At 66.2% G+C, this 57,671-nt stretch carries 49 protein-coding genes and 2 tRNA genes (1 of these 51 running past the window's edge); 27 read left to right on the top strand and 24 right to left on the bottom strand.

Translation table 11 applies throughout. The features are described from left to right. The 3 genes in view from AB0N05_RS35795 to AB0N05_RS35785 are tightly spaced (at most 26 nt apart) and all read right to left on the bottom strand, a layout consistent with a single transcriptional unit that may run on beyond the window. On the bottom strand, positions 1-362 hold the start of the coding sequence (locus AB0N05_RS35795) for an alpha/beta hydrolase (RefSeq protein WP_364702636.1). Its footprint begins 487 nt before the window's first position; the window shows 362 of its 849 coding nt (coding positions 1-362); the start codon lies at positions 360-362; its stop codon lies beyond the left edge, outside the window. Between the two features lie 26 nt (positions 363-388). After that, on the bottom strand, positions 389-1,624 hold the full coding sequence (locus tag AB0N05_RS35790) for an FAD-dependent monooxygenase (RefSeq protein WP_364702633.1): 1,236 nt from the start codon (positions 1,622-1,624) through the stop codon (positions 389-391). A 15-nt stretch (positions 1,625-1,639) separates the two neighbouring features. Further along, positions 1,640-2,071: an alpha/beta hydrolase fold domain-containing protein gene (locus tag AB0N05_RS35785; protein ID WP_364702630.1), complete on the bottom strand. Its 432-nt coding sequence runs from the start codon at positions 2,069-2,071 to the stop codon at positions 1,640-1,642. Between the two features lie 109 nt (positions 2,072-2,180). Between AB0N05_RS35785 and AB0N05_RS35780 the strand changes: the two genes are divergently transcribed. Further along, positions 2,181-3,419: an alpha/beta hydrolase fold domain-containing protein gene (locus AB0N05_RS35780; protein ID WP_364702627.1), complete on the top strand. Its 1,239-nt coding sequence runs from the start codon at positions 2,181-2,183 to the stop codon at positions 3,417-3,419. A 201-nt stretch (positions 3,420-3,620) separates the two neighbouring features. On the opposite strand, the gene AB0N05_RS35775 is transcribed toward AB0N05_RS35780, so the two are convergent. Then, positions 3,621-3,702: transfer RNA gene (locus tag AB0N05_RS35775), tRNA-Leu, on the bottom strand. A gap of 389 nt (positions 3,703-4,091) precedes the next feature. On the opposite strand from AB0N05_RS35775, the gene AB0N05_RS35770 reads away from it, so the two are divergent. Together AB0N05_RS35770 and AB0N05_RS35765 are read left to right on the top strand one after the other, a co-directional pair. Beyond that, the gene (locus tag AB0N05_RS35770; RefSeq protein WP_364702624.1) at positions 4,092-13,445 is read left to right on the top strand and encodes a fatty acid synthase subunit beta domain-containing protein; all 9,354 of its coding nucleotides are present in this window, start codon (positions 4,092-4,094) and stop codon (positions 13,443-13,445) included. 126 nt (positions 13,446-13,571) lie between these two features. Beyond that, a complete protein-coding gene (locus tag AB0N05_RS35765; protein ID WP_364702622.1) occupies positions 13,572-13,994 on the top strand; it encodes a holo-ACP synthase in 423 nt (140 codons plus the stop codon). On the opposite strand, the gene AB0N05_RS35760 is transcribed toward AB0N05_RS35765, so the two are convergent. Beyond that, positions 13,991-14,635 carry a TetR/AcrR family transcriptional regulator gene (locus AB0N05_RS35760; protein WP_364703226.1) on the bottom strand — a complete coding sequence of 215 codons (645 nt, stop codon included), beginning with the start codon at positions 14,633-14,635 and terminating at the stop codon, positions 13,991-13,993. The two genes, AB0N05_RS35765 and AB0N05_RS35760, sit on opposite strands and share 4 nt — an antisense overlap. Positions 14,636-14,928: 293 nt before the next feature. On the opposite strand from AB0N05_RS35760, the gene AB0N05_RS35755 reads away from it, so the two are divergent. Then, the gene (locus tag AB0N05_RS35755) at positions 14,929-16,212 is read left to right on the top strand and encodes a hypothetical protein (protein ID WP_364702620.1); all 1,284 of its coding nucleotides are present in this window, start codon (positions 14,929-14,931) and stop codon (positions 16,210-16,212) included. Positions 16,213-16,449: 237 nt separating this feature from the next. On the opposite strand, the gene bcp is transcribed toward AB0N05_RS35755, so the two are convergent. Continuing rightward, positions 16,450-16,923, bottom strand: a complete 474-nt coding sequence (gene bcp, locus AB0N05_RS35750; protein WP_364702618.1) for a thioredoxin-dependent thiol peroxidase — start codon at positions 16,921-16,923, stop codon at positions 16,450-16,452. A 98-nt stretch (positions 16,924-17,021) separates the two neighbouring features. On the opposite strand from bcp, the gene AB0N05_RS35745 reads away from it, so the two are divergent. Beyond that, positions 17,022-17,243 (top strand): DUF3618 domain-containing protein, encoded by a 222-nt coding sequence (locus AB0N05_RS35745; RefSeq protein ID WP_364702615.1) that lies wholly within the window; start codon positions 17,022-17,024, stop codon positions 17,241-17,243. 267 nt (positions 17,244-17,510) lie between these two features. Here AB0N05_RS35745 and AB0N05_RS35740 read toward each other — a convergent pair whose 3' ends face one another. Further along, entirely contained in the window at positions 17,511-17,813 is a 303-nt protein-coding gene (locus tag AB0N05_RS35740; protein ID WP_364702612.1) for an excalibur calcium-binding domain-containing protein, read from the bottom strand. A gap of 367 nt (positions 17,814-18,180) precedes the next feature. Here AB0N05_RS35740 and AB0N05_RS35735 point away from each other — a divergent pair, with 367 nt between their 5' ends. Further along, positions 18,181-18,645 carry a MarR family winged helix-turn-helix transcriptional regulator gene (locus AB0N05_RS35735; protein ID WP_364702610.1) on the top strand — a complete coding sequence of 155 codons (465 nt, stop codon included), beginning with the start codon at positions 18,181-18,183 and terminating at the stop codon, positions 18,643-18,645. Here AB0N05_RS35735 and AB0N05_RS35730 read toward each other — a convergent pair. Further along, positions 18,642-19,688, bottom strand: a complete 1,047-nt coding sequence (locus AB0N05_RS35730; protein WP_364702607.1) for a crotonase/enoyl-CoA hydratase family protein — start codon at positions 19,686-19,688, stop codon at positions 18,642-18,644. The genes AB0N05_RS35735 and AB0N05_RS35730 overlap by 4 nt on opposite strands. Positions 19,689-19,743: 55 nt before the next feature. Then, positions 19,744-20,061, bottom strand: a complete 318-nt coding sequence (locus tag AB0N05_RS35725; protein WP_364702604.1) for a hypothetical protein — start codon at positions 20,059-20,061, stop codon at positions 19,744-19,746. 114 nt (positions 20,062-20,175) lie between these two features. Here AB0N05_RS35725 and AB0N05_RS35720 point away from each other — a divergent pair, with 114 nt between their 5' ends. Then, positions 20,176-21,027: a GNAT family N-acetyltransferase gene (locus AB0N05_RS35720; protein WP_364702601.1), complete on the top strand. Its 852-nt coding sequence runs from the start codon at positions 20,176-20,178 to the stop codon at positions 21,025-21,027. Positions 21,028-21,051: 24 nt separating this feature from the next. On the opposite strand, the gene AB0N05_RS35715 is transcribed toward AB0N05_RS35720, so the two are convergent. Continuing rightward, positions 21,052-21,498 (bottom strand): MarR family transcriptional regulator, encoded by a 447-nt coding sequence (locus tag AB0N05_RS35715; protein ID WP_364702599.1) that lies wholly within the window; start codon positions 21,496-21,498, stop codon positions 21,052-21,054. A gap of 80 nt (positions 21,499-21,578) precedes the next feature. On the opposite strand from AB0N05_RS35715, the gene AB0N05_RS35710 reads away from it, so the two are divergent. Then, complete coding sequence (locus AB0N05_RS35710) at positions 21,579-21,953, top strand: cupin domain-containing protein (RefSeq protein ID WP_364702597.1); 375 nt, start codon at positions 21,579-21,581, stop codon at positions 21,951-21,953. Positions 21,954-22,021: 68 nt separating this feature from the next. On the opposite strand, the gene AB0N05_RS35705 is transcribed toward AB0N05_RS35710, so the two are convergent. After that, the gene (locus tag AB0N05_RS35705; RefSeq protein ID WP_364703223.1) at positions 22,022-23,545 is read right to left on the bottom strand and encodes an alpha/beta hydrolase; all 1,524 of its coding nucleotides are present in this window, start codon (positions 23,543-23,545) and stop codon (positions 22,022-22,024) included. Between the two features lie 365 nt (positions 23,546-23,910). Between AB0N05_RS35705 and AB0N05_RS35700 the strand changes: the two genes are divergently transcribed. From AB0N05_RS35700 to AB0N05_RS35655, 10 genes are all read left to right on the top strand, one after another. After that, a complete protein-coding gene (locus tag AB0N05_RS35700) occupies positions 23,911-26,571 on the top strand; it encodes a nitrate- and nitrite sensing domain-containing protein (protein ID WP_364702595.1) in 2,661 nt (886 codons plus the stop codon). Positions 26,572-26,612: 41 nt separating this feature from the next. Further along, positions 26,613-26,996 (top strand): roadblock/LC7 domain-containing protein, encoded by a 384-nt coding sequence (locus AB0N05_RS35695; protein WP_364703220.1) that lies wholly within the window; start codon positions 26,613-26,615, stop codon positions 26,994-26,996. After that, positions 26,993-27,412, top strand: a complete 420-nt coding sequence (locus AB0N05_RS35690) for a DUF742 domain-containing protein (protein ID WP_364702592.1) — start codon at positions 26,993-26,995, stop codon at positions 27,410-27,412. The genes AB0N05_RS35695 and AB0N05_RS35690 overlap by 4 nt, the downstream gene beginning before the upstream one ends. Then, positions 27,393-27,980, top strand: a complete 588-nt coding sequence (locus AB0N05_RS35685) for an ATP/GTP-binding protein (protein ID WP_364703217.1) — start codon at positions 27,393-27,395, stop codon at positions 27,978-27,980. Before AB0N05_RS35690 ends, AB0N05_RS35685 begins: the two co-directional genes overlap by 20 nt. Before the next feature lie 18 nt (positions 27,981-27,998). Next, positions 27,999-29,780, top strand: a complete 1,782-nt coding sequence (locus tag AB0N05_RS35680; protein ID WP_364702589.1) for a gamma-glutamyltransferase — start codon at positions 27,999-28,001, stop codon at positions 29,778-29,780. 63 nt (positions 29,781-29,843) lie between these two features. Next, positions 29,844-31,469, top strand: a complete 1,626-nt coding sequence (locus tag AB0N05_RS35675) for an ABC transporter substrate-binding protein (protein WP_364702587.1) — start codon at positions 29,844-29,846, stop codon at positions 31,467-31,469. A gap of 5 nt (positions 31,470-31,474) precedes the next feature. Next, positions 31,475-33,106 carry an ABC transporter substrate-binding protein gene (locus tag AB0N05_RS35670; protein WP_364702584.1) on the top strand — a complete coding sequence of 544 codons (1,632 nt, stop codon included), beginning with the start codon at positions 31,475-31,477 and terminating at the stop codon, positions 33,104-33,106. Next, positions 33,107-34,069 carry an ABC transporter permease gene (locus AB0N05_RS35665; RefSeq protein ID WP_364702581.1) on the top strand — a complete coding sequence of 321 codons (963 nt, stop codon included), beginning with the start codon at positions 33,107-33,109 and terminating at the stop codon, positions 34,067-34,069. It begins immediately after the preceding gene. After that, the gene (locus AB0N05_RS35660; protein WP_364702578.1) at positions 34,066-34,980 is read left to right on the top strand and encodes an ABC transporter permease; all 915 of its coding nucleotides are present in this window, start codon (positions 34,066-34,068) and stop codon (positions 34,978-34,980) included. The genes AB0N05_RS35665 and AB0N05_RS35660 overlap by 4 nt, the downstream gene beginning before the upstream one ends. An 8-nt stretch (positions 34,981-34,988) precedes the next feature. Next, a complete protein-coding gene (locus tag AB0N05_RS35655) occupies positions 34,989-36,728 on the top strand; it encodes an ABC transporter ATP-binding protein (RefSeq protein WP_364702575.1) in 1,740 nt (579 codons plus the stop codon). Positions 36,729-36,825: 97 nt separating this feature from the next. On the opposite strand, the gene AB0N05_RS35650 is transcribed toward AB0N05_RS35655, so the two are convergent. From AB0N05_RS35650 to AB0N05_RS35625, 6 genes are all read right to left on the bottom strand, one after another. Next, positions 36,826-37,182: a hypothetical protein gene (locus AB0N05_RS35650; protein WP_364702573.1), complete on the bottom strand. Its 357-nt coding sequence runs from the start codon at positions 37,180-37,182 to the stop codon at positions 36,826-36,828. Between the two features lie 126 nt (positions 37,183-37,308). Further along, positions 37,309-38,496, bottom strand: a complete 1,188-nt coding sequence (locus AB0N05_RS35645) for an acyl-CoA dehydrogenase family protein (protein ID WP_364702570.1) — start codon at positions 38,494-38,496, stop codon at positions 37,309-37,311. A gap of 50 nt (positions 38,497-38,546) precedes the next feature. Continuing rightward, entirely contained in the window at positions 38,547-40,679 is a 2,133-nt protein-coding gene (locus AB0N05_RS35640) for a malate synthase G (RefSeq protein WP_364702567.1), read from the bottom strand. An 8-nt stretch (positions 40,680-40,687) separates the two neighbouring features. After that, a complete protein-coding gene (locus tag AB0N05_RS35635) occupies positions 40,688-41,905 on the bottom strand; it encodes an MFS transporter (RefSeq protein ID WP_364702565.1) in 1,218 nt (405 codons plus the stop codon). 42 nt (positions 41,906-41,947) lie between these two features. After that, positions 41,948-42,421: a PaaI family thioesterase gene (locus tag AB0N05_RS35630; protein WP_364702562.1), complete on the bottom strand. Its 474-nt coding sequence runs from the start codon at positions 42,419-42,421 to the stop codon at positions 41,948-41,950. 31 nt (positions 42,422-42,452) lie between these two features. Then, on the bottom strand, positions 42,453-43,643 hold the full coding sequence (locus tag AB0N05_RS35625) for an FAD-dependent oxidoreductase (protein ID WP_364702559.1): 1,191 nt from the start codon (positions 43,641-43,643) through the stop codon (positions 42,453-42,455). Between the two features lie 415 nt (positions 43,644-44,058). Here AB0N05_RS35625 and AB0N05_RS35620 point away from each other — a divergent pair, with 415 nt between their 5' ends. After that, positions 44,059-44,694: a TetR/AcrR family transcriptional regulator gene (locus AB0N05_RS35620; RefSeq protein WP_364702557.1), complete on the top strand. Its 636-nt coding sequence runs from the start codon at positions 44,059-44,061 to the stop codon at positions 44,692-44,694. Here the strand turns inward: AB0N05_RS35620 and AB0N05_RS35615 are convergent. After that, on the bottom strand, positions 44,663-45,574 hold the full coding sequence (locus tag AB0N05_RS35615; RefSeq protein ID WP_364702554.1) for a hypothetical protein: 912 nt from the start codon (positions 45,572-45,574) through the stop codon (positions 44,663-44,665). The two genes, AB0N05_RS35620 and AB0N05_RS35615, sit on opposite strands and share 32 nt — an antisense overlap. Positions 45,575-45,667: 93 nt before the next feature. Here AB0N05_RS35615 and AB0N05_RS35610 point away from each other — a divergent pair, with 93 nt between their 5' ends. Continuing rightward, positions 45,668-46,261, top strand: coding sequence for a TetR/AcrR family transcriptional regulator (locus AB0N05_RS35610; protein WP_364702551.1), 594 nt, complete (start codon positions 45,668-45,670; stop codon positions 46,259-46,261). Positions 46,262-46,385: 124 nt separating this feature from the next. Here the strand turns inward: AB0N05_RS35610 and AB0N05_RS35605 are convergent, their stop codons facing one another. Further along, positions 46,386-46,829: a hypothetical protein gene (locus AB0N05_RS35605; RefSeq protein WP_364702548.1), complete on the bottom strand. Its 444-nt coding sequence runs from the start codon at positions 46,827-46,829 to the stop codon at positions 46,386-46,388. Between the two features lie 365 nt (positions 46,830-47,194). Between AB0N05_RS35605 and AB0N05_RS35600 the strand changes: the two genes are divergently transcribed. Further along, entirely contained in the window at positions 47,195-48,085 is an 891-nt protein-coding gene (locus AB0N05_RS35600; protein ID WP_364702545.1) for a LysR family transcriptional regulator, read from the top strand. A 39-nt stretch (positions 48,086-48,124) separates the two neighbouring features. Here the strand turns inward: AB0N05_RS35600 and AB0N05_RS35595 are convergent, their stop codons facing one another. Beyond that, the gene (locus AB0N05_RS35595) at positions 48,125-48,829 is read right to left on the bottom strand and encodes a hypothetical protein (protein ID WP_364702543.1); all 705 of its coding nucleotides are present in this window, start codon (positions 48,827-48,829) and stop codon (positions 48,125-48,127) included. A gap of 117 nt (positions 48,830-48,946) precedes the next feature. Here AB0N05_RS35595 and AB0N05_RS35590 point away from each other — a divergent pair, with 117 nt between their 5' ends. After that, complete coding sequence (locus tag AB0N05_RS35590) at positions 48,947-49,594, top strand: cyclase family protein (protein ID WP_364702540.1); 648 nt, start codon at positions 48,947-48,949, stop codon at positions 49,592-49,594. 118 nt (positions 49,595-49,712) lie between these two features. Further along, positions 49,713-50,063 (top strand): hypothetical protein, encoded by a 351-nt coding sequence (locus AB0N05_RS35585; protein ID WP_364702537.1) that lies wholly within the window; start codon positions 49,713-49,715, stop codon positions 50,061-50,063. 90 nt (positions 50,064-50,153) lie between these two features. Here AB0N05_RS35585 and AB0N05_RS35580 read toward each other — a convergent pair whose 3' ends face one another. Continuing rightward, entirely contained in the window at positions 50,154-51,365 is a 1,212-nt protein-coding gene (locus tag AB0N05_RS35580; protein WP_364702535.1) for an Ig-like domain-containing protein, read from the bottom strand. A 347-nt stretch (positions 51,366-51,712) separates the two neighbouring features. Here AB0N05_RS35580 and AB0N05_RS35575 point away from each other — a divergent pair. Then, positions 51,713-51,788 (top strand) — tRNA-Lys (locus AB0N05_RS35575). Positions 51,789-52,298: 510 nt separating this feature from the next. On the opposite strand, the gene AB0N05_RS35570 is transcribed toward AB0N05_RS35575, so the two are convergent. Further along, positions 52,299-53,909: an oxygenase MpaB family protein gene (locus AB0N05_RS35570; RefSeq protein WP_364702532.1), complete on the bottom strand. Its 1,611-nt coding sequence runs from the start codon at positions 53,907-53,909 to the stop codon at positions 52,299-52,301. A gap of 155 nt (positions 53,910-54,064) precedes the next feature. Further along, positions 54,065-54,955, bottom strand: a complete 891-nt coding sequence (locus AB0N05_RS35565) for an oxygenase MpaB family protein (RefSeq protein WP_364703214.1) — start codon at positions 54,953-54,955, stop codon at positions 54,065-54,067. Positions 54,956-55,137: 182 nt separating this feature from the next. On the opposite strand from AB0N05_RS35565, the gene AB0N05_RS35560 reads away from it, so the two are divergent. Continuing rightward, on the top strand, positions 55,138-55,749 hold the full coding sequence (locus AB0N05_RS35560; RefSeq protein WP_364702530.1) for a TetR/AcrR family transcriptional regulator: 612 nt from the start codon (positions 55,138-55,140) through the stop codon (positions 55,747-55,749). Positions 55,750-55,811: 62 nt separating this feature from the next. On the opposite strand, the gene AB0N05_RS35555 is transcribed toward AB0N05_RS35560, so the two are convergent. After that, on the bottom strand, positions 55,812-56,423 hold the full coding sequence (locus AB0N05_RS35555) for a TetR/AcrR family transcriptional regulator (RefSeq protein ID WP_364702527.1): 612 nt from the start codon (positions 56,421-56,423) through the stop codon (positions 55,812-55,814). A 155-nt stretch (positions 56,424-56,578) separates the two neighbouring features. Here AB0N05_RS35555 and AB0N05_RS35550 point away from each other — a divergent pair, with 155 nt between their 5' ends. Beyond that, the gene (locus tag AB0N05_RS35550) at positions 56,579-57,304 is read left to right on the top strand and encodes a hypothetical protein (RefSeq protein WP_364702524.1); all 726 of its coding nucleotides are present in this window, start codon (positions 56,579-56,581) and stop codon (positions 57,302-57,304) included. Positions 57,305-57,342: 38 nt separating this feature from the next. Further along, a partial coding sequence (locus AB0N05_RS35545; RefSeq protein WP_364702521.1) for a cytochrome P450 occupies positions 57,343-57,671 on the top strand: 329 nt, incomplete at its 3' end.

The following is a 57,671-nucleotide window of genomic DNA, read 5'->3' as shown; positions in this document are numbered from 1 at the left end:
GTGGCGATCAGCACCAGTCCGGCGACCCGATCACCCCCGTGCCCGGCCAGGTAGCGGACGGCTTCGCCGCCGCCTGCCGAGTGCGCGATCAGGGTGATGTCGCGCAGGTCCAGGTGGTTGATCACGGCGGCTACGTCGGCGGCGCGAGTGTCGGCGTCGTAGCCGCTCGCAGGTCGACCGGAACGGCCGTGACCGCGCCGGTCGAGCAGCACACACCGGTACCCATGCTCGACGAAGAAGGGGACCTGGTATTCCCACATGTCGGCGTTGAGCGCCCAGCTCGCCAGGAATACCAGTGGCGTGCCGGTGCCGTAGTCCTCGTAGGCGAGTTCGGTTCCGTCGGCGGCGGTGCAGTAGGGCATGGTTTTCCTCCGTGGTGGCTCAGCGTTCAACGGTGTTCGGCGGCAACAGATTCGAATTCGCGGTAATCCGTCAAGCTGATGGTGTCGGCCTTCTGCAGCGTCTTGGCCATCAGTGCGCGCAATGGTGCGGAGGTCATCGCCCGCACCGACAGGTTGCGGATGGCGATGGCGGCGCGACCGGCGGGCAGGAAGCCGTTGACACCGCCGGGCGGCAGCTTCTGGCATTCGGTTACGTAGGGGCGCAGTACTTCCTGATAACGGGCGTACGCGGTCGAATAGTCGTCGCGGCTTCGAGCCAACTCCCCGGCCAGGACATACGCTCCGACCATCGCCATGGCGGTTCCGTTGCCCGACAGCGGTGAGCCGCAATACCCCGCGTCCCCGATCAGCACGACACGTCCGCGTGACCATTGATCGATGCGGGCCTGACTGATGCTGTCGAAGAAGAAGTCCGGCGCCTGATCCATCGAACTCAGCAATCGCGGTGTGTGCCAACCCATCTCAGCGAACCGCTCGCGCAGAATCCGCTGCTGGCCCGCCTGGTCGTGGCGGTCGTAGACCAGATCGGTCGCCGTGAAGCCGAACATGGCCTTGGCGCTGTTCGGCCCCTCGGGACGGATCGCGGCGAGCAGGCCGCCGGGTGCGTTGTGCATGAGGAACCAGTCTTCGAGCTGCAGCCCCTCGACCGGCACGGTGAAGTACGCCAGGTACGCACCCAGGTGGTGGACGAATTCGGATTCGGGTCCGAACGCCAGCTTGCGCACGTTCGAGTGCAGGCCGTCGGCACCCACGACCAGGTCGAAGACGCGGGATGCGGTGCGCTGGAAGTCGACCACGACGCCATCGGATGTTTCCCGAAGTTCGGTGATCGAATCATCGAACAGGTACTCGACGCCATTGCGAGCGGACGCGTGCAGAATATCGGTGAGATCGCCGCGCAGGATCTCGATCTCGGCGACCGCGCCCTCGCCATCCCACAGTTCCGCGGCCATGCTCGCCTTCCACTTACCGGCGGCATCGACATAGGCGAGTCCGCGCTCGTGCACCCGCGCTCGTTCGATGGCGGGCAACACACCCATCCGCTCGGCCACCTCCTTGGCCACGCCGCGCAGATCCACGGCCTGGCCGCCGGGACGAGGTGCGGGCGCTCGTTCCACGACGGTCACCTCGAATCCGTACCGGCCGAGCCAGTGGGCGAGCGTCAGCCCGGCGATGCTCGCGCCGGAGATCAGAATGCTGTGATGAATCGTGTTGTGGTGCATGGGAATCTCCTGAAGTCAGCGAAAGGACAGTGGCGGTAGGACGGGCGGCCAGCCGTATTCACGAGCGAGGCGGCGGACCGATTCGGCGAGAGCGCGGCCCGCGCCGCGGCCCTCGACGTGCAGTCGGGCCGGGTCGGCGTCGAGTGTGGCCCCGTGGTCGGCGGCCCACTCCAGGGCGTGCATCGCATCGGAGACGATCGCCGGATGCGGTCCGGAACGCGGGCCGTAGCGCACCGCCAACACGACGAAATCGTGTCTGCGGCACAGTCTTCGGCAGAATGCGTCGAAATCGTCCGCCGCTTCCAAGCCGCCGATCTCGAATTGCAGCAGCAGCGGCCGCGTCGGCGGGCCGGTGGGACCGGGCCAATAGACCCTGGCGCTCCGGCCTTCGACGGCGCTGCGCAGGTGCAGCTCGGCGACCCGGCACGGCGTTGGTGAGGAAGGCATGGGCCCAACGTTGGCAGCCCGGGCGTACGGCGGGGAAGGTCCGAATGCGCATGGCAGTCTTGCGAGTACGGCATGACCACGGGCGCGGTGGGTCGGCAATACTGCTCAGATGAGTTCCCAGCCGGACGAGCACGTGTCCGTCGCACCGACCCAGCTGCCCACAGCACCGGACGCTATCGAACTGCGTCACCTGCGGGCGTTCGTCACGGTGGCCGAGGAACTCAACTTCGGCCGGGCCGCCACCCGACTCTACGTTTCGCAGCCCGCCCTGAGCAGGCAGATTCGCGCGCTGGAACGACTCATCGGCTGTGATCTGCTGCGCCGCACCACCCATCAGGTGGAACTCACCCTGGCGGGCGAGGCGCTGCTGGACCGAGCCCGCCGCATCCTCGAGGCGATGGACGAGGCGGTGGTGGCGACGCGAGCGGTCGGTGGAGAACTGCTGGCTCGCATCACCCGCTACTGGGAGCTCGTCGGTGCGGCCGACCCCGAACTACACGCAATGCGTACGGCATACGAGGATCTGCACGCGCAATTCCCGGCACCGCCGGAGATCTCGATCCGGCCGGTCACCGCGGGCGGGGTGTCGAGTCTGCTGTTGACACCCGCGAGCCCCGATGCCGGGACCGTGCTCTATCTGCACGGTGGCGGCTATATAGCCGGATCCGCCTTCGGCTATCGCGCGCTCGCGGGTGCGCTGACTGTCGCGGCCAATACCACCACTCTCGTCCTCGACTACCGTCTCGCACCCGAGCACCCCTATCCGGCCGCGGTCGAGGATGCCTTGCGCGGCTACCGCTGGCTGCTGGAGTCCGGCACCGATCCCAGCCGAATCACCTTGACCGGCGATTCGGTCGGGGCCCACCTGACCCTGTGCACCTTGCTGCGGATCAGGGAGGAACAGCTGCCGATGCCCGCTGCGGCGGTATTGCTTTGTCCCAGCATCGATCTGCAATTTTCCCCGCACCCGGAGCCCGCACCCGAACCTCCGCAGACCGTCATGGTGGCCCGATTCCGTCGGCGCGTTATCGGCGACTATCTGGCCGGATATCCCGCGGACAGCCCCCTCGTGGCCCCGCTGCTGGCCGCCTTGACCGGTCTACCACCCCTACTCATCCAGGCCAGTACCGGCGATGACCGCCTGATCGACGCGCACAGGCTCGCAGATCACGCCCGCGCCCACGATGTGCCCGTCAATGTGGAGCTCTACCCCGTGGATACCCACAACTTCCACATCTTCTGGTCCTTCCTCCCCGAAGCCGCCGACGCCCTCCGCGCCGCAGGCCGCTTCATCCAAGACCACACCGACGACAATCACGCCCACCCGCGTATTCGGCCCAGCGCTTAGGTCCGTCCTACGGGCCGTCGTGTGAGTGGCTGTGCACTCACTGTCGGAGTCGGTGCAAGACTGTGCGCGAAAGCGCCTGAGCGGGTGATCGATTCATGGGTTGCCCGCGAGTTGCGGGTGTGTCGTGATCGCGCCTGGCGAACCATTGGTTCGCAGATGGGCGGGGTCCCGCGAGGTTCGCGAACCTCGTCGGATTACTTGTGCGCGAGGCGGGACTTGAACCCGCACGTCCGAGGACACCAGAACCTAAATCTGGCGCGTATGCCAATTTCGCCACTCGCGCTAACGGTACGACCGTCCAAACTTTACCGGGCCGAACGAGGATCACGAAGCACCGGGGGATCGTGGCGTACTGGTCGGTAACCCTACCAGGGACTATAACGATTTGATAAACGGCAATGTGAGGGGGCCTCATATTTCCTTCACCGGTGTAACCGGCCTCACCAGGTGGTTCAAACATGAGGGAGGGTCATGTTTCTGAACGTTCTGGTACGGGCGTGCGGAAATACTCCGGAGTAGGCATCAGGACGAAACACAAACATGAGGAGAACCTCATGATTTTGTGGAATCCTCGGCGTCTACCAGGGCCAGATGGCCGGAGGAACACCTGCGCACCGTGAGCGCGGCCCCGTCCTGTGGGGGCGGGCCGCCAGGAGAAGGAAGTCGAACGTCTTGACGATCAATGAGAGCACCGGGACCGGATCCAAGGCCAGGATGGCGCGGAAGAACCGGGAAAGTGGAGTCAGGTCGTCGCTGCTGGACCGGTTGCTGGGGGGCGTGCCGTACGCCCTCGCATTCGGCGGGCAGGGGGCGCAGTGGCTGAGCGAGCTGGAGGAGATCGGCCGCGACAGCGCGCTCGAACCCGAGCTCACGGCGCTGGTCAATGAGGCCGCGCAAATGCTGGAACCCGTTGCGGCACAGCTGCTCGTGGTGCGCCCGGTCGGCTTCGACCCGGTCGGCTGGATGCTCGAGGACGACATCACCGACGAGGACCAGGGGGAGGTGTCGGCGGCGCCGTCCGCGCAGGTACTGCGTTCCGCCGCCGTCTCCATGCCCGGCGTGTTCCTGACCCAGGTGGCCGCGCTGCGTGCGCTGCGGTTGCAGGGCCTGGACATCGTGGCGCAGCCCCCGGCCGCCGTCGTCGGACATTCGCAGGGCCGCATTGCCGCCGTCGCCGCCGAGGCGCACGGGCAGCGCGATGCCGAACTGCTCGCCCTGGCCCAGTTGATCGGTGCCGCGGCCGGTTTGGTCGCGCGTCGTCGCGGCTTGATGCCGATCGGCGAGAAGTCGCCCATGGTCGCCGTCTCCAATGTCGCCCCGGAGAAGTTGCAGGCCGTCATCGACCAGGTCTCGGCGGGCGTCGCCCCCGAGAAGGCCGCCGTGCTCTCCATTCGCAATGGCCGTCGCCGCGCCGTGTTGTCCGGCCCGATCGCGCAGCTGGATCGAGTTCGCCAGCGCTGCAGCGAGATTCATGACGAACAATCCCGCGAACGGGATACCAAGAAGCGCGGCGGTTCGGTCTTCGCGCCGGTGTTCGAGGACATCCCGGTCGAGGTCGCCTTCCACCACCCGGCGCTCGCCGACACCGTCGACATGGTCCGCGCCTGGGCCGGACAGTGCGGCCTCGATGCCGAGCTGGGGGCCGTCCTCGCGCAGGAAGTGCTGGTCGATCCCATCGACTGGGTCGCCATCGTGGACGAGACCGTCGCCGGTGGCGCGCAGTGGATCCTGGACCTCGGTCCCGGCGACCTGCTGACCCGCCTCACCTCGGGCTCGCTCAAGGGCACCGGCGTCGGCGCGCTCGCCGCCTCCACCCGCACGGGCCAGCGCAGCCTGTTCACCCCCGGTGCCGCCCCCGAGGTCGCCCCCGCGTGGGCCTCGTTCGCGCCGAAGCCGGTGCGCCTGCCCAATGGCCGCGTCGTCGTCGAGACCGCGTTCACCCGCATCACCGGCCGTTCGCCCATCCTGCTGGCGGGCATGACCCCCACCACGGTCGACGCGAAAATCGTTGCGGCCGCGGCCAATGCGGGCCACTGGGCCGAGCTGGCAGGTGGCGGTCAGGTCACCGAGCAGATCTTCGCCGACCGTGTGGAGGAGCTCAAGCAGCTGCTGCAGCCGGGTCGCGCGGTGCAGTTCAACTCGCTGTTCCTGGACCCCTACCTGTGGAAGCTCCAGCTGGGCGGCAAGCGCCTGGTGCAGAAGTCCCGTTCCGCCGGTGCGCCTTTCGACGGCGTCATCGTCACCGCCGGTATTCCGGAGCTCGAGGAAGCCGTCGCGCTGATCGAGGAGCTCACCGAGGCGGGCATCACCCACGTCGCGTTCAAGCCCGGCACCGTCGCCCAGATCCGGGCCGTGCTGCGCATTGCCGACTCGGTCCCCGGCTACCCGGTCATCATGCATATCGAGGGCGGCCGCGCCGGTGGCCACCACTCCTGGGAAGACCTCGACGACCTGCTGCTCGAGACCTATGCCGAGCTGCGCAACCGCAATAATGTGATCGTCTGCGTCGGCGGCGGCATCGGCACCCCCGAGCGCGCCACCGAATACCTCACCGGCACTTGGTCACAGACCTACGACTACCCGGTCATGCCGCTCGACGGCGTGCTGGTCGGCACCGCCGCCATGGCGACCCTCGAGGCCACCACCGCACCCGAGGTCAAGCAGCTGCTGGTCGACACCCCCGGCACCCCGGACTGGGTCGGCGCGGGCACCGCCACCGGCGGCATGGCCTCGGGCCGCAGCCAGCTCGGCGCGGACATCCACGAGATCGACAATGCCGCTTCGCGTACCGGCCGCCTGCTCGATGAGGTCGCCGGTGACGCCGAGGCCGTGGCCAAGCGCCGCGACGAGATCATCACCGCCCTGGACCGCACCGCCAAGCCGTACTTCGGCGATGTCGCCACCATGACCTACCTGGAATGGCTCGAGCGCTACGTCGAGCTCGCCGTCGGCCTCGACCGGCGCAAGGACTTCGACTGCGGCGGCGACTTCACCGACGCCATCGCCGATGCCACCAGCTCGGTGTGGCTGGACATCACCTGGCGCGACCGGTTCGCGGACATGGTGCGCCGCACCGAATCCCGCCTCAACCCGGCCGACCGCGGCGCGATCGAGACCCTGTTCGCCGACGACTCCGCCTTCGAGGCTCCGGTGCAGGCCATCTGCACGCTGAAGGAGACCTACCCGGCCGCCGCCGAGGCCATCCTGCACCCGGCCGACGTCCCGTTCTTCGTCTCGCTGTGCAAGACCCCCGGCAAGCCGGTCAACTTCGTGCCCGTCGTGGACGGCGATGTGCGCCGCTGGTGGCGCTCGGATTCGCTGTGGCAGGCGCATGATCCGCGTTACTCGGCCGATCAGGTGTGCGTCATTCCGGGCACCGTGGCCGTCGCCGGTATCACCCGCGTGGACGAGCCGGTCGGGGAACTCCTGGACCGCTTCGAACAGGACACCGCGTACTCCCTGGTGCGCTCGGGCGTCGTCCCGGCCGCCGTGGATGGTCGTCGCCGCGTCGATGTCACCTCCGGTGCGATCGATATCGTGCTCGCCGCCCCCGATGTGCAGTGGGCCGGGCGCACCGCTGTCAACCCGATCCACCGCCTCGGCGACCTGGACGAGTGGACCTTGAACGGTAAGGGTGCGATTCACCCGCCCACGGGAGCCACCCTGGCCGCCACCGAGGGGCCCGAAAACGACCACGCCTATGTGGAATTGACGGTTCCGCTGCTCGGCCGCACAGGGTCTGATTCAAAGGACGCGGTGCGGATTCGCATCACCGTTCCGGTGTCCGTCTACAACGGCGGTGCGCCGGTCGTCACCGAGGCCGATGCCGACGCCGCCATGTCGGCGCTGCTGGCCGTCGCCGCCGGTCAGTCGCTGCCCGAGGTCAAGACCGTGGACGGCGTGCAGGTCGCACACGTCAATCTGGCCTGGACCCCGGATCTGATCGCCGATCACGCCGGTGTCACCGGCTCCGGCCTGCCGGACGCGCTCAGCACCATCGGCCGCACCGTCCCCGATGTGCTCGTGGGCGCTTGCTGGCCCGCCGTTTTCGCGGTCCTGGGTTCGACCCGCACCGCCGATGCGCACAGCGTCATCGAGGGCATGCTGGACCTGGTTCACCTCGACCACCAGATCGAGCTCGTCGGCGCACTGCCGGATGGTGCGAGCGTCCTCGCGGTCCGCGCCGAAGCGGGCGAGACCCTCGACACCGACCTCGGTCGCGTGGTCGAGGTGCGGGTCCGGATCAGCGGCATGCTGGACAAGCCGGAAACCGGCATGACCATGCCCACCATCGCGCGCCTCACCGAGCGGTTCGCCATTCGCGGCCGCACCGGCGCGGCCGAGCTCACCGATCCTGCCCGCGCCGCAGGCACTTTGAGCGAGCAGGCCACCGACACCCCGCGTCGCCGCCGTCGCGATGTCACCCTGACCGCGCCGCGCGCCATGGCCGCCTTCGCGCAGGTCTCCGGCGATCACAACCCCATCCACACCAGCGAGAACGCCGCCAAGCTGGCCGGTCTGGGCAATCCGATCGTGCACGGCATGTGGCTCTCGGCCGCCACGCAGCACGCGGTATCGGCCATCGACCTGAACGACAAGGTGCCGCCGCGCACCCTGACCGCGTGGACCACCCGCTTCCTCGGCATGGTCCGCCCGGGCGCGCAGATCGATGTGCGCGTCGAGCGGGTCGCGGTGGACCAGGGCAGCGAGATCATCGAGGTCTCCTGCCGCATCGAGGGCGACCTCGTCATGACCGCAACGGGTCGCGTCGCCGCCCCGAAGACCGTGTACGCCTTCCCGGGACAGGGCATTCAGACCAAGGGGATGGGTCTGGACGCGCGCACCCGGTCCAAGGCCGCCAAGGCGATCTGGGACGACGCGGACAAGCACACCCGCGACGCGCTCGGCTTCTCCATCCTGGCCGTGGTCCGCGACAACCCGACCTACCTCAAGGCCCGGGGCGTCGAATACCGGCACCCGCAGGGCGTGCTGCACCTGACCCAGTTCACCCAGGTCGCCATGGCGACCCTCGGTGTCGCACAGGTCGCCGAACTGCGTGAGGCGGGCGCGTTCATCGAGGGCGCGATCATGGCCGGACACTCGGTCGGCGAGTACAACGCGCTGTCCGCGGTCGCCGGTGTGCTGCCGCTGCACGCGGTGCTCGAGGTGGTGTTCCAGCGCGGATCGGCCATGCACGAGCTGGTTCCGCGTGATGCGCTGGGCCGCAGCAACTTCCGGATGGCTGCCATCCGGCCCTCACAGATCAATGTGCCGGACGCCGCCGTGGTCGACTTCGTCGCCACCATCGGCGCCAAGGCCGGTGAGTTCCTCGAGGTCGTGAACCTGAACCTGCGCGGCTCGCAGTACGCCATCGCGGGCACGGTCAAGGGTCTCGAGGCCCTCGAAACCGAAATCGAGCGTCGCCGTGCCGAATTCGGTGGCAAGCGGGCGTTCGTGCTCATCCCGGGCATCGACGTGCCGTTCCACTCCACCGTGCTGCGCGCCGGTGTGCCGGAGTTCCGCACCAAGCTGGAGGGCCTGCTGCCCGCCGACCTGCACCCGGAACTCCTTGTCGGACGCTATGTTCCGAACCTGGTGCCCAAGCCGTTCACCCTGGATCGCGAATTCATCCAGGAGATCGCGGATCTGGTGCCCTCCGAGCCCCTCGCCGAGGTCCTGGCCGACTTCGAGGATTGGGCGGCCCGGCCGACCGATCTGTGCCGCGTGGTCCTGGTCGAACTCCTCGCCTGGCAGTTCGCCAGCCCGGTGCGCTGGATCGAGACCCAGGACCTGCTCTTCACCGATGCCGAGCACGGTGGCCTCGGAGTCGAGCGATTCGTCGAAATCGGTTTGGCCGCAACGCCGACCGTCGCCAACCTGGCCAGCAATACGCTGAAGCTGCCGCAGTTCTCGAACGCGGTGGTCGAGGTGCTCAATATCGAGCGTGAGTCCGGCATCGTGTACTCCACCGATACCGATCCCGCGGCGGTGGACGAGCCGGAGGAGGCTCCGGCCGAGACCGCTTCCGGCGCAACGGCTCCGGCTGCTGCCGCGCCTGCTGCGGCTCCGGCCGCCGCACCTTCCGGCGGCCCGCGTCCGGACGACATCGCGTTCGCCGCGGCCGATGCCACCCGCGTGCTCATCGCGCTGTGGACCAAGCTGCGTATGGACCAGATCGGCCCGGTGGACACCATCGAGGGCCTGTGCGACGGCGTCTCCTCGCGTCGTAACCAGCTCCTGGTCGACCTCGGCGCGGAACTCTCGCTGGGTGCCATCGACGGTGCGGCCGACGCCGATATGGGCGCGCTGTCCAATACCGTCGACCGTCTGGCCCGCACCTACAAGCCGTTCGGCTCGGTGCTCTCCGACGCCATCGGCGACCACCTGCGCAAGGTCTTCGGCCCGTCCGGCAAGCGCCCCGGCGCGATCGCCGAACGCGTCAAGAAGGTCTGGGATCTGGGCGATGGCTGGGCTTCCCATGTCACCGCGGAGGTTTCGCTCGGCACCCGTGAGGGCGCCAGCGTCCGCGGCGGAGACCTGGGCGGGCTCGTCTCCGGTGGCCTGAATGACGGTGCCGCCGTGGATGCCGCCATCGACTCCGCCGTGCAGGCCGTGGCCGCGCGCCGTGGCGTCGCGGTGTCCATGCCATCCGCCGGTGGCGGTGGCGGCGCGACCGTCGATGCCGCCGCGCTGGGCGAGTTCACCGAGCAGATCACCGGCCGCGATGGCGTGCTGGCGCAGACCGCCCGGGTGATCCTCGAGCAGCTCGGCCACGTCGAGCAGGTGTCCGCGCCGGAGGCCTCCGACGACTCCCTGATCGACCTGGTGTCCGCCGAACTCGGCACGGACTGGCCGCGACTCGTCGCACCGGCCTTCGACGCCAAGAAGGCGTTGCTCATCGATGACCGCTGGGCCTCGGCCCGTGAGGATCTCGCGCGGCTGTGGCTGGGCGACGACACCGGTATCGCCGAGCTTCCGGTCGACGGATATGTCGGTGCCGGGGAAGCCGTTGCGGTGCAGGCCAACTGGTGGCGGGAACGCGCCAAGAGCGAGGCCCGCTCCGTGCTGGCCGGACTCTACGGTCAGATCGCCGAGGCCGCGCTCAGCACCGAGGATCCCGGCGTCTGGTCCGACGATATCGCCGTGATCACCGGTGCCAGTAAGGGTTCCATCGCGGCGGCGGCCACCGGCCGACTGCTCGCGGGCGGCGCGACGGTCATCGTCACCACCTCCAAGCTGGATGACGACCGGGTCGGCTTCTACAAGCAGCTGTACCGCGAGAACGCCCGCAATGGCGCTTCCCTCTGGGTGGTGCCCGCGAATATGGCCTCCTACACCGATATCGACGCGCTCATCGACTGGGTCGGCAACGAACAGGTCGACAATGCCGGTGGCGCAAAGATTCTCGTCAAGGAGGCGATGACCCCCACCCTGCTGCTGCCGTTCGCCGCGCCGCGTGTGGCCGGTGATCTCTCCGATGCCGGTGCCCGCGCCGAAATGGAGATGCGGGTGCTGCTCTGGTCGGTGGAGCGCCTCATCGGCGGTCTGTCCAAGCTGGGCGCGGAGCACGATGTCGAAGCGAAACTGCATGTGGTGCTTCCGGGTTCGCCCAACCGCGGCATGTTCGGCGGCGACGGCGCGTACGGCGAGTCCAAGGCCGCCCTCGACGCGGTCGTCACCAAGTGGCGGGCCGAGAAGTCCTGGGCGCAGCGGGTCACCCTGGTGCACGCGCTGATCGGCTGGGTGCGCGGCACCGGCCTCATGGGCGGTAACGACCCGCTGGTCGAGGCCGTCGAGAAGGCGGGCGTGCACACCTGGTCCACCGCGCAGATGGCCGACGAGCTGCTCAAGTGGTGCACCTCGCGGGCCCGCATCGTGACCGCGGCCGGACCGCAGCAGATCGACCTCACCGGCGGGCTCGCCGGGGCCAAGCTGGATCTGCCGGAACTGGCTCGCGAAGCGCGCGAGCAGGCCGAGGCCAAGGCCGCGGAGGAGGTCGAGGACGGCCACGCCACCATCGCGGCGCTGCCCGCCCCGCCGACCCTGTCCTCCAAGCTGCCTACCCCCGAATGGGGTTCGGTGACAGCCGATCTCGACGATATGGTCGTCATCGTCGGCGCGGGCGAGCTCGGCCCCTACGGTTCCGCGCGCACCCGCTTCGAGATGGAGGTCTCCGACGAGCTGTCGGCGTCCGGCGTGCTCGAACTCGCGTGGAGCACCGGCCTGGTCACCTGGGAGAACGAGCCCAAGGCCGGTTGGTACGACACCGAATCCGGTGACTACGTGGACGAATCCGAGCTGGCCGAGCGCTACCACGACACCGTGGTGGAGCGCTGCGGCGTGCGGCGCTACGGCGACGACGGTGCCATGATCGACAATGCGGTGCCGCTGCTCACCTCGGTGTTCATCGACAAGGATCTGTCCTTCGTCGTCAATACCGAGGCCGAGGCCCGCGCCTTCTACGCCTCCAACCCCGAGCAGACCGTCATCACGCCGGTCGAGGGTTCGGGCGACTGGCAGGTGATTCGCAAGGCGGGCACCGAGATTCGCGTCCCGCGCAAGATCAAGCTGTCGCGCACCGTCGGCGGCCAGATCCCCACCGGCTGGGATCCCACCAAGTGGGGCATCTCCGCCGATATGGCCGGATCCATCGACCGCGTGGCGCTGTGGAACATCGTCTGCACCGTGGACGCGTTCCTCAGCTCCGGCTTCAGCCCGGCCGAGCTCATGAAGTGGGTGCACCCGTCACTGGTCGCCAATACGCAGGGCACCGGCATGGGCGGCATGTCCTCCATGCGCTCGCTGTACATCGACAACCTGCTCGGTGAGCCGCGCGCCAACGACATCCTTCAGGAGGCGCTGCCGAACGTCGCTCTGGCGCATGTGGTTCAGAGCTACGTCGGCTCTTACGGCGGCATGATCCACCCGGTCGCGGCCTGCGCCACGGCCGCGGTCTCGGTCGAGGAGGGCGTGGACAAGATCCGCCTCGGCAAGGCCGACCTGGTGGTGGCCGGTGGCTACGACGACCTCGGCATCGAGGGCATCGTGGGCTTCGGCGATATGTCCGCCACCGCCGACTCGGCGGTCATGTCCGCCAAGGGCATCAGCGACCGCTATTTCTCGCGGGCCAATGACCGCCGCCGTGGCGGGTTCGTCGAATCACAGGGTGGCGGAACGGTTCTGCTCGCCCGCGGCAGTGTCGCGGTCGAGATGGGCCTGCCGGTGCTGGGCGTGGTGGCCTACGCCCAGTCCTTCGCGGACGGCGTGCACACCTCGATCCCGGCCCCGGGTCTCGGTGCCCTCGGCGCGGGTCGCGGCGGGCCGGAGTCCAAGCTGGCCAAGGAGCTTCGCAAGCTCGGCGTGAGCCCGGATGAGATCGCGGTGGTGTCCAAGCACGACACCTCCACCGCCGCAAACGATCCCAACGAGTCCGAGCTGCACGAACGCCTCGCCACGGCCATCGGCCGCTCGGAAGGCGCTCCGCTGTTCGTGGTTTCGCAGAAGTCCCTCACCGGTCACGCCAAGGGCGGCGCGGCGGCCTTCCAGCTGATCGGCCTCTGCCAGGTCCTCGAGCAGGGCGTCATCCCGCCCAACCGCAGCCTCGACTGCGTGGACGAGAAGATGCGCCAGTACCCGCACCTGGTGTGGCTGCGCGAGGCGCTGAAGGTGGGAGATCGCTTCCCGCTCAAGGCCGGTCTGGTCACCTCGCTCGGCTTCGGCCACGTGTCCGGCCTGCTCGCGGTCGTGCACCCGCAGGCCTTCGTCGAGGCCCTGGATCCGGAGCAGCGCGAGTCCTACCAGCGTCGCGCCGAGGAGCGTCAGCTCGCCGGACGCCAGCGCCTCACCGAGGCCATGTGCGGTGGCGCACCCCTCTACGAGCGCCCGGCCGACCGTCGCTTCGGCGGCGACGGCACCCCCGCCAAGAAGTCCCGCCAACTCGAGGCCGACACCCTGCTCTCGCCGCAGGCTCGCCTGGGTGAGGACGCCGTGTACGTCGCGGTGCCGAAGGGCCCCGCCTGCCAGTAGCCCTAAGCGGCACAACTGAATCGCCGACCAGCGGAGCCTCCGGAAACGTAGGCTCCGCTGGTACGTTGCGAACCATTCGACTGCATCAACAGACTGCACTCACGAAGAATCGAGGAGCCCGACGCTGTGACGATCCTTGGTATCGGACTGGACTTGGTGACCATTTCCGAGTTCGCCGAACAACTGGAACGCACCGGAACCACCATGCTCCGGGAGAGTTTCACCGCCGGAGAGCGGCGGTATTGCCAGAGCAAGGGCACCGATCCGGCTCGCAGCTACGCCACCCGGTGGGCGGCGAAAGAGGCTGTGATCAAGGCGTGGGCGTCATCTCGCTTCGCTCGTAGCCCGCAGATCGGGGACAACCCGTATCCGCTCATCGAGGTGGTGAATGACGCCTGGGGGCGGCCCAGCATCAAATTGCACGGCCTCGCAGCCGAATTCCTGCCCCGGGTGCGAGTTCACCTGTCGCTCACGCACGATGGCGATACGGCGGCCGCCATGGTGGTGCTGGAAGATCCGGGCGAACTAGCCGACCTGATTCAGGGTTAGTTGGTATCCGGTTCGAAGGTCGTTCGCTGACCGCCGGAGCGGGATTCCTTTTCGGCGATCAGCAGATACGCGACCATCAGGCGCTTGAGTTCGGAGACCGCGTCCTCGTGGCTGAGGCCGTCCTGGACCGAGAAATTCAGCATCGAGTAGACGACATGCACCAGCACCTGCGCCATCATCGAGCGACGGCCGCGGGGGGTGCGGGGCATGAGCGGGCGCAGCATTTGCGCTACGGCCTCGGCGAATTCCTTCTCGTGGATGGCGCCGGTGGCCCGCGTGGAGGGGGTGGACTGCATGGCCAGCCACACCTCGCGGCGGGACGGGTCGGTCATCCACAGGTCGGCCAGATGGTCCACCAGCGCGGTCATATGCCGCAGCCAGTCCATGGACGGGATCTCGCCGTGGAAGTCGGCCAGCTCCTGCGAAACCGCCACCAGGTCTTGCCGATTCAGTTCGCAGACGATCACGTATTTATTGGCGAAGAACTGGTAGAGGGTGCCGATCGGCACCTCCGCGCGGGCGGCGACTTCCTCACAGGTGAAGGATTCGAAACCGACCTCGACGAGTAATTCGCGGGAGGACTGCAGCAGGGCGTCGAACTTTCTTTTGCTCCGGTCCTGCGTCGGGCGGCGACGGGGCATGAGTTCTTGCGGGTCGTCCTGCAACTCCAACGCAGGGTCCGGTCGTCGCGTCGACCTGGCTCCCGTGCGTGCATCCACGTTCAAAAGCCTACTGGTAGCGACACGCGGATGACACGCTGCGGTACTTCGTGTGTCCCCATGTCGTGGCGGGATCGCACCAATCCGCACCGGGAGCGGCGACGAACCTTCATCGCAGCTGCTTCTCGGCTGTGCGTATCGGGGGCTCTAAATCTGACAGCACGACGACGTTGGAAGGCTGATCTGTGGTTGCTTCTGCTGTTGTTCGTTCCGCGGTGACCATCGGTGTCGCCACCGAGCGCGGCACGGTACGCGCCGTGGCGCTCACCGACTCCGGAGACAAGCTGCCCGAGCGGGTGGTGCTGGAACGGGTGGAGAAGGTCACCGGTGAGACGAAGGCGGATCTGGCCGCCGCCGTCGAATCGGTGCTGGAGGGTATTGCCGACAAGATCGGGCCGGATCGCGAGATCGTGGGCGCGGCCGTCGCCTATCGCGATTCCGCCGAGCGGCGCGCCATTGTCACCCGGCTGGCGTCCGGGCCGTGGCATGAGGCCTCGCTGGTGTCGGCCAAGTCCGCGCATCTGGCCGTGGCCCGCGCCATGACCTGGGTGGACGAGTTCGAGGATCTGGCCATCTGCGAGGTGGTGCCCGGTTTCCAGGCGTTCTCGCTCATCGATCCGGACCGCACCCGGGTGCTGGCCGCCGTCACCCTGAATGGCGGCGCGACCACCGAGGAGTCCATGCGCGCGGCCGTCACCGCGGCCTGGGATCAGTTCGACGCGGCCGGGGTCAAGCCCGATGCCGTGGTGCTGATCGGTTCCGCCGCAAGCGAATCCGCCGTGGTGGCGGCGCTGGAGTCCGGCTTCGGCGCACCTGTCATCCCATGCAAGATATCTGCCGCGGCCCCGGCCATCGGTGCGGCCCTCGCGGCTCTGCCGGAAACCGAGTACGCGGGTGAGGCGGCGGATCGGATTCGCCGGGCGCGCGGCACCGCGGCCCTGTTCGCGGCGGCCAGCGTGCTGGCGGGCGGGCTGGTGGCGGGCGGCGTCTATGCGGCCAGCAATAGCTCGAAGGCCGTGCCCGAGCCCATGCTCACCGATGCCCGCGTCTCCGCCGACGCGCCGCATACCGGCGGTGCCGAGCATCCGATCGGCGATACCGGTTCCGCGACTTCGGAGACGGGTCCGGCCGAAGGTGTGGACGGCGTCCCCGGTACGACTCCGACCGATGCGGGCGCGCCCTTGTCGGATCAGCCCGTGCCCGGGGTTGTTCCCGAACCCGATGTGGTCACCGTCGATCCGGCCATGCTCAATTGGGGTCCCAGCAGGCGCCCGGCCAAGCCGTTGATCAAGGCCCAGCCGGATCCGGAGACCGGCACCGCCAACTCGGATTCTATTATCCCGGCCCCCACCCATCCGGTCGGAGCCCCGAGTGAATCCGGCCTCTTCCCAGGCGAACTCGCCCCACCCCCGCTAGGAACCCCGGAATTCTCCAAGTGGTGGGACGAGCACTGGCACATGATGCTCCAGTGGGCGACCCAGCTCCTCCCGCGCGTGTAGCCGGAACCCCGGAGGCACTTGCACCGGACGGCTGAGCGGAGCCGCGTCGGAGGCGGCTCGGCACGGCATATCGCGGACTTCTGCCCAGCGGACTTCTGCGTGGGTGCGGAAGTTGCGCTGCGGATAATCGCGATGACGCAGCCGTCTGAATGAGGGTGAGGGAGCCTTGGTGGCGGCGATACGTTGGGTTCGCCGCCCTCAGTGCTCCCTCACCGCCGGTGCTTTCTCACTGATGTGTCAGACCGACAGGTCGCGGCGCAGCTTCGCCACGTGGCCGGTGGCGCGCACGTTGTATTGGGCGACCTCGATGGTGCCCTTCTCGTCCACCAGGAAGGTGGAGCGGATGACGCCGGTGACGGTCTTGCCGTACATCGTCTTCTCGCCGAAGGCGCCGTAGGCCTGGAGGACTTCCTTCTCCGGGTCCGACAGCAGCGGGAAGGTCAGCTGCTCGTTATCGCGGAACTTGGCGAGCTTGGCGGGCTTGTCGGGGGAGATGCCGATGACCTCGATGCCATTGCCTTCGAGTTCGGCCAGGTTGTCGCGGAAATCGCAGGCCTGTTTGGTGCAGCCGGGGGTGCTGGCGGCGGGGTAGAAGTAGACGATCACCTTGCGGCCGCGGTAGTCGGACAGCGACACGTTCTTGCCGTCGGCGTCGGGGAGAGTGAAGGCGGGGGCGGGGTCGCCGGGACTGAGTCGGTGGTTCTCGGTCATGCCGACACCGTAGTAGACGGGTCCGACCGGCCGCGGGCGATACACTCCGAGGCAGGCGACAATGCCGCCTTCGAGCGGCTTCCAGACAGGAGTGGGACGTGGCGAGAGATACCGAGGCGATCGAGCGCGAGATCGAGGCTGCGCGGCACCGGCTCGCGAGCACCCTCGACGAGCTGGCGGTGCGCGCCGACCCGCAGCGGCTGGCCGACAACACCAAGCACGCGATCATCGCGAAGGTGAACGAGCCGAAGATCAAGTACAGCCTGATCGGCGCGGGCGTAGTCGTCGTAGCGCTGACGCTGATCAAGATCTTCCGCTAAGCAAGAGAACCCAACTCTCGGGACTCTCAGGGGCTTCGCCCCCGAACCCCTTAGGGACTGTGGGGGCTTCGTCCCCACGCCCGCCGGGTGGGAGAAACCGTTGACGCGGAGTCTCAGGGCTTCGCCCCTGAACCCCCTCGAGACTGCGGGGCTTCGCTCAGACCCGAGAGATCGCTGAACAAGACTTGCGGCCCCGGTCCTTATGGACCGGGGCCGCAAGTCTTCGGTATCAACCTGCTATCGCGGGGCCGTCGCCCCGTGAGCGAATTACACCGTGGGGCAGGCGAATCCGTCGCCGTCGGGGTCCAGGTGCGGGCCGTAGCCGGGCTCGCCGCGGAACAGGGGGGCGTGACCGGCGGCGCGCGCCTCGTCACAGTTCTTGTAGGAACCGCCGGCGGAACCGGTTTGGGCCAGGTTTGCCGAACCGGTGGCGCCGGAGCCCGTATCGATGGTGGACGAGCCGGTGCCGGAGGATCCGGTGGGGACGTCGGCGAGGGCGAGAGCGGTGGGGGCTGCGAGGGTCGTCAGTCCCGCGACGCTGGCGGTGACGAGAAGCCGGCGAACGTTCATGTATTCCTCAATGTCGGCGCAATAGGTTGGTAGCGGCCCGGTTCGGCGCGGAACGCCACCGCTGCCGCAGGGGCGGCACAGTGGCCGGTCCGGGTCCGGCGTCTACAGTTGCGGCGAAACGTTGCATTGTCAACCGGATGAGCTATCTATCGAGGTAATTGGCGGTAATCAACAACTGTCTCAGCCGCGAATCGCGAAGATGTTGCGCCGGAACGTGTCCCATTGATCCCGCTTGGGAATATTCGACGGCGGCCTGATCTTCCAGCGCGTATTCATGACGAACGCTTCGTACTGTACGACAGGTTCCCGAAGGACTCATTCGCGTGGTTGGTGTCCGTGTCAACCAAGCGTCGGTAGGATATGAACCATGACCCGCTGGCTGAACGACGAGGAACAGACGACCTGGCAGGCATTCATCCGCATGCGGCAACGCCTCGAAGCCGCGCTCGCCGCCGGGCTCACTCAGGACGGTCTGTCGATGTCGGATTATGAGGTGCTCGTCGCCCTGTCGTCGGCGGGCGGCCAGCTCCGCGCCAAGGAACTCGGCGCGGAAATCTGCTGGGACAAGAGCCGACTCTCCAAGCATCTGTCCCGCATGGCCGCCCGCGGCCTGGTCGATCGCTGCCAGGCCGCCGACGATGCCCGCGGCCGCGAGGTGCGCCTCACCGACGCCGGGCGGCAGGCCCTGGAAACCGCCGCACCCAATCACGTGGAGCTGGTGCGGCGGCTGCTCGTCGATGATATGACCCCCGTCGAGGCCGCGGCCTTGCGCTCGCTGGCCGCCAAGGTGGTCGCGGAGGTCGAACGCACGGACGTCCCGGGTATGGGCTAGCTTTCGGGCTCTTCGGCCTTGGGCCGCTCGAACTGCGCGCGCTTCCAGTCGCCGAAGGGTTCGTCGCGTTCGCGCACGGCCTCCCGGAAACCGGCTGTGGCGGCGCGCAATTGGAAGGCGTACCCCTCGCGGGTGTGCCGCGAGATGCCGTCGAACACCGTGCTGATCATCCCGGAATTCGCGACGCCCTGCTGCAGCAGCGCGCTATTGAGCGCCAGCTTCGCCATGATCAGCTGATTGATCGGCACCTTCGAAATGCGTTGCAGCAGATCCTCGGTGCGCTCATCCAGCTCATCGGCGGGCGGTGCCTCGATGGCCAGCCCCCACTCGGCGGCCTGCTTGCCGCTGAGGCTGTCGCCGGTGAACAGCAGTCGCTTGGCCCGCTGATCGCCGACCCGGTGCGCCCACATGCCCGCCGCCGGAATGCCCCAGGTGCGGGTGGGCGGGTAGCCGAAGCGCGCATCGTCGGCGCAGATGATCTGGTCGGCGTACAGCGCGATATCGGTGCCGCCCGCGATGGCGAAGCCGTGCACCTTCGCCACGGTCGGCTTATTGGCGTGCAGCAGGCTGGAGAAGCCGCGATTGAAGCGCGACATCATGGCGTAGTCGACTATGGGATCCCAAGTGCCCCAGGGATTGTGATTGCGCGCCTGCACCGTGGGATCGAGCACGGTACCTTCGGTGGGCTGCTCTCCCTCGGTGGGTGTGAAGCTATTCTCCGCGAAGATCGACAGGTCGTACCCGCCGCAGAATCCCTTCCCGCGCCCGCTCACCACGATCACATGCACCCGCGGATCCAGATCCGCGCGCTCCACCGCCGCCGCCAGCTCGATCGGCGTATCGGAGGTGATGGCATTGCCGCGCTCGGGCCGATTGAAGGTGATTCGCGCGATCCGCCCGGTCACCTCGTAAGTCAGTGTGCGCCCGGAGAATCCGCTCTCCGGCTCCGCCCGCCCCGCGAACAGCGAGTCGTCCCCGCCGGTCAGATCATCGCGCCAGGCGGCCGGTCGCGTCCCGGCATGGTTCTCGTAATCAGGTGACACACCAAGAAGTGAACCCCCGTTCATTTCTTGCGTCAAGAGCCTCGCCGGGCCGTGTTCAGCTGTGCCAGGGCTTGACGGGCGGCTTCACCCAGAGAATCTTCTCGTCGGCATGCGTGCGCCGCGCGGCGGGATGCTCCGGATGACGGGCCGCCCACGCGTCCTTCTCGTCCAGCAGCCGGGCCACCACGGTCCAGGTCTCGTCGGTGCTCGGCGGATTCGTATCGGCCGCCCGCGCCAGCTTGCGCTGCTGCGCCAGGGGCATGTCCAGCAACTCGGCCCCGGTGATCCCGCGCGACCAGACGTATCCCGCCAGCCGCTTCGCCTTCTCCTCGCGACTGCGGCTGGCGTGATCGGAGTGCGCGTAGTCGGCCATATCGCAACCCCGCAGGTAGAGGACTTCTGTCTGGCCCGACCCTACCGCAGCGCCGAATCCGCGGTCTGCCTCAACTCCCGGCAGCGGCGGGCAGCGGGCGGCTACGGTGGATTCATGCCGGATGCCGTAGGCCAGCTCATTGTCAGCACCGCCACGCAAGCGGAATGGTCCACCGTCACCGAGTGGGCGGCCGATGAGGGATGGAGCCCGGGGGAGCGCGATGTCACCGCGTTTTTCGCGCAGGATCCGGAGGGTTTCCTGTTGGGGCGGCTCGATGGCGAGCCTGTCTCCGCGGTCTCGGTGGTCAATTACGGGGCCGAATTCGCTTTCCTGGGTTTCTATCTCGTGCGCCCCGACCTGCGCGGCCATGGGTTCGGCCTGGCGACCTGGCAGGCCGGGCTGCGGCACGGGGGTGACCGGGTGGTCGGCTTGGATGGCGTCGTGGACCAGCAGGACAATTACCGCCGTAGCGGCTTCGAACTCGCCTATCGCACAGCACGATTCACCGGTGCGCCGCAACTTCCACCGCCCGATGGCACCGTGCGGCCGTTGTCCCCGGCGGACCTGCGCGTTTTGCATGCCTACGACTCCTCCTGTGTCCCAGCGGATCGCCCTGCCCTGCTGAACTCCTGGCTTGCCCTCCCCGAACGCCTGACCGTCGTGCGGATCGTCGACGGTGAGTTCACCGGCTACGGAACCATCCGTCCCGCAAGGGATTCCCTGCGTATCGGCCCGCTCTTCGCGAACAGCGCCGAGGACGCGCGGCAGATCCTGGCGGCGCTTGTGGAACAGACGGGTGCGAAACCCCTGGCGATTGACGTGCCCCTGAACAATGCGGACGCCGTGAGACTGGCGGAGGAGGCGGGCCTGACACCGAGCTTCGAGACGGCGCGAATGTACACCGGCCGCACCCGAAGCCATACCGGGGAAAGGGTTTTCGGGGTGACCTCGCTCGAACTCGGCTGAGCGCCTACAGCGGCCGGGGCACACTCACCAGGCCGAGGGCCGTACTCGCCCGGGCACCACGACGTGAGCCAGCATATTGCGCAACTCGACCGCCGCCGCCGGTCCGAGCGCCGCCGCCCACCGCTCGGTGAACCCCGCCGCGGCCGCATCGGCCGCCCGGGTGCAGGCCCAGCCGCGTTCGGTGAGCGTGATCAGCTTGGCCCGCGCATCGCGAGGATGCGGATTGCGTTCCGCGTAGCCCTTTTTCACGAGCTCGTCCACCAGCTGGCTGGCCGCCTGCTTGGTCACCCCCAGATGCTCGGCGATCTCGACCACGGTCGCACCGGCCGGAGCCATCCGCACGAAGGCGAACCCGTGGCTGGGCCGGATATCGGTGAACCCGGCCTCGACGGTGCCCTGATGGATGGCATCGGTGACCTCGGCCGCGGCCGCGAGCAATAGCAGCGGCAGATCCTGCGCGTGTGGAGGCATGGAGGAATCTTGGCACTTGACAGAGTAGTCAACAAGCTTGACTATATTAGTCAAGTAGATTGACTAAAGAGGAGAACGTCATGCCCTTCATCCAGGCCGCCGAGGCTCAGGTCCACGAAATGCACGGCTCCCGCTTCACCCCGCTCGTGCGCCCCAGCTCCGGCAGCACCGAACTGTGTGTCTGGAAACTCGAGATCGGCCCCGGCATCGAGGGCGTCGCCCACAAGGTCCTGCGCGAGGAAGCCTTCGTCATCCTCGAAGGCGAGGTCGTCTTCACGATCAATGGCGAATCCTCGCACCTGAAGCCCGGCGACGCCGCCGTAGCGAACGCGGAATCCACCATCCGCCTGGACAATCCGGCCGCCACCCCCGCGGTTGTGATGGTCACCGCCCCCGTCGGCTTCACCGGCCAGCTATCCGACGGCACCATCCTCACCCCACCATGGGTGAGCTGATCAAGATCAAGGAGCTGTGGTGGAGGAAATTCACTCGTGAATCCGCCACCACAGCTCCCTGATCTTGGTTAGGAGGCTGCGGGTGCTGGGGGATCCGCGAGGCAGGTGGTGTCGGTGGCGGGGAGGTCGCCTTGTGTGAAGTAGGTGTTGATGGCGTCGTTGACGCAGCTGCTGAGATTGGGGCGGAAGGTCATGTGGACGCGGACGTCCTGGAGGGTGACCATGCGGGATTCGGAGAGATCCTCGTGTAGTCGGAGGCCGTGGGCGTAGGGGGTGCGCGGGTCGCCGGTGGCTTGGACTATCAGCGCGGGCACCGAATTGCGGACGACGGTGGGGGCTTCCACCGGGCGGGGCCAGAAGGCGCAGGGTTCGATATTGCTCGCCATCGCACCGAATATCGGCTGGGTGGAACGGCTTTCCTGAATATTGCGCCAGTACCAGCCCAGGTCGGTCGGCGCACCGGCGTCACCGCAGGCGATTTGGGCGAGGGTCGAGTTCTCGCCGTCGCGCAGGGCTTCGACGACGGCTTGCAGTCTGGGGGAGCGGGCCGTGGTGGGCGGGCCGCCCGCGGCATCGGCGAGTTCGCGCACGACATCGGCGGCGGCCGCATTGATCCGGTAGTTCATGACCAGGCCGTGCAGGATGAACGGCAGCCAGTGATCGTCGATGGCGAATCCGTCGATGACGATCGGCTGCCGGTTGGCATCGCGCACCAGCTTTTCGATTCCGGCCCGAACCTGCTGTGCGGTCGCGCCGAGTCGATAGGTGTCGTTCTGGGTAGCGACCCACGCTGCCCAGTCATCCAGCGCGATCTCGTCGGCGGGTCCCCAATCCTGGACCATGCCTTCCCAATACCGGTCCGGGTCGATGGCGCTGTCCAGCACGATCCGATCGGTCCGATCCGGGAACATCTGGGTGAAGACCGCGCCGAGGTACGTCCCATAGGACGTCCCGTAATAGCTGATCTTCTCCTCGCCCAGCACCGCGCGCACCACGTCCATATCCCGCGCGGTATTGCGGGTCGTGTACTGCCGCATCACCTCTTGGTCCTGGATCAGGCATCCCGCCGCCATCCACGCCGATTGCACGGTGTCGTGTGCGAACCCGAGGACATCCAGCCCCGCCGACCGGATCATCTCGCCGACCGGCCACCCGCAGCGTTTGCCCCGCCCGGATTCGCCGACCCCGCGCGGGTCCATTCCGATCAGGTCATTGCTCGCCAGTGCGTCGGGCGAAAGCACATCCCCGAGTAGGTCGATGGTGTCCAGCCCCTCGGCCCCGGGCCCACCCGGGTTGGCCAGCAGCGCACCGTGTCGCCGCGCCGGATCGGTGGCTCGTACCCGGGATATCGCGACGGTCATGGTGCGCCCGTCGGGCTTCCCGTAATCCACGGGCACGAGGACGTCCGCGCATTCGCCGCCTGCCTTGTCCACGTTCTCTATCCCGCAGGGCTTCCACTCGACCTGCTGCCGATAGAACCGCTCCAGACCGGCCGTCGGCGTGGCATCCCCGGGTGTGGCATACGCCGTCACGGGTGCGGTGATCACCACCGATAGCGCGAGCGCGACGAGCGAATTCCGGAACACCTTCACCAACAACAGGACTCGCCCCTCGAGTGCGACAGTTCAGACCGATGAACCGTAACGGATCACCGGTGTGGTCCGCAGCGGAAGGTTACCCGTGCAAAGGATCTGGTCGGTCGTCGGCCATCCGGAGGCGGAGCGGCAGATTGATCCAATCGTGTTTCACATTTGCCGCGCAATAACGCATTCGATCGGTCCCCGAAACCGAAAGCGCCGAGAGTTGTCCATCTGCTCATCTCCGCGCAACCTGCTGGAATCCATTGGGAAGAACAGGTTCTCGTAAGTTGACCACGAACTGGGCATATGGGAGTTTTCTCACAAAGTGCTTGCTTTCGGTTTAAGGTTTGCACGGTCAATCGGAGGAGTTGCGGCTAGTGCGTCGACGGCAGGAAAACCGCGCGGGAAGAACGGATTCAGAACTCGCGCCGGCGACCGCGGAGCAGCGGCTCGGTGTCGTCATGGGCGGCATCCTGCGAGCGCGGACCATCGGCGGCCAGCTGTCCCGCATTCTGGCCTTCGCCCTGATACTGGTGCTGATTCTCTTGGTGGCCACCGTCGATCGCGCCTTCGCGGATTACCGGGCGGGCGATGACACCAGGCGGGCGGTATCGCTCGCGCTGAGCGTCCAGGACCTCACCGATCAGCTGCAGCGCGAACTCGGTCTCAGCAATGGCCTGCTCGGTGGTGACGGCGGCCTGCAACAGTCCCTGCGCGGACAGCGGCACACCGTGGACACCACCCTCGACGCGGTGAAGTCCGCCGCCGACTCGGATGTCCCGGGCGCGGATCGGGTGCGCACGGCGCTCGATCAGCTGAACCTGCTGGCCAACACCAGGACTCAGGTCGATACCCGCCGCGTGAGCCGCCCGGTCGTGCTCAAGTTCTACAACGACGCCGTCGGCGCGCTGAATCAGCTGACGCTCGGCCTCGAACTGGCGAGTGATGCCGATCTGCAACGCGGCCTCCAGGCGTTCTATGCGCTCGGCGCGGCCAAGGAACAGTTCGACAAGGAACGCGGCTTCCTCAATGGCGTGTTCGTGGCGGGCCGTTTCTCCGGCGGTGAGTACGGCCAGTTCATGGAGATCCGGTCGGCGAAACAATCTGCGCTGCAGTCATTCTCTCGCTACTCGGGTAAGGCCCGGCAGGCCGATCTGGACGACGCCATGCGTGGGGATAATGCCGTCCAGGCGGATCAGGCCGAGAGCATCGCGCTCGCATCCGGCGACGGGCCGCTGGTGCGCCCGGTGGACGCGGCGAACTGGTGGACCCGCATGACCGGCGTGATCGATGCGCAGCGTGCCGTGCAGCAGGCGGTGGGCAAGGACATCCAGGCGCGCGCGGATGAGCTTCGCGGTGTGGCCTTGACCAAGCTGATCAGCTTCCTGGTCGGCGCGGCGATCGCCATTATCGCCATGATCGCACTGGTTTTCGCGTCGGTCCGCGCCCTGGTGCGGCCCCTCGCCGCGCTCGCCGGGGAAGCCGACGACGTGGCCTCGCGACGCTTGCCGCAGGTCATCGAGTCGTGGTCGCACGCCAGCGAGACACCGCCGGACGCACCGGCCGCGGTGCGGACGCCGGCGGGGGCGAGCGCCGAGATCGCGGCTGTCGCAGATGCTTTGGATCGCGTCCAGACCACCGCCTTCGAGCTCGCCTCACAACAGGCGCTGGTGCGCCGCAATACCACCGAGTCGATGGGCAACCTGGCCCGGCGCAACCAGAACCTGGTCCGTCGCCAGCTCGCGCTGATCAGCGAGTTCGAGCGGAAGGAACTCGACCCGCAGGGGCTGGCCAACCTGTTCGAGCTGGATCACCTGGCCACTCGCATGCGCCGCAATGCCGAGAGCCTGCTGGTGCTGGTGGGGGAGAACAGTCCACGGCGGCTGGCCCGGCCGATCGGTCTGATCGACGTGATCCGGGCCGGTATGTCGGAGGTGGACGACTATCGGCGGGTGCTGCTGCGCCGGGTCGAGGACGTGCTCATCGTGGGCACGGCGGCCAGCGAACTCTCCCATATGCTGGCCGAATTGATCGAGAACGGCCTCGCCTACTCGTCTCCGGACCTGGAGGTCGAGGTGTATGGGCGGCGGTCATCGCGCGGGTATCTGCTCGCCGTGGTCGATCAGGGCGTGGGCATGTCCACCGAGCAACTCGCCGCGTCGAACGCCAAACTGCGCGGTGAACAGGACTTCATCGTCGCTTCCACTCGCTACCTCGGCCATTACGTGGTGGGTCGGCTGGCGCAGCGGCTCGGAATCACCGTGGAGCTGGACGCCTCGCCGGTCAGCGGTATTGTCGCGCGGCTGATTCTGCCCGCGGAATTGCTTGCCACGGAACAGGATCAGCATCCCGTGATGGTGCAGGCGCTGATCCCGGCCACCCCGGTCGAGCCGACCTGGGGCGCGGACACGGAAGCTCGCGGCATTACCTCGGCGGGGTCCGCAAGCCCGGCCCCGGCGGGGTCCGCGAGCCTTGCCCCGGCCGAGCCTGCGAGCTTTGCGTCGGCGGAGTTCGCGAGCCTTGCCTCGGCCGAGCCTGCGAGCTTTGCCTCGATGGGGTCCGCGAGCCTTGCCTCGGCGGCGAGCTCTGTTGCATCGGAACCGGGCCGTGCTGTCGCCGCGCCGCCTGCTCATGCGCCGGTGACCGACGTCCGTCCCGCGCAACGCGCGCCCGAGCCGGGAAGTATCCCCGAGCCGGGGTCGGGAGCCCTCGGACCCACCACGGCCAACGGCCTGCTGCGGCGCAATAAGCGGGCTCGCGCGGCGGCGTCCGCGGCGGGCCCGCAATCCCGGCCCGACTCCGGTCCCACGGCCCGGCCCGACTCGGGTTCCACGGCCCGGCCTGAGCCCGGGCCGGTCACGGATCGCAATGCCGAGGAGACACGGAATATGCTGGCGGCCTTCCGTGCCGGGCACGAGCGCGGCGCGACCATCGGTGCGCAGCCTCCCCGGCATTCGGGTGCCCATGACAAGTACACGCGCGCAGACGATTCGGCGACCGCCGCCTCGTCCGCGCCTACCGCAGAGGAGAACTGGTGACCATCCAGCTGCCGAGCGCCGACCCGCATACCTTCAACTGGATGCTGGCGAACTTCGTCCGGAACACCGCGGGTGTGCTCGAGACCGTCGCGGTCTCCTCGGATGGGCTGCTCATCGCGATGTCCGATGGGCTCGATCGCGCCGCCGCAGACCGGCTGGCAGCCATGGTCTCGGGTCTGTCCAGTCTCGCCCGGAGTGCCTCGCGCAGTTACGACTTCGACGGCATGAAGCTGATCATGATCGAGATGAAGCGCGGCTTCCTGCTCGTCACGGCCATGGGCAATGGCAGCTGCCTCGGTGTCATCGCCGACGGCAATTGTGATGTCGGACTGCTCGGATACGAGATGTCCGTGCTGGCCGAGCGCGCCGGATCGCTCCTTGATCCGGCGCTGATTTCCGAGTTGCGAGGGACCTTGCGCAGATGAGAGATGGATCCAGTCCCGGCGACGGGGATTTCGGCTGGTTCCGCCGGGATCTTCCGGGACAGCAGTCGATGTCGGCGCAGGACGGCGGTGACGGCCACGACGATTTCGTGCGCCCGTTCATCGTCACCGGCGGTCGCACCACACCGGTGATCGACGGCCTGCGCATTGAAACCATGGTGCAGGCCCTGCCGTCCGCGCTGCCCGCGCCGCTTCAGCTCGAGCAGCGCGCGGTCGTACAACTGTGTCAACAACCCCATTCCATTGCGGAAATCGGTGCGGCACTGCATATTCCGGTCGGCATCGCCAAGGTCGTGGTGAGCGATCTGGCCGCCGCGGGCCATGTGGTGGTGCGCGCGGCTCCCGAGCTTTCCATTGCCGCCATCGAGAGGATCAGAGATCTTGTCCGCGCCCTCTGACACGCGCACCGCGCCCAGCACACCGTCCTCGGTGAAGATCGTCATCAGCGGCGGATTCGGGGTGGGTAAGACCACCTTCATCGGTGCGATCTCCGAGATCGAGCCGCTCGCCACCGAGGCCGCCATGACCGAGGTCGGTGCCGATATCGACGATCCCGGGCGGCGGGCGGACAAGACGCAGACCACGGTGGCGCTCGACTTCGGCCGCATCACCCTGGATCGGTCGCTGGTCCTGTACCTGTTCGGCACCCCGGGCCAGGACCGGTTCGTCTTCCTGTGGGACGACCTGGTCGACGGCGCGCTCGGCGCGGTGATCGTGGTGGATACCAGCCGCATCGACGACTGCTATCCGGTGCTGGACTACTTCGAGGAGAAGGGCGCGCCGTTCGTCGTCGTGGTCAACCGATTCGACGGCGAAGCGCGTTTCGATCTGCGTGAGGTGCGCGAGGCGCTGGAGCTCGAGGACGGGATCCCGCTGCTGGACTGTGACGCCCGCGACCGGGAATCGGTGAAGGATGTGCTCGTGGCCCTACTCGAACAGGTGCTGTTTCATCGCATCGCGGTGTGAAGGAGAAGGACTCTGACGATGTTCACTACGCGGCCCACCCTGCAAGGCACCTTCGGCATGGTGTCGTCCACGCACTGGCTCGCCTCGTCCACGGCGATGGCGGTGCTCGAGGCCGACGGCAATGCCTTCGATGCCGCGGTCGCCGCGGGCTTCGTGCTGCATGTGGTGGAACCGCATCTCAATGGTCCCGCCGGTGAGGTGCCGATCATTATCGCGCCCGTCGGCCGCACGCCGCAGGTGCTGTGCGGGCAGGGGCCCGCGCCTGCCGGTGCCACCATCGAGCACTACCGGGGGCTGGGCCTGGAGCTGGTGCCCGGCACCGGGCCGCTGGCCGCCGCGGTGCCCGGTGCGTTCGACGCCTGGATGGTGTTGCTGCGCGATCACGGCACCAAGCGGCTGTCCGAAGTGCTTTCCTACGCAATCGGATACGCCGAGCACGGACATCCGGCGGTGGAGCGGGTCGGTGAGACCGTCGCCTCGGTCGCCGAGCTGTTCGAGACGGAGTGGACGACCTCCGCGGCGCTGTATCTGCGCGACGGCAAGCCGCCCGCACCCGGTGCGCTGCTCCGCAATCCGGCGCTGGCCGCGACCTGGCGGCGCGTGATCGCCGAGGCCGAGGCGGCGGGGCCGGGACGTGAAACGCAGATCGAGGCGGCGCGCGCGGTCTGGCGGTCCGGCTTCATCGCCGAGGCGCTGGTCGCCGCGGCGGGCCGTCCGGCCATGGACACCTCGGGTGAACGGCACGCGGGCACGCTGACCGGTGACGATCTATCGAATTACGCTGCACTGTACGAGGATCCGGCGACCTACACCTGGAACGGTTGGACCATCGCCAAGCCCGGGCTGTGGAGTCAGGGGCCGACGCTCCTCCAGCAGTTGGCGCTCTTGTCCGAGCTGCCCGAGTACGGCACTCCGGAGTACTACCACCTGCTCATCGAGGGTTCGAAGCTAGCCATGGCCGATCGCGAAGCCTGGTACGGCGACAGCACTCCCGTGAAGCTGGAGGCGCTGCTGTCGCCGGAATACAATGCGCAGCGTCGGACGCTGATCGGATCGACCGCGTCGGAGGAATTGCGGCCGGGCAGCCCGGACGGACTGGCACCGCGATTGAGCGGGTACGCCCGCGCGAATTCGGCTGGCGCACAGTCGAGTGCGCTCGGCGCGGGGGAGCCGACGGTCGCGTCCAGCGGTGCCACGCGCGGCGATACCTGTCATCTCGATGTCGTGGACCGCCACGGCAATATGATCGCGGCGACGCCCAGTGGTGGCTGGCTGCAATCCAATCCGGTGGTGCCGGAACTGGGTTTCCCGCTCGGCACGCGCTTGCAAATGTCTTGGCTGGAACCGGATCTGCCGAATTCACTGGTGCCGGGCCGTCGTCCGCGCACCACGCTGAGCCCTTCATTGGCGCTGCGCGAGGGTGCGGCGGTCATTGCGTTCGGCACTCCCGGTGGCGATCAGCAGGATCAGTGGAGCACGCATTTCCTGCTCGCGGTGGCTCTGCGCGAGCAGGTGCGCGGCGGTTTCGATATGCAGGGCGCGATCGACGCACCGAACTGGCATCAGGAGAGCTTCCCCGGCTCCTTCTATCCGCGCACCATGAATCCCGGTGCGGTGGTGGTGGAATCGCGGATCGGCGCGAACGTCATCGACGAGCTGGAGCGGCGCGGGCACCGGGTGACGGTCGGCGGGGCCTGGTCCGAGGGCCGATTGTGTGCGGTCGCACGGGATCCGGAGACCGGCGTGCTGTCGGCCGCCGCGAATCCGCGTGGCATGCAGGGTTATGCGGTGGGCCGATAACTTCATCGCGCGTCCACCTCCTGATCACCAAGAACGACTCTTCTTCGAAGTAGGTTTTCGCTCATGCTCATTCGCCTTTCGAGGCTGCTCGCCCTCGGTTCCATCGCGGTCGTGCTCGCCTCCTGCGCGCAGCAGACACAGGACCGAACTGGTGCGCACACAGATGATTTCGGCACGCCCGTCGGCACCCAGGCGGTGCGCGAGGGGGGCGAGCTGGTCATGGGGTTGTCCGCCGAGCCCGACCGGCTCGACCCGACCACCTCCAGCTCGCTGATCACCCGCTACATCATGAGTTCGGTGTGCGAGAAGCTCTACGACAGTGACTCGTCGGGCAAGCTGGTGCCGCAACTCGCGACGGCCCTGCCCACCGTGTCCGGGGACGGGCTGACCGTCACCATCCCGGTGCGCACCGGCATCGAATTCGCCGACGGCACCAAGTTCGACGCCGCCGCCGTGCAGACCAGCCTGCAACGCCATCTCACTCTCCCGGGCTCGCAGCGGACCAGTGAGATGGGCCCGATCGCCGCCGTCGAGACAAATGGCGCGGATCAGGTCGTCATCAAGTACAAGACGCCGTTCGCGCCGATCACCGCGGCGCTCGCCGACCGGGCGGGCATGATCATGTCCCCGGCCGAACTCACCAAGGCGGGCAACGACTTCGGCGACAACCCGGTCTGCGTCGGACCCTTCAAGTTCGTCAAGCGGGTGCCGCAGACCTCCATTGTCGTGGAGCGCGATCCGCGCTACTACGACGCCAAGAATGTGCACCTGGACTCCATCACCTACCGCATCATGGCCGATGCGAACATTCGCGGAACCAATCTGCGTTCGGGTGACGTCCAGGTCGCCGACTACATCTCCCCGCAGGACGTGGACGCGCTGTCCAAGGAACCGAATCTGCGTCTGTTGCAGACCCGTTCGCTGGGCTTCATGGGCATGTACCTGAACGTCGGCAATGTGGATGGCGTGGGTAAGCCCGCCAAGCCGATCGACACCCCGCTCGCCAAGGACGCCCGCGTGCGAACTGCCTTGGCGCTCAGTATCGATCGCTCCGCGCTGGTGAACACCGTGTTCAACAACTGGTTCGAGGCCACCTGCACGCCGATCGTGCCGGACAGCACGTATGCGACGAAGTCCGCGACCGAGTGCCCCGCCTACGACCCCAAGAAGTCGCTGTCCCTGCTCGCCGAGGCCGGTGTGCAGACCCCGTACAAGATCAAACTTCAGGTGCAGAACAGCCAGGACCGGCTGCGCTACGCACAGGCGCTGCAGGCCCAGCTGAAGGAGGGTGGATTCGATCTCGAGATCATCCCCACCGAGTACTCCACGCTGCTGGACGTGCAGAAGAAGGGCACCTACGAGGCGCTGCTGCTGGGCTGGTCGGGCCGAATCGACCCGGACGCCAATGTTTCCCGCTTCCTCACCACCGGATCCAGCGGCAACTACAGCGGATACAGCTCGACGGCCCTCGATGACCTGCTCGGCAAGGCCGCCCGCACCACCGACACCGCACAGCGTGCCGACCTGTACGCGCAGGCGGTGAAGCTCGTGCAGCAGGACAACCCGTACCTCTACACCTACCGGGAACGCCTGCTGACCGTGCACACCACCAAGGTGACCGGCATCGAGGTATACCCGGACGGCGTGGTGCGGCTGGGTAAGGCCGCGTTCCTCGCGAACGCGGGCTGACACCGATGCGGACTCGCCTGCCGCGGCTACTCGTGGCCGGATTCCTCGCCGTCGTGCTGGCATCCTGCTCATCCGCCTCGCAACCGGCCCGGATCACCACGCACGCCGACGATTACGGCACGCCGGTGGGCGGGCAGCAGGTGCGGCAAGGCGGTGATCTGGTGATGGGCCTGTCCAATGACCCGGACCGGCTCGACCCGACCACCTCCAGCTCGCTGTACATGCGCTACGTCATGAGCACGATCTGCGAAAAGCTTTATGACAACGACAGTTCCGGCAACCTGGTGCCGCAATTGGCGACCGCGCTGCCGAAATTCTCCGAGGACGGGCTGACGGTCAGCATCCCGGTGCGCAGCGGGATCGAATTCGCCGATGGCACACCGTTCAATGCGACGGCGGTCAAGGAGAGCCTGCAACGGCACCGCTCCCTGGAGGGGTCGCAGCGCAGTGGTGAGATGGGGCCGATCACCGATATCGACACCGACGGTGGATCGCAGGTGGTGATCCACTACAGCGTGCCGTTCGCGCCGATCACCGCCGCGCTCGCCGACCGGGCCGGGATGATCATGTCCCCGGCCGCGCTGAAGGAGGAGGGCAAGGACTTCGGCGATAATCCGGTGTGCGTGGGGCCGTTCAAGTTCGCGCAGCGCACGCCCGGCAGCTCGATCGTGGTGGAGCGCGACCCGAACTATTACGACGCGCAGAACGTCCGCTTCGACACCATCACCTACAAGATCATGGCCGATGCCAAGGCCCGCGCGGCCGCCCTGCGCAGTGGTGAGATCCAGGTCGCCGACACCATGTCCCCGCAGGATGCGGACGAGCTGAGTGCGGATCAGCGGTTGCGCCTGCTGGTTTCGGGATCGTTCGGGTTCCAGGGCTTCTACATCAATATCGGCAATGTGGACGGCGCGGGCAAACCGATCAAACCCATCGACACCCCGCTGGCGAAGGATGCTCGCATCCGGCTGGCGCTGTCGCTGAGCATCGATCGACAAGCGTTGGTGGACAAGGCATTCAAGGGTTGGTATGAACCGGCCTGCACGCCCGTCGCGCCACGCACCTCGTACGCGACCCAGGCCGACACCTCCTGCCCGCTGTTCGATCCGCAGCGTGCGCGGCAGCTGCTGACCGAGGCGGGCGTGCAACTGCCCTACCCGATCACCATGCAGGCCATGAACGTCTCCGATCAATTGCAGTACGCGCAGGCCTTGCAGACCAGCCTGGCGCAGGGCGGATTCGATCTGCGCATCGTGCCCACCGAGTACTCGGAAATGCTCACCGCGCAGAAGAGCGGCAACTATGAGGCGCTGCTTCTGGGCTGGTCGGGGCGACTCGACCCCGACGGCAATATCTCCCGGTTCCTCACCACCGGATCCAGCGGCAATTACAGCGGTTACAGCTCGCCCGCGCTGGACGATCTGCTGGGCTGGGCCGCGCACACCACCAGTCCGGCGCGGCGCGGCGCGCTGTATGAGCAGGCGGTGCGCTTCATCCAGCGGGAGAACCCGTACATCTACACCTACCGGCTGCGGAATCTGACCGTGCACTCCACCCGGGTGACCGGTATCGAGGTGTACGCCGACGGCGCGGTCCGGCTCGGCAAGGCCGCGTTCGTCTCCGATCGGAATGGCTGAATGCCGATGCTGTGGTACGTCTTTCACCGGCTGTGGCAGTCGGCGCTCACGCTGGTGCTGGTGTCGATGGTGGTGTTCGCCGGGGTGCGTGCGCTGCCCGGCGATCCGGCCACCGCCTTGGCCGGTGAGCAGGCGGATCCTGCCGCTACAGCTGCGGTGCGGGCCGATCTCGGACTGGATCGGTCACTGCCGGTGCAATACTTCGAGTTCGCCAAGCATGCGGTTGTCGGTGACTTCGGTCGTTCCATTCGGACCGGCACTCCGGTGCGTCACATGATCGGCACGACATTGCCGGTCACCCTGCAATTGGCGTTGTATGCCATGTTCATCGCGGTGCTGGCGGGAGTGGCGGGCGGTGTGATCGCCGCGGTGTATCGGGGGCGTTGGCCGGAATGGGTGGTCAATGGGGTCTCGCTGGTGGGGCTTTCGGTGCCGACCTTCTGGCTGGGCATCCTCGCTGTGCTGTACCTGTCGGTGAAGCTCAGCCTGTTTCCGGCCTCGGGGTATGTGTCGCCGTTCGAGAATCCGCTGCGCGGCGTCTACTTCCTCACTCTGCCCGCGCTGATTCTGGGCGTGACGCATTCGGCGGTGGTGCAGCGGCAGACGCGCTCCTCGATGGTGGAGACGCTGACCACCGACTACGTCCGCACGGCGCGGGCCAAGGGGCTCGGACCCGGTGCGGTGATCGTGCGATATGCCTTGCGCAACAGTCTGATCGTGGTGACCACGGTGATCGGATTGCAGCTCGGCCTGCTCATCGCGGGCGCGGTGGTCACCGAACGCATCTTCAGCCTGCCGGGCATCGGGAAGCTGACCTTGGACTCGGTGTTCACCCGCGACTATCCGGTGATTCAAGCGGTGGTGCTGGTGATCTCCGCGTCCTACATTCTGATCAATTTGCTGGTCGATGTGCTGTACACGGTGATCGATCCGCGGGTGCGAGTGCCCGGGAGGGCGCAGTGAGTGTCCAAGAGCCGGTTGATACCGACAAGCCTGCGGTGGAAACCGCTGCGGCCATGGTGATTTCACCAGCGGCAGCGGTCCGCGGACGGGCGCTGCGCCAGCTGTGGCGCAACCCGCTGGGCATGGTCGGCGCGGTGCTGCTGCTCATCGTGATCGTGGCCGGGGTCTGCGCGCCCCTGCTCGCGCCGTACGGGCCCGCCGACGTGCATTTCGCGACCGTGTTCCAGAAGCCGGGCACGGTCGGATTCCTCTTGGGCTCAGATGATTTGGGCCGCGACATCCTCTCCCGGGTGCTGTACGGCACACGCGCCTCGCTCGAGGTGGGCGTGCTGGCGGTGCTGTGCGCGGTGGCCATCGGGGTGCCGATGGGTCTACTGGCCGGGTACTGGCGATGGCTGGACGCGGTGCTGTCCCGGCTGACGGATGTGCTGCTGGCCTTCCCGTTCGTGATGATCGCCGTCGGACTGACCGCGATCTACGGCGGTGGCCTCACCCAGGCCGCCATCGCGCTGGGGATCGCACAGGTGCCGGTGATGATGCGGGTGGTGCGCGCGGAAACACTGCGGCTCAAGGAAACCGACTTCGTGCTCGCCGCGCGATCCATGCACGTCGGGTCGTGGCGCATTCTCGGCGGGCACATTCTGCCCAATGCGGCCGCGCCGATCATCGTGCAGGCCACCGTGATCATGCCCACGGCGGTGCTCGGTGAGGCGCTCCTGTCCTTCCTCGGGCTCGGCATCCGCCCGCCCGTGCCCAGCCTGGGCATCATGCTCTCCGATGCCCAGCAGTACCTGCTGCGCACCGCGTGGCCGGGCGTCTTCCCGGGCGTGGCGCTCCTGCTGATCTGCCTGGGATTCAACCTCTTCGGCGACGCGCTGCGCGATGCGCTGGATCCGAAGACAAGCCGGTAGAGGCAGCGATGACTGAATCACTATTGGAGATCAGCGATCTGCGAGTCGCCTTCGGGGAGGTGACTGCGGTGGACGGCGTAGACCTGACCATCGCTCCCGGCGAGCGGATCGCGGTAGTAGGTGCCTCCGGCTCCGGGAAATCCACACTCGCACAGTCGATCATCGGCCTGCTTCCCGGCACCGGCGAGATCACCGGCGGCAGCGTGCGCTGGCGCGGCGAGGACATCACCCACGCAGGCGAGAAGCGCCTGCGCGGCCTGCGCGGCAAGGAAATCGGCCTGGTGCCGCAGGACCCGATGTCCAACCTGAACCCGGTCACCCGGGTCGGGCGGCAAGTCTCGGAAACCCTTGTCGCACATGGCCTATACCGAGGACGAGCAGCGCAGCAGCGCGCCATAGAACTACTCGGCGAGGCCGGACTACCGGAACCGCAACGCCGAGCACGCCAATACCCCCACGAATTCTCCGGCGGCATGCGCCAACGCGTACTGATCGCCATCGGCCTCTCCTGCCGCCCCTCCCTCCTCATCGCCGACGAGCCCACCTCCGCCCTGGACGTAACCGTCCAGCGCCAAATCCTCGACCACCTGGACAAACTCACCCGAGAACTGGGCACCGCCCTCCTACTGGTAACCCACGACCTGGGCCTCGCCGCCGAGCGCGCCGACCGCGTCCTGGTCATGTCCGACGGCAAAATCGTCGAATCCGGCTCGGCCCGTGCGGTCCTGACCGATCCACAAGAGGACTACACCCGGCGACTAGTGGCAGCCGCCCCCGCCCGAATCGCCCCGCTACGCGCCCTGGCCGACCCTGCGACCGAGGAAGCGGCGCAGCTCGATACCGAGAATGCCGCGGCGGCCAACAGCGGGATCGCCGAAGTCGACACCGCCCCAGAGGAAACGGCGCAGTCTGACTCCAAGGGTGTCGTGGCGAAGGAAGCTCCAGTGCTGGAGGTTTCGCATCTCACCAAGGAGTATCGGATTCGCGGTCGCGGCGGGGTGTTGCGGGCCGTCGACGATGTGTCCTTCACGATCGCTCGTGGCCGCACCACCGCCATAGTCGGCGAATCCGGTTCGGGTAAAACCACCACGGCGCGAATGATTCTGGGGCTGATACCCGCGAGCTCCGGCACCGTGCGACTCGACGGTTCGGACATTGTGGGCCTGCGTGGTGACCGGCTGCGTGCCGCACGCCAGGCCATGCAGCCCGTCTTTCAGGACCCGTACTCGTCCCTGGACCCCATGTGGACGGTGGAACGCCTGATCGCGGAGCCCTTGCGCGCCTTCGGAACCGGTGACCGCAGCGTCCTGCGTGCGCGGGTGGCCGAACTCCTGGATCAGGTGGCCCTCCCGGCCGCCCTGACCCACCGTTACCCGCATGAGCTGTCCGGCGGCCAACGTCAGCGCGTCGCCATTGCCCGCGCCCTGGCCATCGAGCCCCGCCTGGTGGTCTGCGACGAGCCCGTGTCGGCCCTGGATGTCCTTGTCCAGAGCCAGATCCTGGCCCTGCTCTCCGACCTGCAGGAGCGCCTCGGCGTGAGCTACCTGTTCATCTCCCACGACCTGGCCGTCGTCCAAGCCCTGGCTCACGACGTCATCGTCATGCGCGACGGCAAAGCGGTGGAACAAGGCCCCGCCGATCAAATCCTCACCGCCCCCACCGATCCCTACACTCGCCGCCTCCTGGACGCCATCCCCGGCGCATCCATCATCGAGGCGTCCCCCAGCGAAGCCCTCCGTTCGGCCTGACACACAGCGAAGCCCGCCGTTCGGCCTGACACACAGAAAGGCCGCCCCGGGGTCGAAACCCCTGGGCGGCCTTTCGTTCGTGCCAGGTGGGTGTATCTCACCCCGGGATCTGCGCGCCGAGCGCACTACCCGCGCCCGCACCCAGGGTCGCCCCGATGACACCACCCGCCACACCGCCAATGGCGGCCCCGATCAACGCGGTCCCCGGACACACCGGTGCGACGACCACACATCCGGCCGCCCCTCCCACGAGTATGCCGACACCGGCCCCGACAACACCGCCGACAAAGGTCCCGACCTGTTCACCAACCAGCGCCTGCGTCTGCCCCGCTGCCACCGGCTGAACAGCCACAACAGGTTCAACGGCCGCAGGTTCGGCGGCTTGGGCAATACCGGCACCGGTAGCCGTGGTAGCGGCAGCGATAACAACGGCGGCTGCAAATTTGCGGATCATAACTATCTCCCGATCTTCAGTGCAGAGACATGCAGTCTCTCGCGAATGAAGTTGAGATGTAGCGTTATTCGCACCGCTAATCAGCAAACGCGTGGTTGTGGAGGGAATGCGCACGTGGGGGCGGCGTCAATAGCTGCGCGGCAGGCGCAGGGAGTGCTGGGCCACGTAGTTGAGGATCATTTCCGCGCTGACCGGGGCGGTGCGGAAAAGTCGTGCCGGCCAGTACATGTCGGATATTCCGTACTCGAGGGCGAAGCCATTGCCGCCGTGTGCCTGGATGGCGGCGTCGACACAGTGCACCGCGGCCTCGGCGGCGGCGTACTTGGCCATATTGGATGCCTCGCCCGCACCTTCGGCATTCGCGTCGACCAGGGCCGCCGCCTTCTGCGTCATCAGCCGGGCCAGCTCGAGTTCGACCTTCGCCTTCGCCAGCGGATGCGCCACGGCCTGGTGCGAGCCGATCGGCACACCCCACACTTGGCGCTCTTTGACATAGGCCGACGCCTTCTCCAGTGCGCGCCGGCCGATACCATTGGCGAAGGACGCGATCAGAATGCGTTCCGGATTCAGCCCGTCGAACACCGCGGTCATACCGCCGTCCACGCCCCCGACCAAGCGATCGGCCGAGACCGGGACATCGTCGAAGAACAATGTCCACTGTCGGTCCGCGCTGAACGCCGGCATCGGGACGACCGTGCGGGTGAAGCCGGCCGCATCGACGTCGATGATGCACAGGCACGGCCGGCCCAACTCGCCATTCGCGCCCCGTGTGCGGGCGACGACCAGCACCGCGTCGGCATCGTCGACTCCGGAGATGAACGTTTTCTCGCCGCGCAGCAGATAGCCGCCCTTGCCGTCCGAGCGGAGTTCGGTGCGCAGATTGTGCGAGTTGGTACCGGCCTCGGGCTCGGTGATGGCGAACGACAATTTGATGCTGCCGTCCGCCATCCCGGTCAGCCAACGCTGCTTCTGCTCCGCCGTGCCGTGCTTGGCCAGGATGGGACCGGCGATGCCCGAGGACATCACGAGCATCACCAGCAGACCGCCGGCGGCGGCGGATTCCTCAGCGACCGCGTGCAGCCCGGTCAGACCCAGGTCGCCGCCGCCGTACTCGCCGGGCAGGTTGACACCGATGAAACCGTTGTCGGCCAAGGCCTTCCACAGTTCGGCTGGAGGCTTCCCGGCGGCATGGCAGTCGCGCATATAGGCCGGACCGAACGATTCGGTAATGCGGCGGACGGAGGCGCGGATCTGCTGTTCTTCATCGCCGGGGACGAGATCGAGAGTCAGCGGCGCGGCCTCGATGGTGGTCACGAAATACTCCTGATTGTTCGTGTGGAACGTGCCGGTGTGTGCACGGGTCGCTATCGGCTTTGCTTGTAGGCCCGCCGGGCCCGGTGCAGAACGAATTCGGGATACCCGCCCGGCTGCCGCTCGCCCTCGAAGATCAACTCGCGGGCGGCATTCCAGGCCGCGCTCGATTCCGGATCATTCGACATCGGCTCGACACCGTCGTCCTCGCGGTTCTGCTCATCGACGAGTGCGGTCATCTTGTGCAGGGAGGTCAGCACCTCGGACTCGGAGACGACGCCGTGGGCGAGCCAGTTCGCCAGCAGTTGGGACGAAATGCGGAGCGTGGCACGGTCTTCCATGAGGGCAATGCCGTCGATGTCGAGCACCTTCGAGGACCCGACGCCGAGGTCGACCCAGCGCAGGACATAACCGAGAATCGACTGCACATTGTCGTCGAGTTCGCGCAGGACCGATTCCCGATCGGTGTCGGGGCTCAGGAAACCGGGGGAGATCAGCATTTCCCGGCGCGGTCGCCGGGATCGGTGTGCGAGCTCGCGATGCCTGTCGAACACATCCACCTGGTGATAGTGCGTCGCATGCAACGTCGCCGCGGTGGGCGAGGGCACCCATCCGGTCGTGGCCCCGGCGCGCAGTTGATCGCCCTTGACCTCGACCATCGCACCGAGGTCGTCGGTGAGAGTCCACATGCCCTTGCCGATCTGGGCGCGCCGGGGCAGCCCCAACTCCAGTGCCACATCGACATTGGAGTCCTCGTAAGCCTGGTACCAGTGCTCCGACTTGATTGCCGCCTTCATGGGGAATGGACCGGCGTGGAAGGCGGAACGAATCTCGCTGCCAGTGCGGTCGAGGAATCCGGTGTTCACGAAGGCCAATCGCGCACCCGCGGCCCGCAGCACGGCGGCGAGATTCAGCGAGGTCCGGCGCTCCTCGTCCATGACGCCGAGCCTGATCGATTCCCCGGGCAGGCCGAGCATTCGTTCGATATGGCTCGCCGCCTCGTCGACGAACCGGACCTCCGCGGGCCCGTGCATCTTGGGGCGCACGACGTAGATGCACCCATGCGCGGAATTCGCGGTGGCACCACGTAATCCGGGCAGCGCGCAGGCGGCGGTGATCGCCAGATCCACCAGCGACTCCGGCACCGGAGCTCCCTGGCTGTCGACGATCATGTCGCTGAAGAGATGCAGACCGACATTTCGATTGAACATCAGTGCGCGCCCGCGCAATTCGTAGCCGGTTCCGTCGGGTGCGGTGTAAGCGCGGTCGCCGTCGAGGCGGCGGGTTCGTTTCCGGCCTTCCTTGAAGTATTCGGCCTCGATGACGCCGGTATTGAGGCCGAGCCAATTGCGGTAGCCCGCAACCTTATCCGCGGCATCGACTATCGAGACGGCATCCTCGAAGTCGACGATGACCGTGACCGCCGCCTCCAGGACGACGTCACGGATTCCGGCCGGATCCGCCGCGCCGACCGCCTGCGTTCGATCGATACTCAGTTCGATGTGAAGTCCGTTGTGCTTGAACAACACCGCCGACGGATGCGTGGCCTCGCCCCGGTAACCGGCGAACAGTGACGTGTCCCCGAGCTCGGTGACACCCTGTGCGGAATGGGCAGTCAGGCGACCGTTCTCGACCCGATATTCGAGCACGTCGGCGTGTGAACCTTCGGCTAGCGGAATGCACTGGTCCAGAAAGCGTTTCGTCCACTCGACCACCAGGCCGCGTCGGACACCAGCGTCCTCGGCGTCGATGACATTGCTCCCGTACAGGGCGTCGTACAGCGAACCCCACCGGGCATTGACCGCGTTGATGGCATAGCGTGCGTTCGTCACCGGCACCACCAACTGTGGCCCACCGACCTCGGCAATCTCCGGGTCGACCTGGCCGGACCGGGCCATCGGAAGGTCCGACTCCGGAAGCAGATAGCCGATTCGCTCCAGAAACTCCTCGTACCGCGCCGGATCCACCGGACCCGGATTCGCGCGGTGATAGTCGTCCAGCTGATTCTGGAATGCCGCACGGATCTCCAGCAATTCCCGATTTACCGGAGTGAAGTCGCGAAGCAGTCCGCACAGCCCAGCCCAGAACGCTCCCGAGGGGATCCCGATCTCCGGCAGCAGTTCGGATTCCACGAAGTCATGAAGTTCGCGATCGACGAAAAAGTCTTCCACTTCGACTCGAGTCATGACAGCATTCATCCCTTCTTTGCCCGGAACATGAACAGCCCGACCGCGCTGATGAGCACGGCGAACACACTGAAATAGATTGCCGCGGTGAGCAGTCCGGCCTGCCGTTGCACGACCCCCACGGCGATCACCGGTGCGGATGCCCCGCCGTATAGGGCCAAGTAGTACAGCGCGATGCTGCCGACCCGATCACCGGCGTTCCGCGTCTTGGCGGAAATCGCCTGCACCGAACGGCCGATGGTCATACCCTGACCGAGCCCGCAGACCACCGCGGCCAGGACGTACAGTGCGATGCTGTGGCACACGATCGCCAGGCTGAACAGCAGCAGCCCGGTAATGACTCCGGCGGTGCCGCCGAGAACTCCCGGCACGATCGGAATTCGCTTCAGCGCCAACTGCGCAACCGCCGAGCCCCCGAACACGCTCCCGATGACGAGCCCGCTGACCGCCAGCGAAATACCGGCGTCGATCGAGTGTAGGAAGGTCGGCGTCAAACCCGACAGCAGACCCAGGACACCCATTCCTGTAATACCGATCAGGCACAAGCCGTAGAACCCGATCCGGAACCGATCGTCGGCAGGGGGAGCGGGCCGCACGAATCCGCCGGAGTGGGTATTCACGGCCGAGACCCTCGCAGGCAGGAATCGCACCGACACCGCGAGAACCGCAGCCACAGCGAGATGGACCGAGAAAACCCAGAAAATCGGATGTGCGACATGAACCGCCGCGAATCCTCCGATCACCGGGCCCAGCCCCATTCCGAGGATATTGCAGGCCGTGGCGAGCAGGGCGTAGAACGGTCGCCGTTCCTCACTCGCCAGCTCGACGACAGCGGCGGTGCCGGCGCTCATGAACGCGCCCGCGGCCAAACCGGTCAAGACGCGGGCCACCAGTAGCTCGGGAACCGAACCCGCCTCGATGAAGAGGACATTCGAACCGATGATGCTGATCAGCCCGGCGATCATCAGCAAACGTTCCCCGAAGCGCGCCACCAGAGACGCGCCGACAATGAGCGCGATACTCACCCCGAGCGCATACATCGCGTAGATCACCGTGATGCTCAGGGTGTCGATAGGGAACCGCTTGCCGTACTCGGAGTACAACGGCGTCGGCATATTCGAATGTGTCATCACCACAAGCAGACACACCATGATGAGTATCGTGTGCAGCCCGCCACGCGAACGCGCGCGTCCCGGCAGCACAGCTGTTTCCTGTTTGATGCTCAAAGCGATACCGACTCCTTGTAGACGAATGCCGCCGCTGCGCGACTACTGCTGAATCCGCACGTTCTGGCCGCGCAAATGGCCGCGGGCCACCAACTTCCCCGAATCCGCGTCCCGGATCTCCACCAGCCACAGTTGCTGAGTCCTACCGCGATGCACCGGGGTGCTGACCGCGATCGCTCGCCCGTGGCGCATCGGCCGCAGAAAGTCCGTGGTGTTCGTGACGCCGACGATGGTCTGCCCGGTCTGATGGTGCGCGAGCCAGGCGCTGCCGGAGGACGAGCCGGCAGCCTCGACGATCGCGGTGTAGACGCCGCCGTGCACAATTCCCGCGGGCTGATGATGTTGCGGTCCAAGGTCGATCGACAGTTGGACCGAATCGGGTGTCACCAGGTCGTAGCGAATGCCGAGGCCGCTATCCATACCTGTCTGCTGGGTGGCGACGATGAGCTCTTTGAACGCCCGCGTATGTTCGTTGTCGTCGAGATCGAAGACGGTGGCGACAGTCTGCTGGTGCAACGGTTTCTCCTGGTCTCGTGGGTTCGCGGTGCTATCGGCGACCGGCAGTCTGCAAGTGGCGCAGCGCAATCTGTTCGCGCGCCGCCGCGACCGCGTCGTGTTCGCCGAGCCCGCTGGTGTGGAGAAAATCGATGATCGCGGCGGCTTTCCGGTGCGCGTCGTCGTTGGAATAGTTCCGATACAGCTGCCCGGCATCGCGGGACAGCCGCTGAATGAATTCGGCCCGCGCCTTTCGGACCTGTTCATAGGTGCGCAGGCGCTCTTCGAGATTGCTCCGGTCGGCCTCCACCAGGCATTCGGCCAGCGCGAACGCGTCCTGGATGGCCTGATTCGCCCCTTGGCCGAGGTGCGGAACCATCGCATGGGCGGCATCTCCGACCAGTGCCACGGACCGGGAGCACCAGGTCGTCAGGGCGGGCCGGTCGTAGATTCCCCACTTGAACGAGTCGGAAACCCGCGCCAAGGTGTCGACCACCCGCGGTTCCCACCCGGAGAAGATCGAGACCAATTCGTCGGTCGAACCGGGCGCGGACCAGGACTCGGCGGTGTTCCGGTCGGCCGGTACATATGCCGCGATATTCATCAGGGTTCCCGAGGAAACGCGGTAACACAGCAGCGTCTTTCCCTCGCCGAGCCAGATTCCCATTCGCGGTTCCATTGCGGCCCAGTCGATTTGCTCGACTGGAACCAGTGCTCGATAGGCCATGATGTTTTCGCCGACCGGGCTGGCCTCATTGCCCAAGGCGGCCTGCATCACGCTCTTGGATCCGTCCGCGCCGATCACCAGATCCGCGCGCTCGGTCTGTCCATCACCGAATCGGACCACTACCGAATCGTCTTCCTCGTGGTACGACTCGAATCGCCGGTCCGTGTGGATCTCGACACCGTCGAGCGCGCTCAGCAGGATGGATTGGAAGTCGGCCCGATGAATCGCATAGGACGTCCCGTTTCCGCTCAGCCGATGCATGATGTCGACGGGGATCTCACGCCCCTGGGAGTCACACACGAAGGAACGATCAACCGGGCTACCGACGCTTCGGATCGCATCGGACAACCCCAGCCGGGACAGTCGCGAAACGCCATTGGGCTGCAAGGTGAATCCCGCGCCTACCGGCTGTAGTCGGCGGGCCTTCTCGAATATCGCGATCGAGTGGCCCTGCCCCTGCAATGCCGCAGCCGTTGTGAGTCCGGCGATTCCGGCTCCGATGATGGCGATACGCAAACTTCTCCCCTTATTTTCGAGATAGCGGAATTGCGCGTTCCAGCGCAGCCGCGTTCGCGGTGTCCCGGGAATCCGGGCGACACCGTGCGTGATGAGACAGCGTGAGTGCGGTTCTAGCGCCTCAGTGTCGCTGTGCGAATTGGCCTACGCCCATACATTTTTCATCCCCTCCGAGATCCCCATTCGCCTCTGTTCTCACGAAGTGGGTCTGACGTCCAAGACTGTACTGCCGTCCATGTATTGCCACAACACGACGTTCTGGAGATGTGAGTGAGAGCACTTCAAGTGGCGCATGCCTATCGTCTAGCTGGCCCGATGGCGGCAGGCAGGCCGGAAAACGGGTGAACCAGCATAATGGACTAGAGTCCATACATGTTCTGCAGTGGTGCATGAACGACGGAGGCAAGGAGTGGACATGAAGGCTTCGGTCGAGGCCCCCGCCCAGCTTGGGCGCAGGGAACGCAACAAGCAGCGTATCCACGAGCGAATCTACGAAGCCGCCATTCACCTCTTCTCCGAAAAGGGCTACGAGGCAACCACTGTCGACGATATCGCGGAGCGCGCGGACGTCGCCCGAGGCACCTTCTTCAACCACTTCCAGCGAAAAGAAGACCTGATCACCGAATGGGTCGAGCAGTGGCGGAACGGTGTCCTGGCTCGCCTGCAATTACCCCTCGGCCTCGAAACGAAAGACACCGCCGCGGTCCTGCATCTGTCCATGGCGAGCCTGGCTCAACTCACCGAGGAGCAGCGCGACCTGACCGAAACCATGCTCCCCGCCTGGGTGAAAACAGGCCGCCCCCTCACCGAAGTGCCGTACACGGCCGAGGTTTTCACCCGCATCATCGAAACAGGCTGCCGCAATGGCGAAATCGACCCCCGCGTAGACCCGACCCTGGTCGGAGCAATGCTCCGCGACGTCTACCTCGGAGCCCTCTACCGCTGGGTCCAACACCCCAGCGCCCCCGGCCAATTGGGCGCCGAACTCCACGACGCCCTGCATATCCTTCTGCGCGGCATCACAGTCCGCGCCGCAACCCCCGCTCACTAGTCAGGAGCGCCACGAAGCGGTACAGGGCGAGCAGGGAGATGAATCCGAACATGAAGAGGATCACGCTGCCGACGGATCTGTTCACCGGATTGAGGTAGAGGGCGAACGCGTAGGAGCCGATGACTACGATCGGAGCGGCGTCGACCCAGCTGAGGGGGCGGGTTTGGGCTCGCGCGAGTGCGTCCTTGCCGAGGGTGGGGATGAGCACGAACGAGATGACGAGGGTGATGGTGAAACCCCAGATCGCCCATCCGATCGGCAATTTGGGGTCGCCGAAGAAGGAGTCCTGCGGGGGTAGGGCTTTGGACTTGCCAACCCATTCGTAGACGCCGAACTTCGTGCAGAAACCATTGGCGAGAAAGGCGATCCAGGCGTGCAGCATGCCGTAGAGCACGCAGTGCCACACGACCTGCCACGGCCGTAGCGAGCGCGGGTCCACCACGACCTTCCCGTCGAGCACCACGTTGATGATCACGTAGACCGGCCACAACAATGCGACCATCCCCAGTGGAACCAGCAGGGGAACGCTTCCGATGTGGGGACCCATCATCGCTAGATCGCCATAGCGTAGATCCCCCCAGATGAACCCTCCGAACGAGATATTGGCTTGTTCGAAGGACCACTCGACAATGGCCGCGATCACGAAGTACGCCGCCGCGAGTCTCACGCCCAGATGTTTGAGCATGTGGCCGAACACGGCCACCACCAGCGCCAGCGACGTGATCGTCTGCGGGATGAGCGGCAGGCCCTTGCCACCGGTCTGTATCCCCGACCACAGCGTCATCACGACCCACACCACGCAAGCGATGCCTAGAGCCACATCGACCGGATTCGTCCGCCGCGCTTCATTTTTCGTGTGATTTCTGGAACTCGTGCTCATTCGCCACTGTCCTTCGGTCGTGCACTCGCATAAGACTAGAAAATTATTCTAGAAGATTCTTCTAGTCAATGGCCGGTTCGGTACGGTTCGGTGGTGACCACTGCTTCCGCCACCCGCGCCACGCGGCGTCGCGCCATCCTCGACGCGGCGCTGACCGTCTTCCTGAAGAGCGGGGTGGCCGGTGCCACGGTCGAGGTTCTGCACCGCGCCTCCGGGGCCAGCGTGGGCAGCATCTACCACTTCTTCGGGAGCAAGGAAGGGGTGGCCGCCGAGCTGTACATCGAAACACTGCGCGACTACTTCGACACCTACCTTGCTGTCCTGCAAGGCAATTCGACCGCACGAGGCGGGATCGAAGCCACCGTGCGCACCCACCTGGAGTGGGTCGCCGCCAACGAGTTGCGGGCGCGCTTTCTGTTTCATTGCCGCGAGTACGAGATCATCGACGAATCACGTCCGGCGATCACCGCCCTCAACGAGCACTTCTACGGCGAGGCGAGCGCCTGGCTGCAACCACACGTGGAGCAGGGGCGGATCAAACCGCTACCACCCAGGTTGTGTCAGGCACTGTGGATGGGGCCCTGCGTCGAATACGCCCGGCTGTGGCTTGCCCGCTCGACCGAGTTCGACATGCTCGGCGCAGGCCCGGTGCTCGGTCAGGCGGCATGGAACGCAGTGAAGGCCTGACCAGACGGTCAAAACATCCACTACTGCCGATGATCGACCAGTAGCTCCTGAAACGGCGGATGGCCCGGGAACAGTGTTGCCGGGCCATCCGTATTGCGCGTCATGCGGGGAGTTGCGGCCGTTTCTATGCCGCGATGATCGTGCCTGTACAGCCGAAAGCGGAGCTTCCGGAGCCGCCGGAAACGGTTACCTGGAATGGGAATTCGCCTGCTTCGAGCACACCGATGTCGGCATTGTCGATCTGAGTAAGCCAGGCCACATTCGTCGGCAGGACGACCGAAATGTTGCGTGTCGGCATCGTGAATAGCACGCTATCGGCAACCGTGTAGCTGAAGGTGAATTCGATAGTCAGGAACCGGCCGGCTGGCACCGCGGTCAGCCCAGGTCCCAGCGGTGTGACACTGGGATTCAAGGCATTGGTGGGTCGAAGGCAGTTGCCGTTCTCCATGCCCATCGCCAGCTTGAGGACGGGTGGTGAATCGTCGGCGCGCGCAGTCTCCGCCGATAGCGGGAGCAGGCTTGCCAGAACAACAGTGAAAGCGGCAAAGACAGATTTAGCGGTACTCATCTCCACTCCTTCGATGCGCCGTTACCTTCGAGGAGAGCTCATTCTCGCCACAGATTACACATACGATACGGATGCACGAGAACCGAGACACGATTATCGGCGACGTCAAGAATTGTGCGATACCTGAAGACCTGCCCGACGATCGCTATTCGCGATCGAAGACGACGGCGGCATGGCCGGATTCGTGTACCTGGAGCCTCGGCCGGACGGGCGGGCACCGATGAGCGCATGGGGCGTTTCAAGCAGGGGTTCGCACTGCCCGAATACGAGTACACGTGGTCACCGGCCTGAGTTCCGTGGGCGTTCGGTTGCGCGCCGGGTGCGCTAGCGTTGGCTGGCTGATCGGTGTAGATGAGGGTTGAGTTGTGGAGTTACGGGATATCGAGATTTTTCTGACTCTCGCGGAGGAACTGCATTTCGGGCGGACGGCGGCGCGGCTGCATGTGTCGCCCGCGCGGATCAGTCAGGCGATCAAGAAGCAGGAGCGCCGGGTGGGGGCGGATCTGTTCGAGCGGTCCAGCCGGAAGGTGGTGCTGACTCCGATCGGCAAGCAGTTGTATGACGATCTGCGGCCGGTGCATCGGGAGTTGCAGCAGAGTCTGGATCGGGCCACGAATGCCGCGCGCGGGAAGACCGCACGGCTGCGGGTGGGCATGCTGAGCACCAATCAGAATGATCTGAAGCCCCTCTTCGACACCTTCACCGACCGGCACCCCGAGTGCGAATTGCGTACGCGCTATATGGATTTCGGTGATCCTTTCGGCCCGCTCCGGCGTGACGAGGACGATCTGGCGATCGTCTGGCTCCCGGTCCGCGAGCCGGACCTCACCGTCGGTCCGGTCGTCTTCACCGAACCGGTGGTCCTGGCGATGGCCCCGAATCACCCGTTGGCCGAACGTGGTTGGGTGACCTACGAGGATCTCGGCGATCTGACGGTCATGGATGGGGCCAAGCCGGATTACTGGCGCGAAGGATTGGTTCCGACCCGCACGCCCAGCGGCCGGACCATTCCGATCGGCCCCACGGTGGCCAATGTTCTGGAAATGACCCCATTGATCGCATCGGGTGAGGCGGTCTCACCCATGCATGAGCACGCCCGCCGCTACTACCCGCACCCGCAGATCGCCTACGTCCCCATCAAGGATGCGCCACCGGCGCGATGGGCCCTGATCTGGCGTACCGCCACCGAGACCGACCTGATTCGCGCCTTCGCGCAGGCGGTGGCGGAGGTCGGCCCGCTCGCGCTGTACCAGTGACCTGGTCTTCGGCTGATCGACACGAATGTCACCGTGGGCTCATGAGGCCGTGCTGAGCAGCCACTGATCTCGCGGGACGCGACGACGTTCACGCCGACTGCCGACGCGCGGGCGCGCGGCGTATTGCAGTGGCGCGGACGCCGCGGTCAGCTGATGCCAGCCACTCCCGGACCGGATGTCGTAGACGCTGATATAGCCGCCGGGCAGCAACTGGAACGGTGCGGTGATGTGCCTTCCGAAGTCGAACTGGGTGCTGCCGGACTTGCGGAACGATTCGAACCAGGCCGGAAAGACGAAGTCGGACACCTGGACTCCGTCGATCGCGTACCCGTACTGGTCGGCCTCGCAAGCGTCGGCGCTCTCGTAGGCGTAGAGCGTGCCCTTGGTCGCGGAGGACTGCACGAAGGCCGTCAGATTGATGTCCGGGTCGGCGAGCATCTCCACCATTTCGTGGCTGGCGGTCACACTCCACTGCAAGCCCGCGGCGTGGTCGGTGCGGGCGAAGATCTTGCCGAGCGGCAGGCCCTCGCTGCTGAGATCGTGATAACCCAGCGCGCTCGCCTGATCGGAATCGTCGAGCAGGATCAACTGCCAGGCTCCGGGTTCCGGCTGCCCGGCGGTCGGCACGAAGGTGAGGTCGGCGTCGGTGCCCCAGGCCGGTGCCCAGTCCCGGTGGACCTGGGTTTGCAATGCGGCCACGACGGGACGGATCTCGTCATCGGTGAGCACGGTGCTGCGATTCATTACGGCAATCTGTATGGCAGGCATGGTGTTTCTCGCATCTGATCGGCGGGAACTCGGACACTGTCAATAGATCTTGCATGCATCATCTCCCGAATGCCCGGCCGTAAGCTGAGGATCGTGCGCATCATCGACTTGTCGGTTCCGCTACGGACCGGGATGCCCGTCTATCCGGGCGATCCCGAGGTGAGCATCGGCCCGGCGCTCACCGTGCCGCTCGATGGCGTGAACGTGCTGCATCTGGATATGGGATCGCAGACGGGGACGCATGTGGATGCGCCGATTCATATCGACGACTCTCTACCCGCGCTGGACGCGCTGCCGCTGGAGCGGTTCGTCGGTCCGGCCGTGGTCGTGGATGCGCGGGGGCTCGCGCCGCGCAGCGCGATCGGGCGCGAGTACTTCGAGGGCAGGATCGCGCCCGGGCTGATCGTCCTCATCGCCACCGGATGGTCGGAGCATTGGGGGACCAAGACCTATGCCTGGCACCCGTACCTGACGCCGGAGGCGGCCTCCTATCTGATCGAATCCGGGGTGCGGACCGTCGGTATCGATGCGCTGAGCGTCGATCCGACCCCGGCCGAGGACATTCCGGTGCATCGCATCCTGTGTGGCGCGCACGCCGTGATCGCGGAGAATCTCACGGCATTGTCCGAGGTCCTGGCGGTGCAGCGGGCGGGGGAGCGGGTCGAGGCGTCCCTGCTCCCGCTCAATATTCCGGGGTCGGACGGGGCTCCGGTGCGGGCGATCGCCCGCGTCGGGATGTGACAGGTTCATCACTGTTTCAGATCTTGTGGCGCAGCCCACTCGCGGTTCGTAGACTGCATTGCGACAAGGGGGAACGTCGGGGACCCCCGACCCCGTGCTCGATCAGAAAGACCCACACGTGAATCGTTGTGCCGTAACCACTTTGCTGGCCACCGTGGCCATTCTGAGCGCTGCTCCCGCTGTCGCCTCCGCGGATATCGTGCTGACCGACGCCACCTCCAAGGCCAATGACGACCCCATGCAGTCGTCGGTGTCCGGTTCGGCATCCGGGTCGGCGCAGACCGGCTCCTCGGGCGGCCTGGCCACCACCGGCTCCACCGGCACCGGCTCCTTCGGGCTGCCCAACCTGGACAAGATACTGCTGGGCAACTTCAAGACGCTGTGCGCGGTGACCGGTAGCGCGGTCGCGATTCTGGGCGAGGCGAGCTTCGGCTGCGACTCGATCGGAAAGGCGCCAGCCACCATCTAGAGGTCAGACCCCGGCCCACCTCGATCGAGCAGAGCGGAGGGGCACCAGCTACGGCTGGTGCCCCTCCGCTCTGTTTGTTCGACTATTCGGCTAGCGGTTGTCGTCGGCGTTGCCGGCCTTCCACTGCGCCCACGGAATGTTCCAGTCACCCAGGCCGTCCACGCCGGACAGCGTGCCGCCCAGCGTGTTCTTGACGATGGTGATGTCACCGCGCTTGGAGTTCTCGTACACCCAGCGCGCGTTTTCCGGGCTCAGGTTGAGGCAGCCGTGGCTGGTATTGGACGAGCCCTGCGCGCCCACCGACCACGGGGCCGAGTGGAAGAAGATGCCGGAGTAGGAGATTCGGGTCGCCCAGTCGATCGGCGTCTTGTAGCCATTGGGCGAGTTCACCGGGACGCCGTAGGTGGAGGAGTCCATGACGATCTTCTCGAAGCGGTCGCCGACGATGTAGATGCCATTGTCGGTGGGTGTGGAGTCCTTACCCATCGAGGTCGGCATGGTCCGGACCACCTGGCCGTTCTTCTCGGCGGTCACCATCTTGGTGTTGTCGTCGGCGGTGAAGACGGTGGCATCGCCCACGGTGAAGCTCGAGGTGATGTCGGAATCACCGACCAGGCCGTTGCCGAGATCCTTGCCGTAGGTGCCCACCGCGATGTCGACCTTGGTGCCCGGAGCCCAGAAATGCTCGGGGCGCCAGCGCACCTCGCGGTTATTGACCCAGTAGAACGCGCCCTCGACCGCGGGGGTTGTCGTGATCTTGATCGCATTCTGGGCGGCCTTGCGGTCCGGAATGTTCTCGTCGAACTGCACGGCCACCGGCTGGCCGATGCCGACCGTCTCGTTCTCGGCGGGCAGCAGGTACGGGTGCGTGCGGTTATGCGGCGAAATCGTGGTGAAGCTCATAGTGGTAGTGACCGCGCCGCCCAGGCCGATCGCGTCCACGCTCAACTTGTAGGTGCGCCCGAAGCCCAACTGCTCGGCCAACTTCCAGGACAGGCCGTCGGCGGCGAGGGTTCCCGGCACCGCCTTGCCCTCCGGGTTCGACAGCGTGACCTTGGTGATCTGGCCGTCCTCCACCTTCAGTGTCAGATCGCCCGGCGCGACACCCTTGTCGCCATCCTTGATCGGCGAGATCAGCTTCGGCTTCACCAATTCGCTGATCGGGTTGGAATCGATTGCGACCGAAGAGGAATCGTTGGACGACCCCGACGAGCAGCCCACCAGCGCCAACGCCAGTACGGACAGCACCGCCACGGATCCCCGCCATCGATTCGACCGGCGCCGGCCCAGACCATCGCTCATTGCAACCCCACTCCATGTCTCATGCGCGATCAGCCACCGAGGGCTTCGGCCCCGACCCACGCCTGCTCGACCCACCACGCCCGCGGGGATCGGTCGAGACCACGCCTTCGCCGTATTCTGCCAGGAATCTAGCCCCGGCCACCGACAAGTCGCCCGGTCTCCGCAGGGCTCGAACGGAACATCAGATTCGGCCCCCAATCCGTTAACACCGTGAAGCAAGTCCGGCGAACCCGACAAAATCGCAGATCAGGGGGGCGATTTCACTTTCCGCAGGGAAGCCTGTTAATGTTTCTTCCGCACCGCAGAGCAGCCGAGACCAACAGGAACCGGCCAGCTGGCAAAAGCATGCGCCATTAGCTCAATTGGCAGAGCAGCTGACTCTTAATCAGCGGGTTCGGGGTTCGAGTCCCTGATGGCGCACCAAAAAAGGTCTCGGCGATCAAGTCGCCGGGGCCTTTTGCCGTTTTATCCGATGACTGTGCCGCACAAGAACACAGAGAGCCTCTCACCAGTCGGAGGAACCGGGTCAAAGTACCCCACTGGAACACGATTCGCGCCCATGGTCCTCACAGGTCGGCGGCAGCAGACGCGGCGGGTTCGCGGCGCGCCGACACCGCGAGGGTCTCGTCGATCATTCGGCCGTCGACGATCAGCGCCGAGGTTGGTCGCATGTGCGGCGGCGAGGGCGTCGATCACGGTGCGCGCCTTGCGGATTTCGGCGGCATCGGGGAATCTCGCCCGCCACTTCCACGCCGGCGCCGAACCGGAGTCCATGCATCCGCTCGTAGACGGCGGCCTCCCGGACGACATACCCTTCCGGACTGACGGCACTGAAGATCCGCTGCGCCGATCGGATCTCCAGTACGCGGGACAGGCTGCGCGCGAAGGCGATTCGAGGAACATCACCCCTCCTCGATCGGAGCGGCTACCGCGTCACGCTTGGACCCGCCGGCTGACCAACGCCTCATCCGACCCTGTCGCGGTTTCAACGCTGGTGTCGTGGTGGTCGTACGGTGTGCCGGAGACGCCGTTTCGGCTCGCCAACGCGCCAAGGAGCGCCACGAGAAGTTGCGTGTCGCCATGTTGTGCTCTTCGCGCGGTCCTGGCTTCGGCGCGGGGCAGGTGGTCGCCGAGCCGGCGCTGCAGCACGTTGATCTGTCCGGCAGCTTCGGCGATTCCCTGCCATGGCTGCAGCCGCACCGTCGCCAATGGCGAGTCTTGTAGCAGGGCTCTCACCAAGCCTGCACCGCCATGAGCGGCGAGTAGCCCGAAGACCGGAGCGATCACCTCGATCTGCAGTCGACGCACCAGTGGGTTCTCGCTCAGGCCGTGATCGCAGGCGGCATTGACCAAGTCGGCGGTCCATTCCGTCGGGCCGCCGGCCGTCACGACCAGGTAATGAACCATCTCCAAGGCTTCGATGGCGTTCCGCGGGATCAGTTCGTCGGCCACTCCCATCAGATGCGCGATGTATGACCAGTACGACATGATGGCGTCCAGGTCCGTGACGGAAATGTGCCTGCCCCGGGCGTGGTCCGCCAGCGGCGCCAGCACGGCAAAGGAAACCGCGGCACCCATCGTCGCAGAGTTGGAGATGGGGTTGCCATGTCGGGCGAAGTGTTCGTCTCCCCATTCTTGGCGCAGGGCGGCCCGCGCCTGAGCGTGCATCAGTCGCACCCGGACGATGTCCTTGAACACCGGGGAACGGCGGTCAACTGCTCCCGGCCGGGTGACGTCGTTGAACCAAGTTAACGATTCGAGCACTCGTCGCCATGGGTCGGTGCGGAATCTGCCGCTCTGGCCCGTCGCTTGGGACACCTCGCGGCCGACGAAGGTGCCCAAGAAGTCGTTGGCAAGCATGGCTTGCTTCCCCCACCGTGAGGCGTTGTTCGAAAGCTGTCGCCCGCGCTCCCATACCTCGGGGTCGAACCAGCCCGGTGGATTGTCCAGCTGCTTGAACAGTTTCACCAGCTCTGGTTGCGCGTCGGACACCGAGCCGATGCCATCGTCGAGCGCTTGGTCCAACATGCGGCGCCCCTTGGACATGCCGGTCTGACGGAACGAGAGCACCACGGCGTCCATGAGTTCGTCGCCCTGCCATCGGTGGTCTTCGAAAAGACTGGTCAATCGCGTTGGGGCAGGCGGAAAACGCATCGATATCCACGGAGAGAACATCTTTTTGTACTGTGGCGTCAGCCAAAGCTCTGTCGCCGGTGCGGCTTCGGGATTCGGCCGCAACGTCATTCCTTCCCGATGGCAGTAATCGAATGGATGCCTATCACCAGCCACCGAATGAGCGATGCCCTTTTTTGTCACGGTGCGATCCTTTCTTGAACCGGCGAATGCCTGCTCCAGCGATTCGATGGCAGGACCGTTGAGCACGCGACCGTCTACGGCGAACCGAGCGCCATGCTGCGGACAGGTCCAACATGGGCCGTTGACATCGAACTCCAACTCGTATTGCCCGTGGGTGCACAGAGCAATGACCTCGTGCAGGATGCCGTCCTGGTCCCGGAACACACCGACCCGCTGCCCATCTCGCATGGTGACGGCTCCCTGCCCGAACCCGAGCCCCGCGACGGGATCTCCTTGGGAGTCCGGCCGCGGTGGTCTCGTATCGCGCGAGACGGCCCGCACGGCGCGGATCGTTGCCCGGCAACCGGCCCCGAGCACAGCGACGGCGCCCGTCACCATCGCGCTCATGCTGCCGCCGGCGGACGAGGCGCACGGTGAGCCATCGCGGCGGTGCGCCGCGCGGTCTGCTGACGGCGAGCGAGGTCCGGACCGTAGCTGATGCGCGACACGGCGTCGTTGAGCGCGGGCAGCGACATCACCCGCAGCAGCGGCCGGAGGCCGCCGATGACGAGGCCGTCGACGAAGACAGATTGATCGACTCCGACCAGGTCGCGGATGCGGCGGGGAGTAAGGGCCAATCCGGCGGCGGCCACGATCCGGAGGGGAATGGCGATCGCGATCCGTTCCGGCGCGTGCCGATCGAGGTGCAGCAGCTCGCCGAGATTGACCTTGAAAAGCAGGTCGAGCACAGGTCGAGCTGCTTCCGTCACGCACAATGACGGAGCCAGAGAGTCGAAGTACTCGCGAACCTGCTGGGAGGTCGCCGGGATTACCAGCTCCGAGGGCACACCGACGAGCTCCATGAGCGTGGCCCACTCCTCGAAATACCGGTCGCGATCCTTCTCGCAGAGCCGGCCCGGCCCGTAGATCTCGTAGCAGAGCAGAGCCGAATGCGCTGCGGTCAAGCCTGCGTACAGCATGTGGCGGGGATCCCCGGCGACGTAGTCGGTTCCGGTGACCGGCTCGGGCCCGGTCATGGCAGTGTGAAAGCGCAAGATGTGCGATGCGGCGAGGTCAGCTTCGGCGCGGCTGCCGAACATGCACGTAGCCGGGATGCTCAAGCTGCGCCGGAACCGGTCGAAGCCCCCGCCCATGTACCGACCGTGCCGGCGAATCCGCACGAACATCGGATCGTGCTGATCGACGGCTGCGGCGATCGGCGGATACACATCCTGAACGATCGCCGTACGCACCTGCCCGAGGATGGCGGCGGGATGCGACCAGACTTGCCACATGATCGATTCCGGACCGAAGTATCCGGATTCCATGTCAGCGTCCTCTGCGGATGACAGTGCGACCGGCTTCATACGCCACTCCTTCGTGCTGTCAACCGGATCTACGGGATCCAGCGTGCAATGTCACAATGTTAGACGAACACTAACAATCTAACAATGGTGGTCGACCGTAGTATCTAAGCGTGGAAACGAGTGCAGACTTGGACCGGACGTCCGTGGCGAGCGCTGAAGCAACGACAGCTCGGGTCCTCGCCGCAGCACGCACCACCCTGCTGACATACGACTCCAGCGCCTTCACAGTGCGGCAGGTCGCGAAGATCGCGGGCGTTTCCGAGATGACGATCTACCGGCGTTGGCCACGCAAGGCGGATCTCATGGTCGCCGTCGTCCTTTTCGAGATCGAACGGTTCGTCGAGCAGATGGAGTCGCGCGTCACCAGCGACATGACCGTTGAGGAAGTAGTTGTCGAGGGCTTTCTAACTACTTATCGGTACGTGCAGACCAACCCGGTCTTCGTGCGGCTGATCGCAGCCGAGAGCGACAAGATCCTGCCCCTGCTGACGGCAGGTGTCGGCGGGGTGTTCGCCCTGCTCAGACCGATCATTGCCAACCGGATGCGATCGGCGAAGGACGGCCACGACTACACCGCCGACGACCTCGAGGGAAGCGCTGAGGTGATGCTGCGGATCTGCCACTCACTCTGGCTCACGCCCGATTCGCACTTCGCGCTCGAAACCGACGCCGACCTCCGCGCCTTCGCTCGGCGATCCCTGGTCCCGCTGCTTCGCATTTGAGTCGTGGGCGCAGGGCGCTCTTGTCTGAGTGCCTTACCGCCGGACCTCGAGTCTTCGATGAATTATTTGAGTGCGCTGGTGACGATCGGGACGAAGTACCGGGTGGCGACTTCGCGTGCGGCGTCGTCGGTTTCGATCGACACGTGCCCGCTGGGTGCCACGAGCAGTGACGCGGTGACGCGGGTCATGATCTCGGCGATGCCGAGTGCTCGGTCGTAGGAGAGTGTTTCGGTGGTCAGGCCCATGGCGATCGCCGAGCAGATGAAATCGCGGTTGGCGGGGTCGGGGTCGAGGAAGACGTTGGTGAAGGCCTCGGGTTCGAAGTTGCGGATGGCGGTGAACAGCTGGTTCGCCCGGGTTCCGCGGACGCCGAGGACGAAGCCCTCGACGGCTCGCTCGGCGGGGGTGGGCAGGCTGAGGATCTCGTTGGCGATGCCGGTGAAGAATTCCACGACCTCGTCGAAGACCACCGCCTGGAAGATGGCTTCCTTATCGCCGCAGTGGCGATAGACGGTCGGCCGGGAGACTCCGGCCCGCTTGGCGATACTGCCGACGGACGCCCGCCGGAAGCCATGGCTGATGAACTCGGTGCGCGCGGCGGTGAGAATGCGCCGCTTCTCCGTGCCGTGGTCGGGCGGGGTGGCCGCACCCGACAGCAGTGCCGACAAGTCCATGCCCGAATCGTAGTGGCCGCCTGGGCAACTGCTGTCGGGGTCTTCCGAGGCGCAGCTCAACCTGTTACATTTTATCAACAATGTTTCACTGATTCGGAAGAGGTGGCTCCGCGGAGACCACACCGTCGCCGCGGACTCGAAGGAGAGTGGCGACGATGTCGACAACGACACGTAATACCAAGTCCGACAGCAACTTCGTTGCCCGCAGCACGGTGCCCGAGATATCGGTCGATGCGAGTGATTACTCGCAGGAGCACACTCGCTACATCGCGCTCCTCGAGGACTACATGGCGAAAGTCCGCGCCCAGGAAGACATGTACGTCGCGGCCGGGTTGCCATGCGAGGGGATGACCGACTTCCTGATCAAGTGGTTCCACGCCTGGGAGCAGCGCTCGATACTTCAATTGCGGGACTGTATGGCCGACGATTTGACCTATGCCGACCCGACCACCGGTGGGCGAGACTGGTTTCCCGGCCAGATCGAGGCCGACCTGTATGTCCTTATGTTCCGGCTGGTCCCGGACCTGGTGTTCTACCCCCAGGACGACACCCCGCGCGGTCTGCCCTACTACGACTTCCTCGACGGCAATGTCCGGCTCACGGTCCCGTGGCGGCAGATCGGACGAGTCCGGTTCACTCCGCGCACCATGGATATCACCGGCGTGGATCGCTACAACATGGTGCGCGATCCCGAACGCGGGTGGCTGATCGCGCGGATCGACACCGACGCGGACCTCTTCTACGCCCTCGGCCAGCTGCTCCCGATCCCGATCCGACCCCCATCGCAGCGCACCGTGGAACGCGTAATGCGCTTGCTGCAGAGGGTCTTTCCAGGTCTCCGTGGACCGCAGGTTCGCCCGACCGTGCATGCCGAGCGCTGAATCGGCCGCGAAACCCGTTCGGCCAGAAAGGCAATGAGATGACGACCGCTTCCGCATGCCCGCATCCGGCGGGCCGCGCCGCGCTCGGCGACCAGGACACCACCATCAGAACCCGGGAATCCGACGGCCGCGGCGATGTGTTCCGCTGGACCAGAGCACCCCTGTTGACGGGGCGACGCGGTCCCGATCGCCGACTGCCGGGCCCGCGGGGATTACCGGTGGTCGGGGTGGTGCCGCAGTACATGCGCGACCCGTTCAGCTACGTGCGAAACGGTGCGCGGAAATATGGTGACATCTTCCGCGTCCCGATGCCGCTGTGGGATCTGGTGGTGATCACCCACCCCGACCTGGTCGTCGAGGTGTTCCA

The organism is Nocardia sp. NPDC051030, from assembly GCF_040683015.1.
Classification (GTDB): Bacteria; Actinomycetota; Actinomycetes; order Mycobacteriales; family Mycobacteriaceae; genus Nocardia.
This window is presented reverse-complemented; position numbering and strand designations above follow the sequence as displayed.

What these genes read in the sequence shown, in the direction of transcription:
- AB0N05_RS35790 (WP_364702633.1), bottom strand. Translation starts at nt 1,624, where the DNA reads ATGCACCACAACACGATTCATCACAGCATTCTGATCTCCGGCGCGAGC.
- AB0N05_RS35785 (WP_364702630.1), bottom strand. Translation starts at nt 2,071, where the DNA reads ATGCCTTCCTCACCAACGCCGTGCCGGGTCGCCGAGCTGCACCTGCGC.
- AB0N05_RS35780 (WP_364702627.1), top strand. Translation starts at nt 2,181, where the DNA reads ATGAGTTCCCAGCCGGACGAGCACGTGTCCGTCGCACCGACCCAGCTG.
- AB0N05_RS35760 (WP_364703226.1), bottom strand. Translation starts at nt 14,635, where the DNA reads ATGCCCCGTCGCCGCCCGACGCAGGACCGGAGCAAAAGAAAGTTCGAC.
- bcp (WP_364702618.1), bottom strand. Translation starts at nt 16,923, where the DNA reads ATGACCGAGAACCACCGACTCAGTCCCGGCGACCCCGCCCCCGCCTTC.
- AB0N05_RS35740 (WP_364702612.1), bottom strand. Translation starts at nt 17,813, where the DNA reads ATGAACGTTCGCCGGCTTCTCGTCACCGCCAGCGTCGCGGGACTGACG.
- AB0N05_RS35735 (WP_364702610.1), top strand. Translation starts at nt 18,181, where the DNA reads ATGACCCGCTGGCTGAACGACGAGGAACAGACGACCTGGCAGGCATTC.
- AB0N05_RS35725 (WP_364702604.1), bottom strand. Translation starts at nt 20,061, where the DNA reads ATGGCCGACTACGCGCACTCCGATCACGCCAGCCGCAGTCGCGAGGAG.
- AB0N05_RS35720 (WP_364702601.1), top strand. Translation starts at nt 20,176, where the DNA reads ATGCCGGATGCCGTAGGCCAGCTCATTGTCAGCACCGCCACGCAAGCG.
- AB0N05_RS35715 (WP_364702599.1), bottom strand. Translation starts at nt 21,498, where the DNA reads ATGCCTCCACACGCGCAGGATCTGCCGCTGCTATTGCTCGCGGCCGCG.
- AB0N05_RS35710 (WP_364702597.1), top strand. Translation starts at nt 21,579, where the DNA reads ATGCCCTTCATCCAGGCCGCCGAGGCTCAGGTCCACGAAATGCACGGC.
- AB0N05_RS35695 (WP_364703220.1), top strand. Translation starts at nt 26,613, where the DNA reads ATGCTGGCGAACTTCGTCCGGAACACCGCGGGTGTGCTCGAGACCGTC.
- AB0N05_RS35690 (WP_364702592.1), top strand. Translation starts at nt 26,993, where the DNA reads ATGAGAGATGGATCCAGTCCCGGCGACGGGGATTTCGGCTGGTTCCGC.
- AB0N05_RS35680 (WP_364702589.1), top strand. Translation starts at nt 27,999, where the DNA reads ATGTTCACTACGCGGCCCACCCTGCAAGGCACCTTCGGCATGGTGTCG.
- AB0N05_RS35675 (WP_364702587.1), top strand. Translation starts at nt 29,844, where the DNA reads ATGCTCATTCGCCTTTCGAGGCTGCTCGCCCTCGGTTCCATCGCGGTC.
- AB0N05_RS35670 (WP_364702584.1), top strand. Translation starts at nt 31,475, where the DNA reads ATGCGGACTCGCCTGCCGCGGCTACTCGTGGCCGGATTCCTCGCCGTC.
- AB0N05_RS35665 (WP_364702581.1), top strand. Translation starts at nt 33,107, where the DNA reads ATGCCGATGCTGTGGTACGTCTTTCACCGGCTGTGGCAGTCGGCGCTC.
- AB0N05_RS35655 (WP_364702575.1), top strand. Translation starts at nt 34,989, where the DNA reads ATGACTGAATCACTATTGGAGATCAGCGATCTGCGAGTCGCCTTCGGG.
- AB0N05_RS35650 (WP_364702573.1), bottom strand. Translation starts at nt 37,182, where the DNA reads ATGATCCGCAAATTTGCAGCCGCCGTTGTTATCGCTGCCGCTACCACG.
- AB0N05_RS35640 (WP_364702567.1), bottom strand. Translation starts at nt 40,679, where the DNA reads ATGACTCGAGTCGAAGTGGAAGACTTTTTCGTCGATCGCGAACTTCAT.
- AB0N05_RS35620 (WP_364702557.1), top strand. Translation starts at nt 44,059, where the DNA reads ATGAAGGCTTCGGTCGAGGCCCCCGCCCAGCTTGGGCGCAGGGAACGC.
- AB0N05_RS35615 (WP_364702554.1), bottom strand. Translation starts at nt 45,574, where the DNA reads ATGAGCACGAGTTCCAGAAATCACACGAAAAATGAAGCGCGGCGGACG.
- AB0N05_RS35605 (WP_364702548.1), bottom strand. Translation starts at nt 46,829, where the DNA reads ATGAGTACCGCTAAATCTGTCTTTGCCGCTTTCACTGTTGTTCTGGCA.
- AB0N05_RS35595 (WP_364702543.1), bottom strand. Translation starts at nt 48,829, where the DNA reads ATGAATCGCAGCACCGTGCTCACCGATGACGAGATCCGTCCCGTCGTG.
- AB0N05_RS35580 (WP_364702535.1), bottom strand. Translation starts at nt 51,365, where the DNA reads ATGAGCGATGGTCTGGGCCGGCGCCGGTCGAATCGATGGCGGGGATCC.
- AB0N05_RS35570 (WP_364702532.1), bottom strand. Translation starts at nt 53,909, where the DNA reads ATGCGAGATGGGCAGCGGGTCGGTGTGTTCCGGGACCAGGACGGCATC.
- AB0N05_RS35565 (WP_364703214.1), bottom strand. Translation starts at nt 54,955, where the DNA reads ATGTGGCAAGTCTGGTCGCATCCCGCCGCCATCCTCGGGCAGGTGCGT.
- AB0N05_RS35555 (WP_364702527.1), bottom strand. Translation starts at nt 56,423, where the DNA reads ATGGACTTGTCGGCACTGCTGTCGGGTGCGGCCACCCCGCCCGACCAC.
- AB0N05_RS35550 (WP_364702524.1), top strand. Translation starts at nt 56,579, where the DNA reads ATGTCGACAACGACACGTAATACCAAGTCCGACAGCAACTTCGTTGCC.